Raw genomic sequence first — 54,979 nt, 5'->3', positions numbered from 1 at the left:
TTCGCTTTGTGCAATAATCTCGCGCATTGCCGATTCCGATACCGCACGGATTGTTTGACCCGGGTCGCGCAGGTTGAACAGATATTTGGCCGGATCGTTGATGTTCCAGACAACCTGGTAGTCGATATCGACCACGTTCTCGTCGCCAGTCAGCATCAGACCATCGTCGCTGCTGCGCGCGCCGCCCATATCCTCGGTCCGCTCGCTGGTAACGGCCACGACTTCCGCCGTTACAAACGGCCAAGGTGCAAAATTCAGACCATCTGATCGAACAGCGTAGAATTCTCCAAAGAATAGTTCCACCGACTTTTCAAAGTTCTGAACACGATACGCACTCGCGAAGATCCACAGACCTAGTGCAACCAACAGACCAATCGCAACGGTCCCTTTAGTAAAGATAGGACCACCGCCGCCGCCACCAGAACCATTGGTGCCACGACCGCCGCCGCCGCCCATCAAGACGCGCAGCTGTTCCTGGCCTTTTTTCATCAGCTCGTCGATCTCGGGGATCTGCGGGCCCTCGTTTTCAGGGGGCTTGCGCCCGTCCCCGTTATCACCCCGATTTCCTCCGCCGCCAGAAGAGCCTCCGCCCCCCCAGGGGCCGCCGCTGTTGCCCGCCATTTTTATCTATTCCCTTGTGTTGAACCGTGTGATCACGGGTTCCCTTGTAACTTGTGTGCGCGCGGTTGCAAATCAAGCCGTACGCACAGGATGACGCATTGTTACCAGTTCTTCCGCCATGACCGGATGAACTGCAACGGTGCGGTCGAAATCTTCCTTGGTTGCGCCCATTTTGACGGCAATGCCAGCCAGTTGAATCATCTCTCCGGCGCCCGGTGCCACAATGTGACAGCCCAGTACCTTACGCGTGGCCTGAGAGACGATCAGTTTCATCAAAACCCGCTGCGTGCCACCTGCGAATGCCTTTTGCATCGGCTTGAACGAGGTTGCATAGATCTCGACCGGCTCTTGGGCTGCAGCGTCTTCTTCGCTCAACCCCACCGTGCCGAATTCCGGCTGCGTGAAAATCGCAGTTGGAATCAGGTCGTGATCCACAGGTGTCGGGTTGCCTTTGAATACGGTTTCGACAAAAGCCATCCCCTCGCGGATCGCTACCGGAGTCAGGTTTACCCGATCCGTCACGTCGCCAACCGCATAGATCGAGGGCACGCCGGTCTGGCTGTAATCATCCACGATGATCTCACCCTTGCGGCCGCGTTCAACACCGATCGCCTCAAGCCCCAGATTGTCGGCATTGGGCGCGCGACCAGTGGCATACATGACCACGTCAAACAGCTGTTCCGTGCCATTGGTGGCCTTTACGCGAATCTTGTCACCGTCTTTGGCCATCTCAAGCACATTGGTGCCCAGATGCAGATCAATCCCGTTCTGGCACATCTCTTCGCTGATCAGACCGCGCGCTTCTTCGTCAAAACCCCGAAGGATTTGCGCACCGCGGTAGAACTGGGTGGTTTTCACGCCCATGCCGTTCATGATTCCTGCAAACTCGCTGGCGATATAACCGCCACCAACGATCAGGATGCTTTCGGGCAGTTTTTCCAGATGGAAAATCTCGTTCGAGGTGATCGCCAGGTCCGAACCCGGAAACTCGGGCACAACAGGGCGTCCGCCTGTGGCGACCAGAATATGCTTGGCCGTCATGCGGGTGCCATCGGCCAGCTCGACGGTATGTGCTTCCACCACGTGTGCACGCTGATCAAAGCTTTCGACGCCGTTGTTTTTCAGGATGTTGCGATAGATGCCTTCCAGCCGGTCCAGCTCGGCATGGAGTTTGCCGCGGAAGATATCCCAGTCAAATGCACCGGGTTTGACGTCCCAGCCATAGGCCTGCGCATCTTCGACCATGCCAGAGAATTCGCTGGCAAAAACCATCAGCTTTTTGGGGACACATCCGCGGATCACGCAGGTCCCGCCATAGCGATCCTCTTCCGCCAACGCCACTTTGGCCCCGTTTTCGCCAGCCGCCACACGCGCCGCCCGGACCCCGCCCGAGCCGCCTCCGATGACGAAAAGATCATAGTCAAAGCTCATAGTAGGTCCCGTACCCTCTCTGATTGGGATGAATCTCCGCAACCTTCAAATATGGTTTACGTCAAGAGTTGCAATCTCTTGTTTGCGATCGGCAAGCTTCTCCTGCCATTGGCGGTCAATGTCCGGCCAGAAACGACGTAGCGATTTCACAAACGCCTCGAGATCGGACCGCCTCAAACCAGCAATTGGTAGAATAAAGTTCCGAACCCGACCTTTGTCGTCATTGTAGCTGATGTACAATGCGTCTTTGGGGTTCAACTTTCCATCCGAAGGGAAATCGAAATAGCGGATATCCTTCCACGCAACACCGGCCCATGCAGACTCTTGTTGAAAAATCCCGTGAACGACATATCCCAATCTGAAACCAATCGCTTTGTCGTCGAGCGTGATCAGTTTACGATCTGATCTCAGGACAAGAGATATGCTGATGATCGCGCCTATGGAAAAGATCATATAAGTCATCAGCACATAGTTCGACCGTTCATACCGCAGCACGGTAGGAAGCAATAAGATAAAAACGCCAAAGAAAAACCCGGCGAAAACCACTCTGTAAAACAGCCGCTTCTTCCAAGCTGTGGAACTTTCATAGAATTCTATCGCCGACACGCGCTAATCCGCCAAATCCGTGAACAGGTTGTCTTTGCCGCCATCGAACAACTCGTCCAGTTCCACCGTTCCCTCGTTGATGTCGCGCAGTTCGACCCGGCCATCTCCATAACCGATCACGACCTTGTCGCAAATGTCGATGAACAACCCGTTCTCGACCACGCCGGGTACCTGGTTCAGCACCAGCGCCATCTGCCTTGGGTTTCCGATCCGTTGCAAATGCAGGTCCAGCACGTGATTGCCTTCATCCGTGACAAACGGCGCTTCTCCGTTCATGCGAAGCGCCGAGCGGGTACCGAGAACATCCATGGTATCCAGCACCTCTTCGATCAGGGTGCGTGTGGTCTGCCAGCCAAAGGGGATCACCTCGACCGGCAATGGGAAGGCACCCAGAGTCTCGACCTCTTTGCCGGCATCGGCGATGACCACCATCTGGTCGCTGGCCGTGGCTACGATCTTTTCCTGCAGGTGCGCGCCGCCGCCGCCCTTGATCAGATTAAGCTCTCTGTCGAATTCGTCCGCACCGTCGATAGTGATGTCCAGCCATCCCGCCTGATCCAGGGAAACAACCTCAATGCCCAGTTCACGGGCCAGTTGGGCCGTCCGGGTCGATGTCGGAACACCCTTGATCGCCAGACCTTCTTCTCTGACCCGTTCCCCCAACCGACGCACCATCCATGCAGCGGTCGATCCGGTTCCCAGGCCGACTCGCATCCCATTCTGCACCATGTCAGCCGCACGGCGTGCTGCGACGTATTTTGCAGTGTCGATGGGCGACAGATCACCGGCCATTTCAGCATCCCCCTAATTTGCTGCGGAACTTATACGGAATGCCTACGACAACTGCGAGAGAGAATTGTCCGGATCGGTAGACCAACATGTCGCGAAACTACGCGTTTCCTATGGGAAACGTCGCAATCAGGTCTGTTGAAAACATACGTGAGGTATACATAGTTCGCATGAACACGCCTTACCGCCTGCACTATGCCCCGGACAATGCTTCGCTGGTCATCCGGCTGGCGCTGGAAGAGATGTGCCTGCCCTATGAAACGGTTCTGGTAGACCGCCGCCAAAGCGCACAGGACAGCCCGGAATATCGCGCGCTGAACCCCAATGGGCTGATCCCGGTATTGGAAACACCACAGGGGCCGATCTTCGAAACCGCTGCTATCTTGTTGTGGCTGGCGGATACGCATGGTCGGCTGGCCCCTACTCCCATGGACAGCAACCGCGCAGCGTTTCTGAAGTGGCTGTTCTTTGCCTCCAATACGCTGCACGCTGATCTGCGTATTCTGTTTTATGCCGAAAAATATATAGACGCAGCGCAGGTCAATCCTTTGCGCGCCGGTATCCGCCCTCGTTTGCGCCAGCACTTGCGCCTGCTTGACGAAGTTGCGAAAAGCGCGCCGCCCTGGCTGAGCCCGGACATACCATCGGTCCTGAGCTATTATCTGGCCTGTCAGTTGCGCTGGATGGCGCTCTATCCTGCGAAGGCTGATCGCAGCTGGTTTCAGATCGCTGACACGCCGCATCTGCAGCGAATGCTGATGCAGTTGGAGACGCGCCCCGCCACACGCGCCGCAATCGCGGCCGAGGGTTTAGGGGTTACACCCTTTACCTCACCAACCTATGCTAACCCACCGGAAGGCTTTGCTACCTGATATGTTTCTGTCTGTCTTCGATATGTTCAAAGTGGGCATTGGCCCGTCCTCGTCCCATACGATGGGACCAATGGTTGCTGCCGCGCGGTTTTTGGACATGATGCGCGCCTCTCCGTTCGAATTTTCAGGGCTGCGCGGGTCGTTGCACGGGTCGCTGGCCTTTACCGGTGTCGGCCACGCAACCGATCGCGCCACGATCCTGGGCCTGGCCGGATTTGTGCCCGACACATATGATCACGAACGGGCCGAGGCCGCACTGGCTGGCATAAGTGAGACCCACAGCGTGACCCCCGAAGGATTGCCCACGCTGCAGTTCGATCCCAAGGCCGATCTGGTTTTCGACTATGAAAACAATCTGCCGGGCCATGCTAACGGTATGGTCCTGATGGCCACGGACGCACAGGGCGACGTGATCCTGCGGCAGGTCTATTACTCGATTGGTGGCGGCTTTGTTCTGACCGAGGAAGAACTGGCCCAAGGCAAGGCAACAGATGAAGGCGCACCGGTGCCCTTTCCTTTCAAATCGGCGGTCGAGATGTTGGACATGGCCAAAACCAGCGGCAAAAGCATCGCCGAGATGAAGCGCGCCAACGAGATCGCGCGCGGCTGTGCAGACAGTTTTGCCAAAGGCACTGCGCGCCTCTGGCAGGTCATGAATGACTGTATCGAGCGCGGTCTGACCACTGACGGTATTCTGCCAGGCGGTTTGAACGTGCGCCGTCGCGCCAAAGGCATCCATGACGCGTTGATGGCCGAGCGTGGCATGAACCTGAACGCGCCCCACACGATCAACGACTGGATGAGCGTTTACGCCATGGCCGTAAACGAAGAAAACGCAGCTGGCGGTCAGGTGGTAACCGCCCCCACCAATGGTGCTGCCGGGGTTCTTCCAGCGGTAATGCGCTATTATCTGGACCATGTACCCGGTGCTTCAGAGAACCACATCGAAGATTTCATGCTAACTGCGGCCGCTATTGGCGGGCTGGTCAAATACAACGCCTCGATCTCGGGCGCCGAGGCCGGGTGTCAGGCTGAAGTCGGCAGCGCCGCAGCCATGGCTGCAGCCGGGCTGTGCGCGGTTATGGGCGGTACCCCGGAACAGGTGGAAAATGCCGCCGAGATCGCTCTCGAGCATCATCTGGGCATGACCTGTGATCCTGTCGCCGGGCTGGTTCAAGTACCCTGTATCGAACGCAACGGGCTGGGTGCGATCAAGGCGGTATCAGCGGCCTCCTTGGCCCTGCGCGGAGATGGTCACCATTTCGTACCACTGGACGCCGTCATCGAAACCATGCGTCAGACAGGGCATGACATGCATGAAAAATACAAGGAAACGTCATTGGGCGGTTTGGCGGTGAACGTGCCGAATTGCTGAAACAAAGCGGGGAAGCATGATGGATGGCCATTGTCTTTGCGGTAAAGTTTCATTTCAGGTGGACCCGCCTGTTCTGTCCTGTGTAACCTGCCACTGCCACAGTTGCCGCAGACAATGCGCGGCCCCGATGACGGCCTATTTCGGGATCCGCGATGGACAGTTGAAATGGACGGGCCAGGCACCAAAGACATTCGCATCCTCACCCGGCGTAGAACGCAGCTTTTGTCCTGATTGCGGCTCGCCGATCTCATTCCGGTCTGCGTCCATGTCCGGCATAATGCACCTCTACGTGGCCCTTCTGAAGGACCCCAACCAGTTGCAGCCAACACTGCATGTCGCGCATGAGGAAAAGCTGGACTGGTTGCAAATGGATGACGGGCTACCGATCTGTATCGGCCCGGACTACACCAAGATGCAGCCTTTGCCTGAAACCTAGCTTTCGCTTTCCCCTGTTCAGCCAAAGCGCTAGCGTCGCTGCATGACACAGGATCGTCCCGTTTTTGGCATCGTGCTGATGCTTGGCTTTTGCGCGCTTGCACCCTTGGGGGATGCGGTCGCCAAATTACTGGGTGAAACCGTGCCGCTTGGAATGCTGGTCTTTGTCCGGTTTGCCATTCAAGCCATGTTGTTGGTTCCGCTGGTCGCCTGTACTGGCAGGCCCTGGCGCATGCAGGGGCGTATATTTCGCCTGGCTGTCATAAGAACCCTGCTGCACATCGTCGGCATCGCCGCGATGTTCTCTGCCCTGCAATACCTGCCGCTGGCCGACGCTGTGGCCATCGCCTTTGTTATGCCGTTTATCATGTTGCTTCTTGGCAAACTGGTACTAAAGGAAGAAGTCGGCAAGCGACGCCTGATTGCGTGCCTTGTGGGCTTTGGTGGTACATTGCTTGTCATTCAACCCAGCTTTGCCGAGGTCGGATATGCGGCTTTGCTTCCACTTGTCGTCGCGGTGGTGTTTGCCCTGTTCATGCTCGTGACCCGGCAAATTGCAAAAGCTACAGATCCCATTGCGCTGCAGGCCGTGTCGGGCGTCATAGCCTCTGTCATCCTACTGCCTGCACTGTTGGTGGGAACACCCGCCGGAATCTGGGAGCTGTCCCTGATTGCTCCGAATTTGGGCGATGTCTGGCTTTTGCTTGCAATCGGGCTTCTCGGTACGGTCGCTCATCTGTTCATGACCTGGTCGCTGCGATATGCACCCTCTGCAACATTGGCCCCGATGCAGTATCTCGAAATCCCGGTCGCCACGGTGTTTGGCTGGCTGATCTTTCACGACCTGCCCGACGGTGTCGCCGCTTTGGGCATCTGCATCACCATCGCCGCCGGCCTCTATGTCATTCTGCGTGAGCGGGCCAGCGCCCGGACGGCCCCGACAGAAGCGCCTGCATGACCTGATCCAGCATCGCCCTGGGAAACATTACCAAAAGGCCCGGCCCATCCATACGCAATTCAACCGAGCCCAATGCGCGGTTGGACGTTCCGACAGCGCCGTTCGGCTCCATCACCAAACCGTCGATTGGCCATTCAAGGCCGCGGCTTTGCCCTGATACACGCTGTAATGGAAACAATGAGACGACATCTCGAGGTGCCATAGAAACCGAGATTTGGGGGGGTGCGTGAAAGATAATCTCACTTTCGCCAATCAGAATACAGGGCTGATCTTGCCTGCGAACCAAGACGTTTAGTGCTGCTAACTGGTGATCCAGACGCCCCCCGAGAAAACCGACCCCAATCACCAACGGCGCCTCGACACTGCGCAGGGCTTTGTCGAAATCCGTGCTATTTTGTTCGCTAATTGGAAACAGTCGATCCAGCGGAATCTGATCTTTGTGATCCGAATCAAGCGAATCAAAATCACCGATAACAGCGTCTGGAATGCGCCCAATTTCCAACAAACTTGCCGCCCCACCATCTGCGGCGACGGCCAACTTGGTGCGAATCAACGCCAAATCCAAATCTTCAGGGCCAATTTGACCGCTTCCAACCAGCGTGATTGACTCTTTCGAACGTACAATTCGCGTCTTTTTCATGAGATTGATCATTTTTTCCGGGTTTTGACACATTGAGACCACAAAATGATAGGTTCATGGACAAAGTTCTGAGCCAATAGCTCTGCCCACGACCGGGCTGATGGCTCGTGTAGTTTGTAGAGGACGTACGTCTGATGGTACAGAATAACAAGGTTTTGACAGTTTCCTACGGAACCTTCTCGTGCACTTTGGAAGGATTTGACGATTCTTTTGAAACGATGAAGTCGATTGCCGAATACTTCCGCGACCTTGCAGCGGATGACAGGTATTTTGGGTCCGAACCCCCGCAACCAGACGCCGAAATGCTGACCCGCATCGCTCAGCGAGATGCGACGCGTAAAGTCGAAGCCAGCCAGAGCGAAAACGGATTGCTTCTGCGGGCGCAAGACCGTGCCGCTTCACCGTCCCTTTCTACCGCGCCCATGACCCCGCCCAGTACCCCGAGTGCTCCGGCCTATACCGCTGCCCCCTCACAGTCCGCGCCCATCGCAGAGGCCGAGCCGGTTGAGGGTCGACCCGAACCCGCCGCCGATAGTATCGCCGCAAAGCTGCAACGGATCCGGGCGGTAGTCTCTCATAGCGAAGAAAACTCGGTGATCTACGCCGAGGATGAAGATTCCCCCCTGATGAAATCCGAAACCGGCCCAACTGATGCCGTATCGGCTGCCTTTCAGGCCGGAACTCTGACCCCCACAGATCTGGCCGAATCCCCCGCGGCCGATGCTGAGGTTGAAGCGGCTCAGGAATTTGAGCCCGAACCTCAGATGGACATGCCCTCACCCGTCGCGGAAGAGGCAGAGATCGAAGGCCCGGCCCAAGAGACCCCCGCCGTGCCAGAAATTGATGTCGCACCCATCGCCGACGATGTGACCACTGTCGAGGCAGAAGAGGTTTTGTTTTCGGATCTGAGTGCCGAGACGGACGAAGCCGAGAGCGACGAAATCGACAATATCCTGACAGAAGACATTTCGGCGGACGCAGACGAACCTGAAGAGGTTGCCGGCTATTTGACCGAAGAAGACGAGGAAACTCTGCTTGACGAAATCGCCAGCGTCGAAGCCGTGTTATCCGCCCGTGCGTCCGAGCCTCTGCCTGAGGAACCGAACCTGGACGAGGACGTTTCTCGCCTGATGGAAAAGGCGGTCGAACAGATGGACGATCCCGCGACTGCCACTCAGCGCGAGACATATTCTCGTCTGCGCAATGCAGTGGCCGCAACCAATGCTGATCGCGCAGATGCGCTGAACCGTAATCAGGCTCAGCAGATCAGCCCGCGCCGCCCCGAAAGCAATGTTACAACTGCCCGTCCCAAGGCAGAGCCTGCCGCTCCCCTCAAGCTGGTTGCTGAACAGCGCATCGACAATAAAGACGAGGATGAAATGGGGCCGATTTCTCCGCGCCGTGTAAAATCCAAACCGCTGGGTCTTCCGATCGAGGAAAGCGGCTTTGCGCACTATGCGCAGGAACAGGGCGCACAATCTCTGCCGGACCTGCTGGAAGCTGCGGCATCTTATCTGTCGTTCATCGAAGGCCAGGAACAATTCTCGCGCCCGCAACTGATGAACAAGATCCGTTCTCTCAAGCAGGACGATTTTAATCGCGAGGAAAGCCTGCGCTCATTCGGGCAACTGCTGCGCGATGGGAAGATTGAGAAAGCCGGCGGAGGTCGGTTTGCGGCTTCGGACGAGATCGGGTTCCGCCCTGACGGAGATGAACGCGCCGCAGGCTGAATTCAAACCGAAAATAAAAAAAGGCCGGAGACTAACTCCGGCCCTTTTTCATTGGGCGATCTTTTGTGGGCAGGCGTATGAACCCGCCGCGGGATGAGCCCTGAATAGGCCGCTCAGTCAGAGGATCCGTTTGGATCTTCTTTTCCGACACCTTTGAAGATGAATTTGAAAGGCAGAGCCCACAAAATGCCGAGCGCTACATATACCAGAAGTTCCAACCAAATTGGTGGCCGGCCCAACCAGTTTATAACCGTCACCACTGCAACGATATAAGCCGGTAGGCCAATCAGCAGCAGCACCATCGACCAGCGACGACGCGCTTTATAGCTCAGGCCATTTTTCTGTTCGCCGGCCATCAGTCAGCAAACGGGTCTGTCACCAAAATGGTGTCATCCCGCTCTGGGCTAGTGGACAGCAATGCAACCGGACATTCGATCAACTCTTCGACCCGACGCACATATTTGATGGCATTTGCAGGCAAGTCCGCCCAACTGCGCGCGCCTTCCGTGGATTCGCTCCAACCAGGCACCTCTTCGTAGATCGGAGTACATCGTGCCTGCTGATCGGCTGCAGTGGGAAGATAATCCAGACGCTTACCGTCAAGGTCATAGGCAACACAGATTTTCAGCGTCTCGAATCCGTCCAGCACGTCCAACTTGGTTAGCGAAATACCGTTTACGCCACTAGTGGCACAGGTTTGGCGCACTAGACAGGCATCAAACCAGCCGCAACGCCGCTTGCGCCCAGTGGTCGTACCAAACTCGTGCCCACGCTCACCCAGACGCTGGCCATCCGCATCATCCAATTCGGTCGGAAACGGCCCCTCACCCACACGGGTCGTGTAAGCCTTTACGATGCCAAGGACAAAATCAATCGAGCCGGGCCCGATGCCGACACCGGTCGCCGCCTGACCGGCGATCACGTTGGACGAGGTCACAAACGGATAGGTTCCAAAGTCGATGTCCAGAAGGGCACCCTGCGCGCCTTCAAACAGAATACGCTTACCAGCCTTGCGCTTTTCGTTCAGCACTTTCCAAACGGGTGCGGCGAAAGGCAGAATCTCGGACGCAATTTCCCTCAGCTGAGCAATCAGTGCATCGCGGTCCACGGGTTCGATCCCCAATCCCTTGCGCAGCGGGTCATGGTGCTGCAACGCGCGATCTACGCGGGCCTCAAGGGTCGCCTCGTCAGCCAGGTCAGCGACCCGCACAGAACGCCGCCCAACCTTATCTTCATATGCGGGGCCGATTCCACGACCGGTGGTGCCGATCTTGGTTCCTTTGCTTGCCGCCTCTTCGCGCGCGCGATCCAGTTCACCGTGGATGGGCAGGATCAGCGGGGTGTTCTCTGCGATCATCAGCGTTTCGGGCGATATCTCGACTCCCTGCGCCTGGATCGTTGCGATCTCTTTCAGCAGGTGCCAGGGGTCCAGAACAACGCCATTGCCGATGACACTCAGCTTGCCGCCACGTACCACACCGGATGGCAGAGCGTGCAACTTATAGACGGCACCGTCGATTACCAACGTATGACCGGCATTATGCCCGCCTTGAAAACGCGCGATCACATCGGCCCGTTCACTGAGCCAATCGACGATCTTGCCTTTTCCTTCGTCACCCCACTGGGCGCCGACAACAACCACATTGGCCATATCTGGTCCTTTTGCGCTGAGATATCAAACCCGGCTCGTATAGCGATGTGTCAGCGACAGGGAAACCGATAATTCGCCGCAGATCATAACCACGCTGTGCGTGGTGCCTCCGGCGGAGGTATTTTTGGCCAGATGAAGAGAGGATCCCTTGCTTCATCTGGCTCAAAATACCTCGGGGGAGTCGCGGCTTGCCGCGGCGGGGGCAGCGCCCCTTTTCTAGCCATTCGACAAATGAACGGGTTCACCATGTGGAGTCGTCAAATAGGCTTTCTCCCAATCCAACGAGACTGCAGAGACATCACTTGGGTTCGCGTCACCCATTTCGGCTAAAAAGGCCTCGAGTGTTTCCAGCCAGGCATGGAAATAGTCGTTGCCACCATTCAGCTCTTTGCTCAGACCATTGCGTTTTAGCATCTTCGAAAACCGATTGGCCCATTCCGACCATTCGAATCGTCCCGCTTCGTTCAACGCGACCGTGACCGCAAAAACCTGTGCATGCCAGGGCTCTGCGAATGCCGGCTCGGGTAATGGCTGTGCGTTACACTCACTCATCGGGCACCAGATAGCTTTGCCACAGATCTAATATGACCTCGTCATTTCGGTTCTCGGGATCGGCCCAAAGCTCCGAGGCCGGGAATGCAACCGCATATAATGGTTCAGGTGCCTCTCCCAGACCATGAGCATTGGAATCCGGCAAAACATGCGTCCCATGCAGGCGTAATATCCGACCGCAAGCGCCAGAAGCGTAAGATGGCAATCTGGTATGACCACCGTTTTTCAGGCGGTTGGCAGCCGGTCGTACTGTACGCACCTTTTGGCCGGGATCAAACTGCACCGCGATATTCGAGGGTCGATCAGCCGGACCGCCTTTGGACAGTGCGCCCTCAACCGCCCCGGCTGTCAGCGCGCGGGAAGCCAAAGGATGTGAAGCATCCGTTCCTTGGCCCAGAAGGTCTTCCAAAGTCAGGACCCCCTGCTCTACCAACAGATCTGCAAGTGCTGACACCCATTTTTCGTAGTAAAAGAATCGTGCATAGTCTTTGGGCGACAGTCGTTCGCGTGCATGGCGCGAGATGTCGATATTCCATTGTCCCAGAAACCCGGCAGCCAATGTCAGTGCCAATGCGCGCCCGTGCCATTCTTCTGGGAAAATCACTGCATCTTGGGATTCGGGGATCACCGGACCGTCGCCGAACCGTCCTCCCATATCGTGAACGCGGGTCATGACGGCACCTTTGGCAGGCCGGTTCCGATCATACTGTCACGGGTCACAAGCGCGGTCAGGTCGTCTTCGGTCATCCCATCGGTGCCATCGGGGCGCATGGGTAGAACAAGATAGCGTATCTCGGCCGTTGAATCCCAAACCCGCACGGCTGTTTTATCCGCCAGAGAAACTCCGAACTCTGACAAAATTTTACGCGGCTCACGCACGGCCCGCGCACGATAGGCATCCGATTTATACCACCCCGGTGGAATCCCCAACAAAGGCCATGGGTAGCAACTGCACAGCGTGCAAACGACCATGTTGTGGAGATCAGGGGAATTTTCGACAACAACGATATGTTCACCTTGCCGACCGTAAAAACCAAGCTTTGTCACCTCGGGCGTTGCATCCTTAAGCAGTGCGGCCTTAAAGGCCGGGTCAGTCCAGGCTTTGGCAACAACCCGGGCACCGTTCTGCGGGCCAATCTTGTTTTGGTAAGTGTCGATGATCTCATCCAAAGCCGCCGGGTCGATCAGCCCCTTGCGGGTCAGAATCGTTTCCAGCGCCTTGACGCGAAGTGCGGGTTCAGGCGGCAATAAGGCGTGCGGATGGTCGGGATTGTCATGTGGCATAGGCCGCAGCCTGCTTTACCACCCCCTTGCCTGTCCAGTCTCTTTGCTGTGATCCCGAAGATCACTTGGCGTGATGGCAACTCGTGACTTGCCCCCGGAACCAAACTTGCATAAGTACCTCGCGATACACGCCACGCTGTACAGGACCACCATGGAAAACGTCGTTCTCATTATCCATCTTCTTCTGGCTTTGGGCCTGATCGCCGTCGTCCTGATGCAGCGGTCCGAAGGCGGCGGCCTTGGCATGGGTGGCGGCGGAGGCGGTGCCATGGCTGGCCGGTCGGCTGCAACAGCATTGGGCAAGGTGACCTGGATTTTAGCCGCGTGCTTTATCGTCACTTCGATCACGCTGACCATTCTGGCGGCACAAAAATCCTCGGGCAGCTCTGTGCTCGACCGGATTGGGACACAGGCACCGGCCGCGACCGAAGAAAGCACACCGGCAATTCCGTCGGCGGATGACCTGTTGCCTCCGGCACAGGGTGACAACGCGCCTTTGATCCCGCAGGCCAACTGACACACAAAACCTAGAAACAGAAAAGAGAACTGCAACAGCATCTTGCGGTTCTCTTGCGCTATTGGCGCGAATCCTTTATACGTGAAGTCCCGTGATGCAGCGGTTTTTCTTGAACCGCCGGGCAGCTGATATTGACGTCTCACGGGGAGCAGCCGAAAAACATGGCGCGTTTTATTTTCATCACTGGTGGTGTGGTTTCATCCTTGGGCAAAGGATTGGCTTCGGCGGCTTTGGGCGCGCTGTTGCAAGCCCGAGGGTATTCGGTGCGTCTGCGCAAGCTGGACCCCTATCTGAATGTCGATCCGGGCACGATGTCGCCCTTTGAACATGGCGAAGTCTTCGTCACCGATGACGGGGCCGAAACCGATCTGGACCTTGGCCATTACGAACGTTTTACCGGCGTGGCTGCCCGCAAGACTGACTCGGTCAGCTCGGGCCGGATCTATTCCAACGTGCTGGAAAAAGAACGTCGCGGCGATTATCTGGGCAAAACCATTCAGGTGATCCCGCATGTCACCAATGAGATCAAGGATTTCATCGCCATTGGTGAAGATGAGGTTGATTTCATGCTGTGCGAAATCGGCGGCACCGTGGGCGATATCGAAGGCCTGCCCTTCTTTGAGGCCATCCGCCAATTCAGCCAGGACAAACCACGCGGCCAATGCCTGTTCATGCACTTGACGCTGCTGCCCTACATCAAAGCTTCGGGTGAATTGAAGACCAAACCAACCCAGCACTCGGTGAAAGAGCTGCGTTCGATCGGTCTCGCCCCCGACATTCTGGTCTGCCGGTCCGAAGGCCCGATCCCGACCAAGGAACGTGAAAAGCTGGCTTTGTTCTGTAACGTCCGCCCCGATAGCGTGATTGCTGCGCAGGACCTCAGCACCATCTACGATGCTCCGCTCGCCTATCACCGCGAGGGACTGGATCAGGCGGTTCTGGATGCCTTCCAGATCAGCCCTGCCCCCAAGCCCGATCTGACCAAATGGGAAGACGTCAGTGATCGCATCCACAATGCCGAGGGCGAAGTGAAGGTCGCCATCGTCGGTAAGTACACCCAGTTGGAAGACGCCTATAAGTCGATAGCCGAGGCGCTGACCCATGGCGGGATGGCCAACCGTGTCCGCGTCAAGGTCGAATGGGTCGATGCCGAGGTATTCGATACCGAAGAGGCCGCCCCGCATCTGGAAGGCTTCCACGCGATCCTCGTGCCCGGCGGATTCGGTGAGCGCGGTACCGAAGGCAAAATCAAGGCTGCGCAATACGCCCGCGAACATAAAGTGCCCTACCTGGGCATCTGCCTGGGAATGCAGATGGCCGTAATTGAGGCCGCGCGAAATGCCGCTGGCATCAAAGAGGCCGGGTCCGAGGAATTCGACCATGAATCCGGTAAAAAGCGGTTTGAACCGGTGGTCTATCACCTGAAAGAATGGGTGCAGGGCAATCACAAGGTCGAACGCAAAGTCGGTGATGACAAGGGCGGCACCATGCGCCTGGGCGCCTATGACGCGGTTCTGGCCGAAGGGTCAAAAGTGGCCGAAGTCTATGGCGGTACCGCCATCGAGGAGCGCCACCGCCACCGCTATGAAGTGGACATCAAATACCGCGACAAGCTGGAAAAAGCTGGTCTCAATTTCTCAGGCATGTCCCCCGACGGCCGGTTGCCAGAAATCGTCGAGTGGTCGGATCATCCGTGGTTCATTGGGGTCCAGTACCACCCCGAGCTGAAATCAAAGCCGTTCGACCCGCATCCTTTGTTCCGCGACTTTGTGCGCGCTGCCAAGGACACCTCGCGTCTGGTCTGACACCAGGCACGAAAGCAGATTGTATCGGTCAGCGCGAAAAGACTGTACGCGCTGACCCTTTGCACGGTTAACTGTCCGCAACTCAGAGATAGGAGACCGTCCATGACCGATCAGATCACCAATGCACTGACATTCGCGGCCCTGCACAAAAAGGGCGAACCGGTTATCCTGTACAATATCTGGGATGCTGGCAGTGCCGGTGCCGTGCGCGACGCTGGTGCCCAAGCCATTGCCACTGGAAGCGCTCCTGTTGCGATGGCACAAGGGTTCAGCGACGGCCAAAACATCCCGATGCAGGCCGCGCTGGACAATGCTCGCCGGATTGTCGAATCCGTTGATCTTCCGGTTACTCTGGATTTCGAAGGTGCGTATGCGGCTGATGCTCAGGGTATCTCTGCCAATGTCAGGCTGGCCCTTGAATCCGGCGTTGTCGGCTTCAACTTCGAAGACCAGATCATCGGATCAAATGAGTTGTACGATATTGAAACTCAGGCCGCCCGTGTCAGCGCGATGCGTGAAGGTTGCGATGCGGCGGGCGTTCCTGCGTTTATCAACGCGCGGACCGACATTTTCCTGAAGGCGCAGCCCGAAACCCATGATGATGCGATGCTGGAAGAGGCAATGGTCCGAGCACAAGCCTATTCAGATGCAGGGGCCAGCGGATTCTTCGCCCCCGGCCTACGGGATCAGGCCATGATTGCCCGGTTGGTAGAGTCAATCGACCTGCCGCTAAATATCATAGCATTACCCGGCACACCGGACACCGCCACTTTGGCTGGGCTGGGAGTCGCGCGTATAAGCTATGGCCCTGTACCCTATCGGAAAATGCTGGCCTGGCTGCAAGACGAAGCGCGAAAGGTACTCTGACCCAGCGCGCTATCCGGCTGTAGCAGGCGGTCTTTTGATCATTCTGAGCCTTGCGCGATAGTCCGTGCTTGGCGGGTTATCAAATATGGAATAATCTCTGACCATGTTGAAAAAACTCTTTCAGGCTTTCCGCCCGCCACAACACGACAATCTGCCCGACCCAGACGCTGAACTTGCACTCGGGGCGCTTATGGTGCGCGTTGCACAAGCGGACAGGGATTATAAGCTGGAAGAGATCAGCCTGATCGACCGTATCCTCGCCCGACTTTATCAACATAATGCGATCGAAGCCGCAAAGGTCCGCGCCACGTGCGAGAAACTGCACGCAGCTGCACCGGAAACGGACACGTTCGGTAAGCTGATCCGGGAAACCACGGACCTGCACGAGCGCTTGGCCGCTTTGGATGCCCTCTGGGAGGTGGTTCTGGCCGACGGGAATACAGATGAGGGCGAGATGAAAATCGTCGAAGAAGCCCGCATCGCCATGGGTCTGAGCTTTAACGACAGCAAGACCGCCAGAAAGCGTGTGCAAAGACGCTTGGAAGAGGCGTAAGGCCTCTCTATACCTGTCTCATGTTTAGTGATTTTCTGTCTCGACTGACCCAGCCTCAGCCCGCCCCTTTCACCGATGACGATGCTCGACTGGCCTTGACGGCCCTGCTGGTGCGCGTTGCCCGATCTGACAACGACTATGCCGACAGTGAAATGGCGCGGATCGACCGGATTTCGGTTGAACGCTATGACCTATCCCCATTCGAAGCCGCCGGCCTGCGCGCCCGCGCCGAAGATCTCGAGGCCGAAGCACCGGACACCGTACGGTTCACTCGCGCAATCAAAGAGGCCGTTGCCTATGACGACCGCCTGGCAGTCGTTCAGGCCTTGTGGTCGGTCGCTCTGGCGGATGGGCACCGCACGGGTGAAGAGGATTCCTTACTGCGACTGGTCGTCAGCCTGCTGGGCATCAGTGATGTCGACTCTGCAATGGCCCGTCAAAAGGCTGCCAAATCTTGATAGCCATGCTGGGCATGTACGACATGCCTGCGCTGCGCCCTGCGAATGATCGGTTTTGGGCATCGATTCGGGATTACCTTGGCTATGGCCCCGCAAACCTAAACCGAGACCGGGATGTCTGGGATGTCTGGTTGGACCCGGATCTGGTTTTTGCCCAGACCTGCGGCATGCCCTATCGCACCCGGCTGCATGGCAAGGTGCAGTTGGTTGGAACGCCGGACTACGCGTTGCCTGGCTGCCCACCTGGCCATTACCGGTCGGTTTTTGTAGCCCGCCGCCACGACCCCCGCGACCTTGATGAATTGGCCGATGGTGTTTTTGCCTATAATGAACCGCTGTCGCAATCCGGATGGGCCGCCCCAATGGTTCACCTTGAACGATACCACCGAACACCATCGTCGGTTCTGCAAGCCGGTGGTCATGCGCTGTCTGCTCAAGCCATTTCCGAGGGCCGTGCCGATTATGCCGCGCTGGATGCGCTGACATGGGAGATTCTGAAGGTCCATTCCGACCTTCCAGAAGCTCTGCGTGAGGTCGCCGAAACAACCCCAACCCCCGCGCTACCTTATATCACAGCGAAAGATCAGGATGCCGCTCAGATCGCACGCGCTGTTCGCAACGCGATTCAAACCATATCACCGCAAGATCGGAACCTTCTGCACCTGCATGACCTGATCTCTATTCCTGCCAAAGATTATCTGCGCGTCCCAAATCCGTCGAAATTGTAAACTGCGATGGATAATTCATGATCAAATTGACCAGAACGCTTCGTCAAATTGACGGAATCACCCGCTTACTCTGTCATTTGCGCATTGCATTGATCTGATTTTTAAGCCCTAGTACCGCACCAACACCAATAACACCTGGACCAACCGTGACAGATTCAACTCCCGTCATTGAGATCAAGAACCTACACAAGAGTTTCGGCAATCTGGAAGTGCTGAAGGGTGTGGATATCACTGCCAGACGGGGCGATGTCGTATCTTTGATTGGGTCCTCGGGGTCTGGGAAATCCACTTTATTGCGGTGCTGCAACCTGTTGGAAGACAGCCAACAGGGCGAAATCCTTTTCAAGGGTGAACCTGTTCGTTGGTCCGGTAACAGCCACACGCGCCGGCCTGCTGATGCGAAACAGGTTCTGCGCATTCGCACAAACCTGTCGATGGTTTTCCAACAGTTCAACCTGTGGGCTCATTTGACCATCCTGCAGAACGTGATGGAAGCACCTGTAACGGTATTGGGCCGTGACAAAAAAGAAGTTGAAGACAGCGCACGCAGATACCTTGAAAAAGTTGGTATTGGCGACAAGTGCGACGCCTACCCCGCACAGTTGTCTGGTGGCCAGCAACAGCGTGCCGCGATCGCGCGGGGGCTGTGCATGGAGCCCGAGGCGCTTTTGTTTGACGAGCCCACGTCGGCGCTGGACCCCGAATTGGAACAAGAAGTGATCAAGGTGATCAAAGACCTGGCTGCAGAAGGCCGCACCATGATCATTGTGACCCACGACATGAAAATGGCCGCTGATATCTCTAGCCATGTCGTTTTCCTTCACCAGGGCCTCATCGAAGAAGAAGGCCTGCCTGAAGATCTCTTTACTACCCCTGAATCTCCACGGCTTCAGGGCTTTCTTTCCGCCACTCAGGCGGCATAACTTCAGATCAGAACCAAAACTGGGGAGTATCCAATGAAAAAACTGATCCTGACCACTGCGGCCCTTGCGCTGAGCGCAGGCATGGCTATGGCAGACACCATCCGGATGGGGACCGAGGGCGCCTATGCACCTTGGAACTTCGTCAATGACGCAGGTGAGATCGACGGCTTTGAGCGCGAGCTGGGCGACGAGCTGTGCAAACGCGCAGACCTGACCTGCGAGTGGGTCAAGAACGACTGGGATTCGATCATTCCGAACCTGGTCTCGGGCAACTACGATGTGATCATCGCTGGTATGTCGATCACCGACGAGCGTGACGAGGTCATCGACTTTACCCAGAACTACACACCGCCGGATCCCTCCGCCTATGTAGCAATGTCGGATGACGCCGATGTTGCAGGTGGTGTGGTCGCCGCACAAACTGGCACCATTCAGGCTGGCTATATCGCCGAATCCGGCGCGACCCTGGTCGAGTTCGCCAGCCCCGAGGAAACCATCGCTGCCGTACGCAACGGTGAGGCCGATGCGGTTCTGGCCGACAAATCCTTCCTTGCCCCGATCGTCGACGAAGACGCAGATCTGCGCTTTGTGGCCGATGAGGTTCCGCTGGGTGGTGGCGTCGGCATTGGCGTCCGTGAATCCGACGGTGAGCTGAAAGAAAAGCTCAACGCAGCCATCCAATCCATGAAGGATGACGGCAGCCTGAACGAGCTGATCACCAAATGGGAAGTGTCTTCGACCTTCTAATTCTGATCCGGCGGCGTGCCCCAGTCTACGGGCGCGCCGCCCCAGCGCCTTTACCACCTGAAGAGGCCCGCCATTTTTTCGTTCTGCACTGATCCCGACACGCTGGGAACCTTCCGTTGGTTCTCGTGCTATCTGACCAATGGTGTGCATTGGTCCTTTTACCTGTCCTTCCTCAAGGTACTGGCTCTGCTTGCCGTGACGGCGCCCGTAGCGCTGGGTTTCGGGTTCGTCGGGGCCATGGCTGCCCGTTCGCACGTTCTGCCGGTCAGTTGGCTGGGTAAGGGTTATATCGCCATCGTGCGCGGCGTGCCGGATATCGCCTTTTTCATGTTCTTCGTGATTGCTTTGGATCAGGCATTCGAATGGACGCGGCATCAAATTCTCTGCCCGGACTGGACGGATTCGATCCGACAGGGCAACGACTTTATCGTCTGCCAATCTGCCAAACTGCCACTGGGCACCTCGCCGGAATGGGTGCACGAAACCTATGGGTTCTTTCTGGCTGTCATCACTTTCTCTATTGTTTTCGGTGCTTTCGCCGCCAATGTTCTGTTCGGCGGCATGCGGGCCGTACCCTATACACAGCTGGAAACCGCCGAAGCCTATGGGATGTCCCGTCGCCAGACATTCTGGAAAATCCTTGTGCCTCAGATGTGGGTTTATGCCCTGCCCGGTCTCAGCAATCTCTGGATGGTTCTGATCAAGGCCACGCCGTTGCTGTTCCTTCTGGGCATCGAAGATATCGTGTACTGGGCCCGCGAACTGGGCAGCACCAAGACTCCGAAGTTTACGCAATACCCACACGGTGACTGGCGCATGTGGTATTTCCTGTTCCTGCTGGTTTTCTACCTTGGCTTCACCCGTATGTCCGAGATCGGGCTTGAACGCCTGATGCGCCGGCTCTCGCACGGACAGGCCACCGCCGCCGGAGAATTGCTGCGCAAGGAGACCACCGCATGAGCTGCTTGCAGACCATTCAGGACTACGGCCTGCGATCTCTTGGATATGGCGAGCGCCTGCTGCCAAAATCCGACTTTACCTTATGTGAGCACTTTACCCTGATCGGGTCTGGTATGATCTGGAATATCTATTTCGGAGTCATGGCGCTTGCGACCGGATTTTTCCTGGCCACAGCACTGGCGCTTGGCAAAGCATCACCCAGTTTGTGGCTGCGCAAACCTTCGGAATGGTTCATTTTCATCTTTCGTGGTTCGCCGCTGTTCATTCAGTTTTTCTTTGCCTATTTCTTCTTCCTGTCGCTGAAGAAATCCTATCCGATGTTCGATTCTCTGACGTCGGCCTGGATTGGGGCGCTGATCGTTCTGTTTCTGAACACAGCCGCCTATTCAGCCGAAATTTTCTTTGGCGCGCTCCGATCCATTCCCAAAGGCGATACCGAGGCTGCAGATGCTTATGGCATGTCCGGCTGGTCTCGCTTCCGGCGGATCGTCTGGCCCACCATGCTGCGGCTTGCCTGGCCCGCCTACACGAATGAGGCGATCTTTCTGTTCCATGCCACCACGCTGGTGTTCTTCTCGGCCTTCCCCGCCTGGCAGCAACGAGGCGATGCGCTGTATTACGCAAGCTATTTCGCGGACAAGACGTTCAACCCCTTTGTCGCCTATCCAATCCTTGCCTTCTATTTCATCTTACTGACGCTTGTGATCGTTGGAGGGTTCGGCCTGGTGAACAAGCATCTGAACCGTCATTTACCTGCGGAACGGAAAACGAAAATGCGCTTTCGCCTGAATCTGGCACGCTAAGAACCTACCGGGGATGCAGCCGCTGCAATCCCCGGAAAAGACAATTTCTCAAATAATAATCGGTACCGTTTTGAGTGAAGGCAGCCCTTCGATTTGCGCGGCGGCTTAGGGGCCGAACTAGCTTGGGAATTTTCTGGCAATCGGTGAGATGGTACCGCCTCCCTGGCTTGAACAGGGGACCTCTGGATCCACAATCCAGCGCTCTAACCAACTGAGCTAAGGCGGCACTTGTGAAGGGCGATGTACCGAACGCGTTCACGGAATGCAAGAGGATTAAAGCTGAATTTTCCAGCTTTGTTCGACCAGATCAACCCCGAAGGAATGGACCGGTTTGCTATCCATCAACTGCCACCCAGTGGACCCATAAAGCGCACAGGCAGCCTTGTGGCTTTCATGCGTCCACAGCCTCATTTCAGTGTAACCGGCGCCGCGAGCAAAGCCCATGCAGCTCTCCAGCATCCGCTTTCCCAGGCCCATCCCACGCGCTTCGGGCAACAGCAAGAACAAGCGCAGTTTTGCGGTCGTTTCACTCAGGGCAACGCAGAAAATACTGCCCAAAGGTTTACCGTCACATTCGGCTATCCAGCCACGCTCGCGCTTGGCATCATGGTCCGAGATGAAATCGTCGAGGATTTCTTTCACCAACACGGCAAAAGAGTCGTCGAAACCCTCGTCTCGTGAATACAAAAGATCATGCACAGCCACCAACCACGGCGCATCCAAAGCGTCAAAGGGTCTGATCTGAATAGAGTGCATCCCCTATTTGAACGCAAAGGTAACTTGATTCTCAAGCCTTTGCGCGCTAGCACGAACTCTCATCCCCGGAGGCACACATGAGCATCAATACCGAAAGTGACATTCAGGCGAATTTGCAGATCGGACCAACAGATCAGGGGATGGTGCGCCTGTTCATCGAAGCGGAAAACCTTGAAATTCCAATGGATTTCGATCCGGAAGAAGCCGAAGAGATTGCCGATGAACTCCGTGCTGCTGCGCATGCCGCACGGGCGGTAAAAAGCTAACCTATCAGATTCTGGGATCTCTCAGGGACTGCAAGCGCCGGGCTGCATCTGTGGCAAATTTCTGGATCATCTTCTTCCGCCGGGCCGGAGCTATCTTGTCCTCTGGTGCCATACGCACGATCTCGGCGTCATAAGCATCGGCAATGATCAACCCGGTCTCGGCAGGCAACAGCTCGGTCGGAAACTCCGTATCCACTGCCCAGAAGAATCGATCACACCACTCCAAATAGCCCTGCCATTTGGAATCCGACTGGAAATCAGCGCGGCTTGATTTACATTCGATCACCCAAAGCTCACCCTTAGGACCCAGCCCAATCACATCAACCCGCAGTCCGCGTATAGGCACGAATTCCTCAACGGATACAAAGCCATGCGCCGTCAGGTGACGGGCGACGCCACGTGCAAGTCTTTGTCCGGGTTGCAGGTCCAATGTCATATCCCAAATGTGAACAATTAGTGAACAAATGTAAAGTGAGCCCATACGACTTGACATAGTACCATTTGGTATCGCATTAATGTGAAACCAAATGGTATCTCTTTAGGTTGCATATGGAAAATCAAACTCAAAACGCGTTCCGCGCTCTGGCTGACCCTACCCGCAGGGACATTGTGCAGATGCTGGCACTGCAGGACATGACGATTGCACAGTTGACTGATCGCTTCGACATGACCCGCGCGGCAGTCAAGAAACACCTGACCGTGCTCTCGGATGGCGGCCTGATTGCCGTCGAAGCCCGTGGCCGGGAACGCATAAACCGACTCGAACCAAAAGGTATGGCCCCTGTTCTGGATTGGCTCAGCTACTTTGATCAATTTTGGGATGAACACCTTAACTCTCTTAAAGAAGCTGTTGAAAGGAAATCATAATGACTGATGCCGTTCTAAGGAAATCCATCTTCCTGAGGGCCGAGCCCGAGACCGTCTGGGCCTATCTGACCGAACCCGACCGGTTGGCGGAATGGTTTCACAAACCCGAACGCCCCCTGGCGCAGGGCCAAAAACTGGAGATGTTCGGAACGACCAGTGGCGACCTTCTGATCTGGGGAGAAGTCCGCGAAGCGCGCCCGCCGTCATATCTGGAGTATTCGTTTACGGTTAAGCCAATGGGCGACGCAGTCAGCATCGTGAAATGGACGCTGGAACCGGTTGCGGGCGGTACACGCCTTGATCTGTTGCACGAAGGTCTGCCGCAAGGTGCCGATGCCTTTGGCCTGATCCTGGCGCTGGACAATGGCTGGGACGAGCATTTCGGCAAGATGCGCGTGGCCTTACACGAAACTGTTGACGCCTGACCCCTTGTGCGAACCCGCCGGACGCCCTACTTAGGCCCGTGGCGGGTTCTGCCCTTCTTGTGACTGGTAGCATTCTGGTGGCCTTAAGCAATTCCGAGGGGGCTGGCTCTGTTCAGGTCCTGGCCTGATTACCTGGCGCCCACCTGTACATACAGGTCCTCGGGAATCAAACCGCACGGTTGACTGGTGGTCCCGCTACACTCGATCCAAACTCCGGCAGGAAATAGCCGGATTTACGAGCTCTGAGTTCTGACCTGCGGGCCAGATCGCGCTAATCAAACCTGGATCAGACAGGCATCAAGAAATGCTTTTACGGGTTCGGGTTGCCGAATGGCACGGGGCTGCACAATCACAACATTAAAATACCCGATATCCTGTGCCAGCGGACGCGCGACGACCGCATCGCCTTCTATCGTGCGGCTCGCCTCTGGCGGAAAACCAACCAGCGTGAACCCAAGCCCTTTGCCAACATAGGCATGCACCAACTCTCGTGATTGCGAGGTCAGCGGCACTTCTGGATCAAGCCCGGCAGCCTGCAACAGGTCAAGATAGCTTGGACCCGGACCGGAACGCGACACTGCAATGTAGGGCATGCCTGTCAGCTGCTCAAGCTGTACGCTGTCGGCATGCGCCAATGGGTGCGAGGCCGGAAGTAAAACCAGAGGCGCCAGTTCTTTAAGTACTTCAACGTGATGACGTCGGGGTTCAAACCCTTGATCAAACACCACAAGCGCGTCCAACTCGCCGGCATCCAGCGCAGCAACGAGGTTCGGGAAATCATCCTCAACAACCTCGATGCGGATACCGGGATGGCTTTGGCGAAAAGCCAGAACAGCTGGTAGAATGATCTTCTGCGCAATCGCATAATGCGTCCCGATCACAATAGACCCTGTTTTACCCTCAGCCATCACAGCGGCCCGATTGCCGAGCGCGCCTGCTTGCATCAGCAACGCGTCGGAATCCGTCAAAAAGGCTGCGCCAACGCGGGTCAACCTCATCCCGCGTGCAGGAAAGCGATCAAACAACGTCAAACCAGTGACATCTTCGAGTTTGTCGATTGCCGATGAAATAGCGGCGGCCGAAACATTCAGGTTCCTGGCTGCCTGCGCGATACCGCCACATCGCGCCGTCTCGGCGAAGAACGACAACTGGCGCAAAGTGAAACGTATCATCAATAAAATCTTCTTTTTACTAATTTTAAATCAGTTTTTTCGACCTTTAGCAATGCGCTACCCTGCGTTTGAAACTCAGGGAGAAAGCAGATGGACATCAGACCACTTACCGGCGGTGTGGGCGCAGAGATCATCGGCGCCGATATCCGAGACGGCAGCCAGTTCGACGCCATTCATACGGCCTTTGCTCAGCACTCTGTCATCGTACTCAGAGCGCAGGATGTCGGCCCGGATGAGCATCTGGCGTTTGCCCAACGCTTTGGCGCGATCAACATCAACCGCTTCTTCAGGCCGGTCGATGGGCATCCAGAAATCGCTATGGTGCTGAAGGAAAAGGATCAGAAAGAGGCCATCGGAGAGGGCTGGCATACCGATCATTCCTACGACCAAATCCCGGCGATGGGGTCTATCCTGCATGCTTTGGAAACCCCGCCCTTTGGAGGCGACACACTGTTCGTCTCGATGGGTGCAGCTTATGAGGCGCTGTCACCTACCATGCGGAGCTTTCTGGATGGGCTCTGGGCGGTTCATTCGTCTCGGCACGTTTTTGGAACAAGCTCACAGGACAGTGAAGCGGCGCAAAGTGGTCGGCTAAGCAATGCACAGGCAGCCACCCAAGACGCGCGACATCCTGTGATCATAAAACACCCCCTCAGCGGGCGGCGCGGTATTTATGTGAATCCAGTGTTCACAACCCAAATCGAAGGCCTGAGCGCCGATGAATCAGCAGCCATCCTTGCAATGCTATATGACCATTGCCAGCAACCCGAGTTCCAATGCCGCATTCGTTGGCAAACAGGCGACATGACCATCTGGGACAATCGGGCCACATGGCACAAAGCGGTCAATGACTATCATGGATTTCGACGATTGATGCACAGGGTTACCGTGGAGGGTGTCGCCTTGTCTGCCGAATGACCCGAACCCTGTCAGAGAAAAGACACAACGCAGTCAGACTAAAACTGACGCCCTGACCTACCAATTACGGCGGGCAAGCTCTGCGTCCACCTCAACCGGCGTGTCACGTGTCTTAACGCCCTGTACGTGCCTCTTGTTTGATCAGGGCAGGCTTTAGCCTGACAGAAACCGGCGTTCCACCTCGCGGACCGCCCGGTTTTTCGGCCATGCTCATAATCGCATAGGCAAACTGTACACCGGCAAAGACGATCCCGTTCATGAACCAGATCATCGCCAGAGCAACCAGACCGATATCAGAACCAGTAATCAGATGACGCAGGTTGGCGACGTTCAGGGCCAGAAGCACCCCGACAAAAATTGCCGAGATGGCAAAGCCCCAGGCCACTTGTGTGATATACAAACGGATCAGTTTGGGCATGGCGGACCTCATTGCGCTATAATATTCAGTTTAACGCATATTTGATCCGTGTAAACGCGTCAGAACGCCTCGGGCTTGGCCTCGTGCGCCATGTGATCCAGCACTGCGTTGACAAATTTGGTCTCTTTACCTTCGGGGAAGAAGGCCCGCGCCACATCGACGAATTCAGTGATGACCACCTTGGGCGGTGTGCCGTTCTGTGTCAGCTCTGCTCCGGCGGCCCGGAAGGCCGCGCGCAGGGTCGGGTCGATCCGGGCAATCGGCCATTTGGCAACCAAAGCGCGATCGGTCATCTGATCGATCGGCGCCTGATAATTGACCGCATCTTCAACCAGCTTGCGGAACAGGCGAATATCGCCGTCCAGCATTTCCTCGCCCTCATAGACGGCGCCAAAGCGGTGATCCAGAAACTCGGTCACAACCTGATCGGTTGTCTGACCCGATTGCTCCATCTGGAACAGCGCCTGCACGGCATAGAGCCGAGCGGCGGATTTCATCAGGCGTTTCTGGTTGGCCGGTTTTGGCGCGTCTGTCTTGGTCATGCTGTTGTGGGTCCGTTGCTGTCGCCCGCCACAAGGATGGACTCGGACGGCGGCTTGAACCCGACGCCCTTTTTGGAAGAGCCCCACTTACGGCTGAGCGCGATCAGATGCAAGGCCGCAGCGGCAGCTCCGCCCCCTTTATTCATTTTTTCCGGATTGGCGCGCACTTCGGCCTGATCGTCATTCTCGACTGTCAGGATACCGTTGCCGATGCACAGACCCTGCAGACCCATCAGTTGGATGGCACGGCTGGAGTCGTTGCAGACGGTTTCGTAATGCGTGGTCTCTCCGCGAATGACACAGCCCAGCGCGACATAGCCGTCAAAATTGCACTGACGGTCTGCCATGCCGATTGCCGTCGGGATTTCCAACGCGCCGGGCACTTCGACCACATCACAGGTGCCGCCTGCCCCTTCGATCTCGGCCTTTGCGCCAGCCACCAGATTGTCAGCGATGGCGCGATAGAACGGGGCCACAACGATCAACAGCTTGACGGGTTTGTCGAATGTCGGCGTTGGCAGCACGCCGTGTTTGTCTTGTTCAGCCACAATCAGTCCTCCCTGAGGATTGAACGGGTCCCGACAATGGACAGGCCAAAAGCGTCGAGCCCGAGATAAACGGTTTCCGGCGAGTCGGTCAGTAGCACAAGTTCCTGGATCCCCATCTTGGACAGTATCTGCGCCCCCAGACCGGTTTGTTTGATGGTGCGTGGGCCCTCATCTTCAGCCGCATAGAGCGAGTTGCGCGGTTGGCGGAACAGACAGACCACACCGCGCCCTTCATCAGCAATCTTTTCCATCGCGCGCGGCAGCTCACGTGAGGATTTCGGGCCAAGACCCAGAATGTCGGGCGCCTCGTGCAGCGCATGGGTCCGGGTCAAAACCGGCTCAGGCGTGGTGATGTCACCCTTGACCATCACGACATGTTCGATGCCATGGGTCTGATCGGTGAAAATCCGCATTTCCCAGTCGCCGCCATATTCGGATTTGACGGTTTCCCGAGATGTCTCAACCACGAGATTGTCATTGCGCGACCGGTAGGCGATCAAGTCGCTGATCGTGCCGATCTTCAACCCGTGTTCCTTGGCGAATTCGACCAGGTCAGGCAGCCGCGCCATGGTTCCGTCAGGGTTCATGATCTCGCAGATCACGCCCGAAGGGTTCAACCCGGCCAGGCGTGAGATATCAACGGCGGCCTCGGTATGGCCCGCGCGCACCAGCACCCCGCCCCGCTTGGCCCGCAAGGGGAAGACGTGACCCGGCGTGGCGATATGGACCATCGTGTTTTGCTCGTTGATCGCAGTCGCCACGGTCAGCGCCCGGTCACCAGCGGAAATGCCAGTCGACACTCCCTCGCGCGCTTCAATCGACACGGTGAACGCGGTCTCATGACGTGACGAGTTGTTCACCGCCATCATCGGCAGACCCAACGTGTCAATCCGTTCCGCCGTCATCGGCAGGCAGATCAGGCCACGACCATGGGTGGCCATGAAATTAATTGCCTCAGCATCAGCGAACTCGGCGGCAATCACCAGATCGCCCTCATTCTCGCGATCTTCGTGATCAACCAGGATATACATCCGGCCTCTGCGCGCCTCGTCGATGATCTCTTTGATCGGGCTGATTGCCGCGCGCAGCTGGGCCTCGACCGGTCCGGGAGTTTCAAAGCTCATGGGGCAGCCTTTCACATGCCAAGTTTGACCGGGTGGATAGACCACCGCGCGGTCAAAGACCAGACCGCATGCGGCACCGTTCCGGTCAGACGCGACGTTGAATTGTGGACTAGGACATTTCAGCGAGGCGCGCGACATAGCGAGCCAGCGTGTCGATCTCAAGATTGACCCGGTCGCCGATGCCGACATCCCCCCAGGTCGTCACCTCTTTGGTGTGCGGAATGAAGTTGATACCAAAATCGCACCCGTCCACATCGTTTACGGTCAAAGAAGTACCGTTCAGCGCAACTGATCCCTTGGGCGCAATGAAGCGAGCCAGATCTTTGGGTACGCGCAAGGTTACCCGCGTGCTGTCGCCCTCGTCCAGAACGGCGACCACTTCTGCGACGCCATCAACATGACCAGACACGATATGACCGCCCAACTCATCTCCGACCTTCAGCGCGCGTTCCAGATTGACGCGTTTGCCGACGGTCCAGCGATCCAGGTTTGTTTTCGAAACGGTTTCCGCGCTGATTTGCACATCATACCAGTCTTCGCCCAGTGCGATGACTGTCAGGCAAACGCCGTCGCTGGCAATGGATGCACCAATATCAATCCCCGGGGTATTGTAGGCGGTTTTGATCCGCGCCCGCAGATCGCCTTGCTGCTCCAGTTCGGTGATGGTGCCGATATCTGTGACGATCCCCGTAAACATTGCGTTAACCCTCTGTTTCTAACCTGATGCCAGCGCTCACCGTCGAGGTAAGCGTAAGCGCGCCTACGGGCAAGCCCCAGGTTGCCGCAAATACGACAAACAGGCATAATTCCTCATCTAACGACAAGAGCAGCAGAAATGTTACCACTCAACGGCGCTGCGCAAAAACGCGTATTTCTTTTCCTGCAAGGACCGCACGGGCCGTTTTTTGGCGCGCTTGGTAAGATCCTGCGCGCAGCGGGTTCCGAGGTGTGGCGCGTGGGTTTCAACGCCGGGGATCAGGCTTTCTGGTCTGATAAGGCCAGCTTTATTCCCTATGCTGGCAAACCCGAGAACTGGCCGGCAAAATTTGTTGACCTGGTTGTCGGCCGCGAGGTGACAGACATTGTCCTGTATGGCGATACGCGTCCAATCCACGCCCAAGCCATCCGCATCGCCCGCGCCCACGGGATCACTGTTCATGTTTTCGAAGAAGGGTATCTGAGGCCCTGGTGGGTCACCTACGAACGCACAGGTACGAATGGCAATTCGCATCTGATGAATCTGGAAGTTACCCAGATGCAGCGAGCGCTGGAGCGTACTGATGCGCCGATGCCGCCCCCTCCGACGCATTGGGGTGATATGCGACAGCATATTTTCTATGGCGCGCTGTATCATTGGTTTGTTCTGTTCCTGAACGCCAAGTATCGCAATTTTCGAACCCACCGTGACCTACCGGTTTCGAAAGAGTTCAGGCTTTATTTCAAACGGCTGGCAATGATGCCGTTCCACAGAATCCGGCGGCGTATGGCGACGGAGCGAGTCCGGCGGGGCGGGTTTCCCTATCACTTGGCATTGCTGCAACTGGGACATGACAGTTCGGTTCAGTCACACTCGGACTTTGACTGCATGTCCGAATTTCTTGAGCAGGTACTGCACGGTTTTGCAAATGGCGCACCAACGCACCATCATCTGGTCATCAAAGAACACCCGCTGGAAAACCATCGGGAACCATTGCGCCAGGTGGCACGCAAGCTGGCCAAAACACTGGGTATCGCTGATAGGGTCCATTATGTACCCGGGGGCAAACTGGCCACATTGCTCAACGAAGCGAGCTCGGCCGTGACGATCAATTCAACTGCGGGTCAGCAGGTATTGTGGCGCGGCATTCCTCTGCGCGCCTTTGGCAAATCGGTCTATGACAAGCCCGAATTTGTTTCCAGCCAACCGATCACTGATTTCTTTTCCAATCCAGATATCCCCGATACCGAAGCCTATCAAAGCTATAGGCGTTTTCTGCTTGAAACCAGTCAGGTCCCCGGCGGGTTTTATTCACGCCGTGGGCGGCGACAGTTGCTTAGGCGCGCCGTGGATATGATGCTAAGGGCGAAAGATCCCTACCAATCCGTGCTGACCGACAAAGAGGCGCGGACGCCACAGTTGAGGATCGTTGAGTAAATCACCCCTCTTGATGCTGGCGATTGCAGTGGGAAACAAGTACGCTGCTGGAAACAAAAGACCAAAACCAAGACGTTCGAGGATATTCGGCAGTGCAGCGCTTTCCAATCCGATGGGGACGGGGTGTAACCCTTGTGGCCGCTCTTGGCCTGCTGGCCGCGTGCCAACTACCTAAAACCGGCCCAAACAAATCCGAAATCCTTGCCGGTTCGACCACAAAAGGTGGAAACGCCTATGTTGTTGAGGTCGACGACCGGGTGGCGCAGGTCACGTCGGCAGTGCCTCAATACGGGTTCTCGCAAACCTTCCGTAGCGCTCAGAACCTGACCGCCGACACGGTTCGTCCGGGTGATGTACTGGGCCTGACAATCTGGGAAAACGTAGATGACGGGCTGTTATCCGGAGAGACCGGCGCCTCAACATCCCTGGAAGAGGTACAGGTCGACAGCGAGGGCTTCATCTTTGTTCCCTATGCCGGGCGCCTGCGCGCAGCCGGAAACACGCCGGAACAGCTTCGCATGTTGATCACGGAAAAGCTCCAGGATCAGACCCCTGATCCTCAGGTCGAAGTGCGCCGTATCGCCGGGGACGGATCAACCGTTTCGCTGTCGGGCACCCTGTCCGCACCCGGGATCTATCCGATCGAACGACCAACCCGCACACTGGCCGGAATGCTGACACGGGCTGGCGGCGTGATCGAAGGGTCCGATATCGCCCTGGTGACACTGATCCGAGGCAATCAAAAAGGGACGGTCTGGTACAATGACTTGTTCCGCAACCCGGAATTTGACGTTGCCCTGCGGGGTGGCGACCGCATTCTAGTCGAAGCCGACAACCGGTCCTATGTCGCCTTGGGGGCGACGGGCGGTCAGTCGCGCGTGGCATTCGACAGTCAGGATCTGTCCGCGCTGGAAGCGCTGGCACAGGTTGGTGGCTTACAGCCCCTGTCTTCGGACCCGACCGGCATTTTCGTTCTACGAAAGGAACGACAGGACATTGTCCGGTCAGTCATGGGAAAACCGGACCTGCAGGGAGAGCAGCGCATGATCTACGTGCTGAACCTGACAGCACCCAATGGCCTTTTCATCGCCCGTGACTTTGTCATCCGCGATGATGACACAATTTACGTCACCGAAGCACCTTACGCGCAATGGAGCAAATCCATCTCGTTGATCGCCGGTGGCCTGACCCCGCTTGCCAATGTCACGACACTGACAGGCGGATGATGCCCTCCGTTCCTCAAGGAACGCATGCCAAGGCCGAACGCAGTCGTCTTTTGGTCTATAATGGCGGATTTCTGACAGCCGCGCGCGTGCGGAGAATTCTGTCACTGGCCGGATATGATATCGGCATCGGCACGCCCAAGGGGTCGGATCTGGTGGGTATCTGGGGCAATAGCCCGACGGCACATCGTGGACTGCGTATAGCGACCAAATACAATACTCCGATCTTGCGCGTAGAGGATGCATTCCTGCGATCTCTGCACTCAGGACGCAATGGCGATGCTCCGCTGGGACTGCTGCTTGATCGCAGCGGTGTGCATTTTGATCCAACACAGCCTTCGGATCTGGAAACACTTCTTGCGACCGACCCGTTGGATAATACGGCCCTGCTGAACCGGGCACGTGGCGGGATGGCGCGGCTGCGCGAACTGCATCTGAGTAAGTATTCCGCCTATGATCCCGCGACCCCTGCGCCGGACCCAGGGTATGTCCTGGTTGTCGATCAAGCACGCGACGATGCTTCTGTAAGGGCAAGCGGCGGCGATGAGGCCCGGTTCCGCGAGATGCTGGTTATGGCGCAAGAGGAGAACCCCGGCGCGACCGTTCTGATCAAAACCCACCCCGACACGATCGCAGGGCACCGGCCCGGATATTACTCTGCCGATGATCTGACCGACCGCGTATCCTTTCAGCACAGCGCCATCAGCCCCTGGACCTTGTTAGAGGGTGCTGTGGGCGTCTACACCCTGTCCTCGCAACTTGGGTTCGAGGCCATATTGGCCGGTCACAAACCCCGCGTCTTCGGCCAACCGTTTTACGCCGGATGGGGTCTTACCCAAGACGAAGCCCATTTCCCAAGACGCCAACGAAACCTGACGCGCGCGCAACTCTTCGCCGCCACCATGGTTCTTTATCCCAAGTGGTACGATCCCTATCGGGATCAGCTGTGCGAATTCGAATCCGTGCTGGACACGCTTGAAGGTCTGACCCGCGCCTGGCGACAAGATCACAAGGGCTGGACGGCATCCGGGATGCGGCTTTGGAAACGCAGGCACCTGCAGCACATGTTTGGGCGCGAGAAAAAGGTAAAATTCACGCCTGACGTTTCCGAAAACCCAGATCGTCCCCACATGGTTTGGGCGCGGCACGGCCGTGATATGGAAAACGTCACACGGGTCGAGGATGGCTTCGTTCGGTCCCGTGGGTTGGGGGCCAGCCTTGTGCCGCCTCTGTCGCTGTCGCTAGATGACCTTGGGATCTATTACGACCCGACCAAACCCAGCAGGTTGGAAGAGATGATCGCCAAGCGGGAGACCCTGCGGCCGGATCAGGAATTGCGGGCCGAGCGGTTGGTGACACAGATTATCGCCGGAGCGGTCAGCAAATATAACACCGGCGGCCCGGTTCCGGACTTGCCAAAAGGTCACCGCATTCTGGTGCCCGGACAGGTCGAGGACGATGCCTCGATCCTGTTTGGAACCAGCACCGTTCGCACCAATACCGAACTTCTACGCACCGCCCGCGAGATGAACCCGACCGCCGTTCTGATCTATAAACCGCATCCCGATGTCGAAGCTGGCCTGCGTGAAGGTGAGGCCGAAGCTGAGGGGCTAGCAGACCTGATCGTCAAGAACACCGATCCCGCCGCATTGTTGGGTGAGGTTCAGGAGGTCTGGACCATGACCTCTCTGCTAGGGTTCGAGGCGCTGATGCGCGGATTGCCGGTCACAACGCTCGGCGCACCCTTTTATGCTGGTTGGGGTTTGACGCAGGATTTGGGATCCGTCCCCGCCCGTCGTGGTGCACGGCCCTCCCTGCTGGGATTGATTCATGCCGCACTGATCGATTACCCGAGGTATCTGGACCCTGTCACCGGCATGCCCTGCCCTCCGGAAGTGGTATTGGAAAGGCTGACAGACGGCTACCAGAGCCGATCGGGTCATGGCCTTAGACTGCTCTCGAAACTACAGGGCGTTTTCGCAACACAGGCGCATCTCTGGCGCCGTTAGCGCAATGCCCGCGCCCAGCGATGCATCACGTCCTGACCGATGATGCGGGTCTCCAGCAGTTCAAACCGTGGGGCCTCATCCAGACGATCCATACCAAGCGCCCCGATGGCAGGCAATCCTTCGGCACCAATCGCAAGCCCGGCACTGAAGCCGATCAACTCATCAACCAGTTCATCCACCAAAAGCGACGCAGCAAGGGACGATCCGCCCTCGCAAAAGACGCGGGTCAAACCCTCCTGCCCCAACTGCAGCAACAGGTCAGCGGCATCAATGTGATGATCGCGTAACGCGCAGGGGATAAGCCTTGCGCCCAGTCCTTCCCACGCTTTTGCACGTTCGGCATCCGGTGACGGACCATGGCACAACCACACCGGAATTTTCGAGGCGGTGCGTGCCAGTTGACCCATCAACGGGATATCCAGATGGCGCGAAACGACAACGCGCACAGGCTGACGTTCAATCCCAAGATCCCGAACTGTCAGAGAGGGGTCGTCTACACGCGCCGTACCCGCCCCAACCATAACGGCATCATGCGTTGCCCGCATGGCATGAACAGCCCGCCGCGAGGTCTGACCCGTAATCCACTGACTATGGCCGCTTTCGGTCGCAATGCGCCCGTCAAAACTGCTGGCCAGTTTAAGCGTGACAAATGGCCGGCCCTGTTCGGTCTTTAGAAAGAAACCGGCGTGGTCGCGGGCCGCCTGATCCGCAAGAACACCGGTTGTCACGTCAATCCCAGCCTCGTGCAGCATGGCAAAGCCCTGCCCAGCCACACGCGGATCACTGTCTTCGATGGCTGAAACAACACGCGTCACACCGGCCTCAATCAAGGCCTGAGCGCAAGGCGGGGTCTGTCCGTGATGGGCGCAGGGTTCAAGCGAGACATAAGCAGTCGCGCCACGCGCCTGCGATCCCGCCTGTCTTAACGCTTCGGTTTCTGCATGTGGCCGACCGCCAGGTTGCGTCCAACCACGCCCAACAATCCGCCCGTCCTGTACGAGTACGCAGCCAACGGATGGGTTGGGCCAGCATGTCCCCTGTCCGCGCCGCCCCAAGTCAAGGGCCAGCGCCATATATCGCTTATCTGTTTCGCTCACTCGTCCGTCGAAGGCTGCGGCGGGCGCAGTTCGTGGACAAACTCCTCGAAATCATCGGCCGCCTGGAAATTCTTATACACGCTTGCAAACCGAACATAGGCAACGGTGTCGATCCGCGCCAGAGCTTCCATAACAATTTCACCGATCTTGCTGGACGGAATGTCGGTATCGCCCATGCTTTCCAGCCGTCGCACAATACCCGAGATCATCTGATCAATGCGTTCCGGATCAATCGGGCGTTTCTGCATCGAGATACGGATCGAGCGTTCCAGCTTGTCGCGATCGAAATCCTCGCGTTTTCCATTGGTTTTGATCACAACCAGATCGCGTAACTGAACGCGTTCATAGGTGGTGAACCGTCCGCCGCAAGCCGGGCAGAAACGGCGCCTGCGGATCGCGACATGATCCTCTGCCGGGCGTGAATCTTTGACCTGAGTGTCGATATTTCCGCAAAACGGGCAGCGCATCCGCCGTCTCCTCGTCTCTTGTTCCGCCTCTTTTAGTAAGCGCTGTGGCCCACTTATCCACAACTATAGGGCAGCCTCTAGGATTTGGGTAGTCGGAAATTTTCACCGCTAAATAAAGGGGTCACGCGAAATGCGCAGCGACGCGTCGGTTGTGTGATTGGGTCCGGTGTTCAAACAGATAAACACCCTGCCATGTCCCCAGCATGGGCACCCCTGCGGCGACAGGAATGCCCAAGGACACAGGCAGCAACGCAGCTTTGATATGTGCTGGCATATCGTCTGGCCCCTCATAGGTGTGCCTTAAATACGCCATCGACGGATCATCCGCCGGTGGCACTAGACGTTCGAAAAAGGCCTGCAAATCTGTCCGCACCTCGGGGTCCGCATTTTCCTGAATGGCCAGAGAACACGAGGTATGGCGCACAAACAGGGTCAACAATCCGTCGCGACCGCTTGGGGCAAGCCAGTCTCGTATACCCGAGGTGAACTCATACAGCCCCGACCCCTGCGTTGAAATGATAAACTCGGTCTGCAAAACGCGGGTCTTACCTTCTTCAGTCAAAAATTGGCTGCCGGAAACACAGGCCATTCGCGTTCTGGACGGACCTGCTCTGCCCCGGCTGGAAACCAATGGAAACAAAGCTTGTGCTCTGCTCGACATTTGCCGGAGGGGTCAACGAAAATTGGACCGCCGTGCGGCGACCGGTAGCTTCGCTTGGGCCATATCCACGCACAACATAGATATTCTGCTGCCACCCTGCCCCCAAGCTGCGACGAGCAAAATCTGCAGCAGCGCACCAATAGCCATCCACATCCCTGCGCGCGCGCGGGATCACCTCAAACACTTTGTCGTTTACTGCAACAGTCTGAAAACCGTTTGGTGCTGCTGTCACCGCCCCCGGTTCAAACAACGTGGCGGCGGCCAGAACCGCAGATGTGATCACTTTTTTCATAATGCTACTCTCTCATGTTTCTTGATAAATATTAAAGTAGATTGCAGGAGGCCATGGCAAAGCCACCTCACGTTCAATTCAGGCATTGTTCCTATTTACGTGAACCGGCATCAGCCAGCCCCGATATCGGATCAGTTGACCCAACATCGGCATTTCTGCCGAAACATCGAACCGAAACCGGCCTTGATCATCCTCCCATTCCACCGTCGCCGAACGCGGTAAAAGAAAGTTTGGGCATGGCACCCCCAATAGAGTGAGGCGCAGGATGTTCAAATGCAGCTTTTGACCTCGAACCTGTGGGCGCATCCAGATGGTCAGCCCTCCGATCCTCTCTTTCACGCACCGCCTGTCTGCGTCGTAGACCAGATGAGACAGCGTCTCATGCCCGCCAAAATCCCTGAACCACTCCCATTCCTGGCCAGTGAGTTTGGTTCGAATGCGGACCGTCTGAGTATCTGCAGCGGGGGGAAACCCACCCAACCACAATGACAAAGAGGTCAACCACCCGGTTCCTCTTTGGATGCTGCATAGTCCTGTAAACTCTGCCGTTTCACTGTGGAATTTTCGGACCGCATCCGGCACCTCAGAATTGGCTGGAAGGGCCTGCAGAAATGGGTCCGGCCTCACGCATACCCTCCGGGGAAGAACTGCGCTTTCATGGATGAATCCGGAACCAGGCACGTTTCGAACCGTCCAAAGAATGCAAATCGGTGGCGCGCGATGAAATGATAAAGCGGATCCTTCAAAAACCGCGGAAGAAATCGACAGGCCGACAGAACAGGCCACAAAGCGGGTAAGCTGCGCATTGCAGCAGCAAAAGCATCCAAGCGCTGATGCACAACACCGTCAACGATCACAAGATTGGTTTCAAACTCGTCGGTGGGCAGGCCGAGTTGCCGGTAAAGGCTTTGTCCTATTGGGGACTGGGCAATTACAAACTTGAACCGCTTCTTTGTGTCGGCCCACAGCATGAACCTGAAAAATCGAGAACACAGCACGCATTCTCCATCAAAAACGATGAGGTTCTGCTCGGTTCTCACATCTGAGATCGCCCGGTCTTGCATTGGATACCAGATCAATTTCGCCACAACCGGACCGTGCCATTGAAGGGTAAAATCCGCAATGCGACACGTAGGTTTTCAGATGAAACGTGCCGGGGAGCTACCGATCGCTAGTCTGAGACGACCGGAGCTCTACCCTCATCCCAATAAGGTGCTGACCCGACAACACGAGGTAACTATGCCTTTGCGTTGCTATATCCTTGCTGAAAAGTGCCAGAAACTTGTGAAAACCTGCCAGATGGGTTTGCCTGCACTCGTGCAAACTGGGTTCAAATTTTTCGGGAAAGCATTAAGAATTGGATATGGAGCTTGATATTGCCAGAATTCAACACTTGACCCGAACGGCAGATGAGCGTTCGGGCGACCCAGAGTTAGCAGACCAGCTTTTGGAACGCAGCGGTCTAAGCCGAGTGGCAATCGCTCCCCCCACTACAGTCTACAGTGCGCAAACTGAGGCGATGTTCATCAGATATGCCTGCGACGCTATGCGCGACATAACTTTTGCCGCCTATGCGGGTTCAAAAGTCAGTTCGGCCTCTAGCATTACGGCCTATATCAGCAAGTACTCTCGTGACCTCCGACAGGTGTTTGAAAACACAACCCGCTTCTCTCGCATCATAGATCCCACAATCACCTTCAGTCTGCGCCATGCCGGGAATTTTGTGTCCTTCGAGGCGGACTGGGAAGACGCAAGTTTTGCCCGGTATCACAGACGCACAGAGTTTTTGATGTTTGGGACACTGGCGCGAATGCGGAACCTGACGCAGTCAGACTTCCACCCCATAGCAATTCGCTTTCAACACGAGGTTGGAGAGAAAAGAAATCTATTTCAAAAGCTTGCAGGATTTTCGGTAGAGTTTGGAGCAGAAAACCTAGAGATTGTTCTGTCGCCTTCATCTCTGGATCTTCCCGTGCCCACATATGACCCGATGCTTCGAGAGCATCTGATTGAGTACGGGGAACGCGTTCTGGCAGAACGGGCCTCGCCTAAGCAAAAATTGCGGGCGCAGGTCGAGGGTCTGATTACACGTTCGATGCCGGGAAATTTTCCGCAAGCCGATGACATAGCCGCCAATCTCGGCATGAGCCCGCGAACATTTGCGCGTCGGCTAAAGGATGAAGGGTCAAGCTATCGAGAGATCGCAGACGATCTGCGCTGTGATCTGGCCCAAACTTTCATCACCAACGGTATGCAGCTATCTGAAATTGCATTCTCACTTGGCTACGCAGACCAACCCGCCTTTTCCACCGCTTTCAAACGGTGGACGGGTCGCGCGCCCAGCGCTTTCCGCAGCCGCCTGGACCCGTGATCGTAACCTTGAGGTAGCCGGGGGTCGTCAGCCTTGCAGCCTCGCCCCGGCCCGTCCCATGAGTGGACATTGCGGATATAGGAAGACGCGCAGCGGGCTTCTTGTGAGTTCTCGCCAAATTGATGTTTCTACAAGCCACCGTGAACAGTGGTTTCAAACGAAAAAGGCGCCTCGGTCGAGGCGCCTTTCTGGGTTACTGATCCAGGAACGACCGCAACTTTCGCGACCTGCTGGGGTGTTTCAGTTTTCGCAGCGCCTTCGCCTCGATCTGACGGATACGTTCGCGCGTCACGCTGAACTGTTGGCCGACCTCTTCCAGAGTGTGGTCGGTGTTCATACCGATGCCAAACCGCATCCGCAGAACCCGTTCTTCCCGCGGGGTAAGTGAGGCCAGAACACGCGTGGTCGTTTCCTTGAGGTTTTCCTGAATAGCACTGTCCAGCGGCAGCACAGCATTCTTGTCCTCAATGAAATCGCCAAGCTGGCTGTCTTCTTCGTCGCCAATCGGCGTTTCCAGGCTGATCGGTTCCTTGGCGATCTTCATCACCTTGCGGACCTTCTCCAGCGGCATCTGCAGCTTTTCGGCCAGTTCTTCCGGCGTCGGCTCGCGGCCGATTTCATGCAGCATCTGACGACCGGTCCGAACCAACTTGTTGATCGTCTCGATCATATGGACCGGGATACGGATCGTGCGTGCCTGATCCGCGATGGACCGGGTGATTGCCTGACGGATCCACCAGGTGGCGTAGGTCGAGAACTTATACCCGCGGCGGTATTCGAACTTGTCTACGGCCTTCATCAGGCCAATGTTACCTTCCTGAATAAGATCAAGGAATTGCAGACCACGGTTCGTGTATTTTTTGGCGATCGAGATCACCAGACGCAGGTTGGCTTCGACCATTTCTTTCTTGGCCTGGCGCGCCTCTTTCTCGCCTTTCTGGACCTGCTGTACGATGCGGCGGAATTCGCTGATGTCCAGGCCAACATATTGCCCGACCTGAGCCATATCGTTGCGCAGTTCCTCGACCTTGGAGGTCGAGCGTTCGATGAACATCTGCCAGCCCCGGCCCGGCTTTTCAGCCATCTCAGCCAGCCAGTTCGGGTCCAGTTCACGCCCACGATAGGCGTCAACAAATTCGCGACGGTTGATGCGGGCCTGATCCGCCAGCTTCACCATCGAGCTGTCCAGCGACATGATCCGACGATTGATGCCATAGAGCTGGTCAATCAAAGCATCGATCCGGTTGTTGTGCAGATGTAGGCCGTTCACCAGTTCGACAATCTCGGCGCGCAGCTTCTGATAGGTCGCTTCGTCCGTGTCGCTGAATGTGCCGTCTTCGTTCAGGGTTGCCGAAATCCGGCTGTCCTGCATTTCGCTCAGCATCGCAAAATCAGTCGAAATACGCTCGAGCGTCGTCAGAACCTGATCTTTCAGAGCAGCTTCCATAGCAGCGAGCGACATGTTCGCCTGCTCGTCTTCGTCATCGTCATCATCGGTCGCAATCGGGTTGCCATCGGCATCCAGCTCGGGGCCTTCTTCCTTGGCGGGCTTTGCGGCCTGCACGGTCGAAGTGTCGACGACCGGCTCTTCAACATCGCCGTCTTCGTCCATCTGATTGCCGAAAGTGGCCTCCAGATCAATGACGTCGCGCAGCAGAATGTCTTCGGACAGCAATTCATCATGCCAGATCGTAATCGCCTGGAAGGTCAGCGGGCTTTCACAAAGCCCCAGGATCATCGTATTGCGACCAGCCTCGATCCGCTTGGCGATAGCAATCTCGCCCTCACGGCTGAGCAGTTCGACCGAACCCATTTCGCGCAGATACATGCGCACCGGGTCATCGGTACGATCAAGCTTTTCGGTGGCGGCACCGGCCAGCGTGACCTCACGGTTGCTTTCCGTTGTGATCAGGTCGGTCGAGCCTTTATTCTCTTCCTCTTCCGCCTCTTCATCTTCGATGATGTTGATCCCCATCTCGGACAGCATCGACATAACGTCTTCGATCTGTTCCGAGCTGACCTGATCAGGCGGCAGGACCTGATTGAGCTGGTCGTAGGTGATGTAACCTTTCTCGCGGGCCTCGGCGATCATCTTCTTGACCTGAGTCTGGCTCATGTCCAGCGAGATTTCCTGTTCCTGCTCGTCGGATTTGCTGTCTTCGTTTGTATCCTTGGCGGCCATTCAATGCTCCTGCAGGGATGGGTGATTCGATTGAACCGAATCATTAGCGCGTTGAAGTGATTCGGCCACCCGTTTACCTGTTTTTCTTTTCCAGTGCCTTACGAAAACACCACATTACCGGCGTTTTCGCTCGAAATTGATACCTGACATGATTGCCTTAAACGCATCCTTCTCGTCGCGGTTGATTCGCGCACCATTGTCAGCGATGTCGAAAACGGCCCTGTCTTCATTCTGGCTTCGGCTTGTTCTGTTGCGCTCTTCGGCGGCTTGCGCCAAGCGATAGGTCAACGCTTCATCGTCCAGATCAGACAGCTCCTCTGCGGCTTCGGCAATCTCTGCGTCCAGACCCCTGAGAGCTTTGATTTTGGCGAGTTCCTCAGCCAATGTCATTTCGGCCTTTTCAACGTCGCCCGGTTTATTCACGCAGGGGATCACTGCGACATGGCGAAGGGCCAGCAGGTTTTCAAGGGCGTGATGTCCCAAAGTTTCCGCAATATGTTGTTTGAGGTTCTCAGGATCATCTATCGCGTGCCGCAGAATGGCATCGCGCAGGCCAGCGTGATCTTGGTCACGGCACTCCATTTCTTCCAGTTGGTGTTCAAACTGCACCACGACTTGGGGGTTCAATGCGGCGATGGCCAGAATGGCGGCTTCGCGCATCTGGATATCGGCATTGTCGGATGATACCAGGAATGACGCCCGCGCGCCCGGTGTGGCCGGTTGCGGCTGGGGCTTCCATTTCCCGCGTGTTTGCCAGGTGCGGTTTTGTGGCTGCTTTTGAGGGCGAAACAGCTGCCAGCGCAGGTCTTTGATCTCTTGCCCGTAATGCGACCGGATCGACGCGTCACGGATCAGCTTGATCTTGTCGCGCAAGACCTTGTCCAAAGCTGCTTTGCGTTCGGGGCTGTCGAACACCTTGCCTTCGGTTTCGCGCTGCCAGAGCAGCCTGACCATCGGCATTGCCCCTTCCAACACCGCCTGCACGGCTGCCGGTCCTTCCGCCCGCAATAGGTCGTCAGGGTCTTTGCCCTCGGGCATCAGCGCAAAGCGCAAGGACTTTCCTGCCTCAAGCAGCGGCAGGGCCAGATCGACCGCCCGCATCGCAGCACGCAAACCCGCCGTGTCGCCATCCAGCGCAATGATCGGCTCGTCCGAGATACGCCACAGCAGTTGCAACTGATGCTCGGTGATTGCGGTGCCCAATGGGGCCACCGATGCGCCAAAACCGGCCTCGGCAAGCGCGATCACATCCATATATCCTTCGGCCACGATCAATGGCTGCCCTTTGCCGGCAGCCTGCCGCGCGGGGCCTTGGTTATAGAGGCTGCGCCCCTTGTCGAACAGTTCAGTTTCGGGCGAGTTCAGATATTTCGCATTGTCATTGGGGTCCATCGCCCGGCCACCGAACGCAATGCAACGCCCGCGCGGATCCCGGATCGGATACATGATCCGGTTCCGAAACGTGTCATAGGGCTTTTTACCTTTGTTCGAGGGTTTCGCCAGACCCGCACCAAGGATCAGATCTTCGGCCACGTTCTTGCCGCGTAGGTGATCCCAAAGCGCCTGCCAACCGTCGGGAGCAAAGCCGATTTCCCACCGATCCAGCGCCTGCACTTTCAAGCCGCGCCGCGCCAGATAATCGCGCGCCTCCCCACCTGCCCCTGTTTTCAGTTGCAACCGAAAGAACTGCACCGCCTGTTCCATCACCTCGGCCAGTTGCGTGCGACGATCCTGTTTCTCTTGCGCCTTGGGGTCACGTTCTGGCATCGGCATTCCGGCTTCACGCGCGAGAATTTCGACCGCTTCGATGAACGAGACATTCTCGGTCTCTTTCACGAAGCTGATCGCATCCCCTTTGGCATGGCAGCCAAAGCAGTAATAGAAACCCTTTTGGTCATCGACGTGGAACGATGCTGTCTTCTCGTGATGGAACGGGCACGGAGCCCACATGTCGCCCTTGCCCTGATTGGACTTGCGCTCGTCCCACATGACTTTGCGCCCGACGACCTGAGACAAGCTCAGCCGGGTGCGCAACTCATCCAGAAAACCGGGTGGTAATGACATGGGTTAAACCTGACAGAAACGGCAACGCGCGCCAAGGGGAAGGCGCGCGTTTGTCCGCAAAGAAATCGCAAGGTTTTGGATTACTGCTGCAGGCACAGCTCCATCCACGTGGCGCCGAGATCCTTTTTGCGCACATCGCGCATCTTCTGCTCATAGACCCAAGGGGTGATCAGCGGGATCGCGGCATTATAGTTCGCGGGCCAGGTCGGACCTGTATCGGCCACGGCTTGCGGCACGTCGCGCTCTTTCACGCGGTCAAGTCGCGCCTGCTGGATCGCCGCCACGACATCCGCCTGATGCTGACAGCTTTGTTCTTTTGTTTCCTGAGCAGCCAGAGGTGTGGCCAGTAAAATAGCCGCGACGGCAATACGCAACATGGTGGTCTCCGGGATTCGTTCTCGTCGCTGAAGTCTACTGCCGGGCGCGGATGCGCGCCATCGTCGAATTGCATCTTGCGCAGCCCTGTTGCGCCTTGGTCCTGCGGGCGAGGGATCAGATGCCAACCGCCCGCAGAGAGTATTGTCAAAGCCCCTTAGCGCGGTAGCTTTTCGAGACACGGTCAATGGCTACGATGTAGGCCGCGGTCCTCAGATCCTCGACATCGTCGCGACTGTGCCAGACTTCACGCATCGACTGGTAAGCAATCCGCATGGTGTCATCGAGCCCCGAACGAACCAGCTCAAGCTCATCCGCACCTTTCAGGTATTTCGCCTTGAAGTTCGGAGACATGGACCAGGCATCGCCCAGATAGCGGTCCAGCCGTTCCAGCTCACTGACGATCAGCTCGTGCCGCGACTCTTCCTGGCGACGCTGCATGCGGCCAAACCGGATATGGCTTAGGTTCTTAACCCATTCGAAATACGAAACGGTCACACCGCCAGCATTTGCGTACATATCAGGAATGATCACGACGCCCCTATCTCGCAGAACTTCGTCTGCACCAGCTGTCACTGGGCCGTTTGCAGCTTCGATGATCAACGGGGCCTTGATGCGATCGGCATTATCAAGGTTGATCACACCTTCCAGCGCCGCCGGGATCAGGATGTCGCACTCTTCTTCTAGCACGGCCCCTCCCTCGGCGGAATGGGTGGCGTCGGGATAATCGCTGACGCCGCCATGCTTGACAATCCATTGGCGAACCGACTCGACGTCAATCCCGTCCGGATTATACAGCGCTCCGTCCCATTCAATGATGCCCACGATACGAGAGCCGTCTTCCTCGCTCAGGAACTTGGCAGCGTGGTAGCCCACATTTCCCAGACCCTGAACAATAATGCGCTTGCCGTCCAACTTGCCCGACAGCCCTGCCTTTTGAATGTCCTCAGGATGGCGGAAAAACTCGCGCAGCGCATATTGAATGCCGCGGCCCGTGGCCTCGACCCGTCCGGCAATACCGCCAGCATTCAGCGGCTTGCCTGTCACGCAGGCGCGCGCGTTGATATCAGTTGTATTCATCCGGGCGTATTGGTCCGCCATCCACGCCATTTCACGCTCACCCGTCCCCATATCCGGGGCTGGCACGTTCTGTGACGGATTGATCAGGTCGCGCTTGGCCAACTCATAGGCGAACCGGCGGGTGATCTGTTCAAGCTCATGCTCTTCGTATTGGCGTGGGTCGATACACAACCCACCCTTTGATCCGCCAAACGGCGTTTCGACCAGAGCACATTTATAGGTCATCAGCGCCGCAAGCGCTTCGACTTCGTCCTGGTTGACCGCCAAGGCAAAGCGGATACCGCCTTTCACCGGCTCCATATGCTCGGAATGCACCGATCGATATCCGGTGAATGTGTGTATGTCACCGCGCAGCCGGACGCCGAAGCGTACAGTGTAGGTGGCGTTGCAGACCCTTATCTTTTCTTCAAGGCCCGGAGGCAGATCCATCAGGGACGCTGCCCTGTTAAACATTAGATCTACACTCTCTCGAAAGCTGGGTTCTTTTGTGGCCGTCATTTAAACCTCCGTGCCGGCGAACGACTTGCGTTCTGACGTTTTGTCGCACCCCTTTGCTAAACGATCAATGTTTAAGCAGAAATAAAATCTCAAGTTACGGGGAAATATTCGAACTCTGGCTGAGTCGCCAAACCCAGACATTATCCGCCGAATTGTTCACGCATCGAATACAGCCCCGCGCAACGGTCCGGAATTATCCCTCAATTTCCCTCAAACCAGCCAAAACTGGGCCCTTTTCGCCCAATTCCCGCCACGTTTCGCAGTTAATTTCCATACGTTAACTTTTCCTTAGCAGCTTTGGATGTCTGCTCAGCGAGGTCTGCAAGATGAAAATGCCCAAGTTTCTACGCGAAAGCAAAAGCGGCGCTAAATCCGCGCTAAGCGCGCGCCGGTTCGCAAAAAGCGAAGACGGTACATTCACAATCTTTGTATTGTTGGGTTTCCTGGTGATCTTCGCTTCGACCGGAGCTGGCGTTGACCTAATGAATTTTGAGCGCGACCGCGCCAATCTGCAATCAACATTGGACCGCGCCGTTCTTGCGGCCGCTGACCTTGATCAGAAAAAGCCCGCACGCGAAATTGTCGATGCCTATTTCGAGAAGGCCGGGCTGGGCGGCAAAATCACTTCTGTCGTGGTGGAAGAAGGCTTTGGATCACGTAAAGTATCAGCCACCGCCGAGGCGACCATCAAAACCCACTTTATGCATTTCTCTGGCGTCAACAGCTTGACCGCTAACGCGGCCAGCACGGCCGTCGAAAGCATTGGAGCTGTTGAAATTTCGCTGGTTCTCGACATCTCAGGCTCAATGAACAACTATTCGAGTTCTGGCGGGAAGAGCAAAATTGCGCTTCTGCAGGATGCGGCCACAGAATTTGTCACGCTGATGCTGGATTCAGATGATCCTAACCGCACGGGCATTTCGATCTCGATCGTGCCTTACGCAACTCAGGTCAACGCGGGTGAACCCATCCTGAGCAAATTCACCAACGTTACAGCAGAGCACAACTACTCCCATTGTGTGAACTTTATCCCTGAACAGTATAGCGACGCGGACCTAGAGCGTGATGACAGGCTGGAACGCACCGCGCATTTTGACCCCTTCACCTATTCCGAAGGCTCGATCAGAACACCGGTTTGCCCGGTCCGCGATGGCAGTGCGATTACGCCTGTTACCGATAATCTGGAGGCATTGACCAAACAGATCAAGGCGTTGACTGCAACCGGGAACACCTCGATAGATGTCGGCATGAAATGGGGCGTGGCCTTCCTGGACCCAAGCGTTCGTGGCATTGTGAGCGACCTGGCTGACGACAACATCGTTCCAAATCACTTCCGGACCCGCCCGTCAGACTATAACTCGGACATCTTGAAAATTGTAATCGTAATGACCGACGGTCAGAACACGGACCAGTATATGCTGAACCCGTCCCTTCGGGAGGGCTTGTCGGATGTCTGGTACAATGCTGAGGCCTCCGAATACACAGTCTACCATTCGCAGGGTCGGCCTAACTTTTTCTGGCCACAGCAGAACACATGGGCGGACCATCCGTTCGGCAATCCTGATCCAGAGACACCAGCCAACGAAGAATTGGGTACGGCTGTTCGCCTGACCTATCCAGAACTCTTCAACCGTGTGTCTTTGGCCTGGAATGCAAGATATAACTATTACTGGCAGTCAAGTGCATGGGCCGAGTGGTACTCGAAAGCGTATGCCAAAGTTGAAACTTCGGCCAAGAACCAGCGCACCAAGCATATCTGTGACGCAGCCAAAGATGAGGGCGTCATTGTCTATGGCATCGCCTTCGAAGCACCCAGAGCCGGGTACAAAACCATCAAGGACTGTGCCAGCTCGGACAGCCATGTATACAATGTGAACGGTCTGGACCTGGAAGACGCATTTGCTTCTATCGCGTCGTCGATCAGAAAACTGCGGTTGACCCAATGATCGGAGCCCTTGTTTCAAAGCTGCGAAGCCTGAGACGCAGGGAAGATGGGGCGGTCACCGTCGAGTTTGTGATCATCTTCCCGGCATTCATGTTCTTCATCCTGAGTGCGATGGAATATTCGGTGGTCACCTTGCAGCAGGCGATGTTAGAGCGGGCTGTGGACCAGACAGTTCGCGACATTCGCCTCGGCACGGGCACCAACCCAACGCATGATCAGATAAAAAGTACGATCTGTGATCGCGTCGTAGTGATCAAACGCTGTACCACCAACTTGCAGCTGGAGATGCTGCAACAAAGCGCGTTTGTCGGGTTGAACCTTCCGCCTGTCCCGGATTGCACTGACAATTCTGAAGAAGTGAACCCAGTTCGCGCTTTCGAAAATGGCCTTTCGAACGAGTTGATGATCCTTCGGGCCTGCGCAAAGGTCGATCCGATTTTCCCTACATCGGCGATGGGGCGTATTTTGTCGGATGAATCAGGCCAGATCGAACTTACCGCGACGACTGCCTTCGTACAGGAGCCTCTGTAAGCCTATGTTTTTCATTTCAAAGCTCCGGAATCTTCTGAAATCCAAGACGAAAGACGAGAGTGGGGTACTCACGGTTGAGGCTTTGCTTGTCTTTCCGATGCTGGTGTGGACGATCACAGGCGCCTTCACGTATTTCGACGGCTTCCGCCAAAGCGCATCTAACCTTAAAGCGGCATATACGGTTGGCGATTTGATCTCTCGCGAGACCGGCACGATCACGGACACATATATCACCTCATTGCATTCGCTGCTGGTGGCGATGGTCAACAACCGATCACAGATGAATCTGCGCGTGTCGCTGGTTGTGTTCGACGAAGAAGATGATCGTCATTACGTCAGATGGTCAACCGCGCGCGGGTACGACAGCATCTGGACCGACGACAATATTGACCGCATGCGTGATAACCTGCCGCCTATGCCCAACCAGGACACACTGATCATTGTTGAAACGGCGAATGCTTACATTCCGGTCTTTGACTCGATTTATGGGGTGGATTTCCTCAAAGGCGACCACGTCTTTGAAAATTTCGTCTTTACACGCCCACGCTTTACCAATGAGGTTGCGGCAAATGTGTCGGGCGTTGTTGAAATTGAGGAAAATCCCGACGGGTCTGGCGAGATCGGTGAAATCGAGGACCCAGGCACAGGGGATTCCGGTGCGAGTGCGGAAAGCGCAACGAATTAGGACAAGGTTGGCCTCTTAGTGCCTTCCACCCCACCTTCGAATAACGAGGTGGCGCCGAAGGTCTGACCTAGCCGCGCTCCGCCACCATCACAGACAATATTTCTGACATGAATTTGGTTTCGGCGGCGGACGTCATGCCGCCGATGCCAACGCGGCGTCCCAGGCGCCACCACAGCCCCGGCGCCCATCTATTTGCACCTGATTGCCGGGTTGTTACCAGAAAGCCATTCGACGGCTTGAAGGCAAACGCGCCTCTTTCGACGGTTTCAATGTCTTCTATTGCGGCGATCGGCTGCCCTGCCCCGGTTCTCAGCTCGGTCTCAGTCAGCTCGATCCAATCCGAGGTTGCCTGCCACATGCGATAGGCCAGCCAGAAGGACGCCGCGCCTACCACAAACAGGAATACCTGCCAGGATGGCTCCGGCGGCGCGGCAAGCGCGACGAAAACAACCAGAAAGCCCACGGTCGACAACATTCCAACACCCATCCACCGCCTGGGTGATGAGGCTTTGACCACGGCCAGAACTTCTTGTTGCATTTGCTGCTCTCCCACTTTGCAGTTGGGTTTAGCCACTTTCCCAGCCAAACAACAGAGGCGAACGCACCTGCTGAATTTCGCACAGGTTGCGTGTTTCAGCGCAAATTGACCCGCCATGGCAGTGCGGTACATCTTCCCCATAGCAACAGGAGCGCAGCAATGTCCCTCAGACCGACTTTGGAAACCCGAAAGGCTATACCGACGATGGAGGGGGCAGGCGTTAAACTGCACCGCGCTTTCGGCTTTCAGGATCCGTCGGACCTGGATCCTTTTCTGCTGTTAGACGACTTTCGCAATGAACGCCCGCAGGACTATCAGGCTGGATTTCCATGGCATCCGCATCGCGGGATCGAGACAATCACCTATGTCCTGTCCGGCTCGGTTGAGCATTCGGATTCACTTGGCAATAACGGAACACTTGGCGCGGGTGATGTGCAGTGGATGACGGCAGGGTCCGGAATCCTGCATCAGGAAATGCCCAAGGGAAGCCAAACCGGGCAAATGCACGGGTTTCAGCTGTGGGGCAATCTACCCGCGGCCCAAAAGATGACAACACCGCGATATCAGGACGTGCCGCGCAAAGAGATCCCTGAAATCACGGACGATGACGGAACCGTTGTCCGTGTGATCGTGGGGACGTTTTGGGGCAAGACAGGCCCAGTCGACGGCATCGCCGCCGACCCTCAGTATCTGGACATCCAAATTCCGGCAGGTGTGAAGAAGACCTTCCCCATAGACACCTACCGTCGCGCATTTGCATATGTATTCGAAGGCGCGGGCGCCTTTGCTGATGCCTCGCGGCCTGCGGGGGTCCTTTTGGAAAAAGAAGTTGGCGGCCAAGAGGTGAACATTCGTGACATGTCGGGAGACCGAACACTGGTTCGGTTTGGGAGTGGTGACGAAGTGACCGTTCAGGCAGGTCCGGAGGGTGTCCGGTTCCTGCTGATTTCCGGCGCACCGATCAATGAGCCGGTCGCGTGGCACGGCCCCATCGTCATGAACACCCGGACCGAGCTGGAACAGGCTTTTCGCGAATTGCGCAACGGGACGTTTATTCGGCCGGCACATTGACTGCCCCTTAAGCAGTCATCGCCTTTCGGACCATGTCCCAATAGACGGCTTCAACCTCGTCCAGCGAAAGCCGCCCACCGGCGCGATACCACGTCATGACGCCGTTCAGCATGGCGATGACCGCCAATGTCGCAATCTTCGTATCCGCGACCGCAAAGATACCCGCCCGCTGACCTTCGCGCAAAATGGCCTCAAGCCCGTCTTCATACTTGCGGCGCAGATCCTCTATTTCGGCGAAGTTTTCGGGTGTGAGGTTCCGAAGTTCCATATAGGCGATGAATACCTCGTCAGGGCGCTGCAGGTGGAACCGGATGTGAAATCCGACAAACCGACGCAAAGCATCCTGCGGATCGCCAGTTTGCTTTTGTTCGCCATAGGCGGACAACAAATCCTGCATATGGTCGCGCATCAAACGGAACAGAAGGCTCTGCTTATCCGGGGTGTAATTGTACAATGCCCCGGCCTGCACCCCAACCTCGGCCGCAATTTTCCGCATGGAAACAGCAGCATACCCATGGCGCGCGAAAAGCCCAAGCGCCGCCTGCCGGATACGCGGGCCGGTAATGTCCGAATGTGAGCCTTGTGTACGTGCCATGTATCCACCATATCTGAACAGATGTTCAGATAGAAGCCCGCTTGAAACGACCGGACAAAAAGTGCATCACCGATGCCAGTTGCCACAATAAGGTTTCATCATGAAGCCCCTTCTTCTTCTGCCCCTAGTTTTGCTCTGCCTGGGATGCACCAATTTTCCCGAGCTGAAAGACCGCGAAGGGCCTAATGTGCAATCGGCCCCCTACCCCAAATTAACCCCACTGGCAGATGTTTTCGCTGTGCCTGTTGACCCGCTGTACGAAGCGGCAGAGGTCGAAAGTGAACTGACCGACCGCAGCAAGGCGTTGAAGAAAAAGGCAACGGCATTGCAAAACGCTCAGACCAATTAATCCTCAGGTTTTCTGTCGCCCGGCATGGGTGTCGCGGATTGCGCCTCGGCGCCGAACCCGCTAAGGCAGCGGGAACGGGGAAACACCCCAGATTAGGATTATCGAGCGGAAAGGAACCCACAGGATGACACAGGCGCTGCGGCTTGGAATTGCGGGCTTGGGAACTGTTGGTGTGGGTGTCGTCAGGATCGTGCGCCGCCATGCCGACCTGCTGCAGGCACGAACGGGTCGTCCCATCCAGATCACAGCGGTTTCCGCGCGTGATGCTGGCAAGGATCGCGGTGTGAACCTGTCGGATTATGTCTGGGAAACTGACCCTGTCGCATTGGCACAGCGCGACGATATTGATGTTTTTGTTGAACTGATGGGCGGGGAAAACGGGCCTGCCAAAGCCTCGGTCGAAGCGGCGCTAGCCAGTGGTAAGGATGTCGTCACCGCCAACAAGGCCCTGTTGGCCATTCACGGTCAGGAACTGGCCGAAATGGCCGAAGCCGCGGGCCGTGTGATCCGCTTCGAAGCGGCCGTGGCTGGCGGCATTCCAGTGATCAAATCCCTGACCGAAGGACTTGCGGGCAACGAAATCACCCGCGTCATGGGGGTGATGAATGGCACATGCAACTATATCCTGACCCGGATGCAATCGCAGCGGCAGGGATATAACGCCCTGTTCGACGAATGCGCACAGCTGGGTTACCTTGAAGCCGATCCAAATCTGGATGTGGGCGGGATAGACGCCGCGCATAAACTGGCGCTGCTCGCCTCGATCGCATTCGGCACCAAACCGAATTTCGACGGGATCGAGATCGAAGGCATTCAGCAGATCAGTCTGGATGACATCGACCAGGCCCATGACATGGGATACCGGATCAAACTGTTGGGCGTGGCTCAGCGCACGGCACGGGGGCTTGAACAGCGGATGCAGCCGTGTTTGGTGCCCAGTGACTCGCCCCTGGGCCAGCTTGAAGGCGGCACCAATATGGTGGTGATCGAAGGCGACGCGGTCGAGCAGGTTGTTCTGCGTGGCCCCGGAGCTGGCGAGGGTCCAACGGCCAGCGCGGTGATGGGCGATGTCTGCGATCTGGCACGTGGGCTTCAGATTCCGACCTTCGGCCGCCCTGCCAGTTCTTTGCAGGACGCAGTGCCAGCGCTGACTGGTCGCCCTGCCCCCTATTATCTTCGTCTGGGTCTGCTGGACAAACCCGGCGCCTTGGCCAAAGTTGCGGCCATCCTGGGCGATGCCGGGGTCTCGATTGATCGCATGCGCCAATACGCCCATGCGGAAAGCACCGCGCCGGTTCTGATAGTTACCCACAAAACCACCCGTGCCACGCTGGATGTCGCCTTGCTGGGCCTGCACGAGACCGATGTTGTTTCGGGCACACCGGTTGCTTTGCGGATTGAAGAGGTTTGACCCTTGCGGCCTGCACGATACGCAGGCTATGCCGGACAAGACGCCGATACTGACCTGAGGATAGTGAAAATGAGTGCTGCCAAGATTGATTTCAATGACCGCCTGTTGTCTCTGGGCCTGGCGCGGGTTGCGGAACAGGCTGCGCTTGCTTCGGCTTCGCTGGTTGGACGGGGTGATGAAAAGGCCGCTGACCAGGCCGCTGTGAATGCCATGCGCGAACAGCTGAACCTTCTGGATATCGCCGGTGTCGTTGTCATCGGTGAAGGCGAGCGCGACGAGGCACCGATGCTGTATATTGGTGAGGAGGTCGGGTCCGGCAATGGTCCCGGCGTCGACATCGCGTTGGACCCTCTGGAAGGCACCACGCTGACCGCCAAGGACATGCCCAACGCGTTAACTGTGATAGCAATGGGCCCGCGCGGATCAATGCTGCATGCACCGGACGTTTATATGGACAAACTGGCCGTTGGCCCGGGTTTCCCTGAAGGCGTTGTCAGCCTGGACATGAGCCCGCGCGAACGTGTGGAAGCGCTGGCCAAGGCCAAGGATTGCGAGCCTGCCGACATTACCGTCTGCATCCTGGAACGCCCTCGGCATGAGGCAATGATTGCCGAAGTTCGCGAAACCGGTGCATCTATCCGCCTGATCACCGATGGTGATGTTGCTGGCGTCATGCACTGCGCCGAAAGCGAAGTCACCGGGATCGACATGTATATGGGCCAAGGCGGCGCCCCCGAAGGTGTTCTGGCCGCTGCAGCGCTGAAATGCATGGGCGGGCAGATCTTTGGCCGCCTGCTGTTCCGCAATGATGACGAACGCGGCCGCGCCGCCAAAGCGGGCATCACCGATCTGGACCGCATCTATTCGCGCGATGAGATGGTAACCGCCGATGTGATCTTTGCCGCAACCGGCGTCACCGGCGGCTCTTTGCTGCCGCGCATCAAGCGCGAGCCGGGTTGGGTTGAAACCACCACCCTGTTGATGCGGTCGAAAACCGGGTCGGTTCGACGCATGTCCTACCGCACGCCGACGTGGTCGCATAGCGACGGCTAAGTTCTTGCGCCTGACCATCGTGCAGGGCTATCCATAGAAATGATAAGGCCGGGTCCGCGAGGGTCCGGCCTTGGCACATCAGGGGCAGGACATGAGCTTTCTTGGGGTTGAACATTCACTGTCAGCACGTCGCTGGGTCGGCCCCTCGGCGGATGTAGAGCGCGCGACCGAGGTGCTGGTACAACAAGCCGGATTGCCCCGGGCCGTCTGTCAGGTTCTGGCCCGGCGCGGTGTTCCGGCAATGGAAGCTCCGGGATTTCTAGAACCCAAACTGAAAGAGCTGTTGCCCGATCCGCGCGCGATGAAAGACATGGAAACCGCTGCAACCCGTTTTCTGACTGCGGTCCGTCTAAAGCAGCGCATTGCGATCTTTGCCGATTATGACGTCGACGGAGGCAGTTCGGCTGCTCTGCTACTCACGTGGTTGCGTCAGATGGGCCTGCAGGCGACGCTCTATGTGCCTGACCGGATTGATGAGGGCTATGGCCCCAACGTCCCGGCGATGCAGGAACTGGCCGCCGCGCATGATCTGATTATCTGCGTCGATTGCGGAACCCTCAGCCATGAACCCATCGCCGCCGCAAAGGGGGCCGATGTCATCGTCCTGGACCACCACCTTGGTGGCGAAACTTTGCCCGATTGCGTGGCCGTGGTGAACCCGAACAGACAGGACGAAAGCGGCGATCTTGGCTATTTTTGTGCCGCCGCCGTCGTGTTCCTGATGCTGGTCGAGGCCGGACGGCAACTGCGCGAAGCGGGTGCAAAAGGGCCTGACCTGATTGCAATGCTAGACCTTGTGGCGCTGGCCACGGTGGCGGATGTGGCTCCTTTGATCGGTGCAAACCGCGCGCTTGTGCGTCAGGGGCTGAAGGTCATGGCGCAACGACAAAGACCGGGGTTGGTGGCGCTGTCGGATGTGGCGCGGATGGATTCCGCGCCCAACAGCTATCATCTGGGGTTCATGCTGGGCCCGCGCGTCAACGCAGGGGGCCGGATCGGCCAGGCCGATCTGGGTGCCCGGCTGCTCAGCACCGATTCAACCCATGAAGCAGAGGCTCTGTCGCAGCGGCTGGACGAGTTGAACACCGAGCGGCGCGATATTGAAAATGCGGTTCGGGCAGCCGCCATGGAACAGGCCGAAGAACGGGGCCTTGATGCGCCCTTGGTCTGGGCGGCCGGGGAAGGCTGGCATCCGGGCGTTGTCGGCATCGTCGCGTCGCGCCTCAAAGAAACCGCCAACCGCCCGGCCATCGTCATCGGTCTGGACGGGGATGAGGGCAAAGGATCGGGCCGATCAGTGACCGGTGTCGATCTGGGTGCCTCGATTCAGCGGCTGGCGGCGGAAGGTCTGCTGGTCAAGGGCGGCGGCCACAAGATGGCGGCTGGCCTGACGGTCATGCGTGATCAGCTGGAACCGGCGATGGAACGGCTCAGCGAATTGCTGGCAAAACAAGGGGCAGGTCAAACCGGCCCTGCTGACCTGAAACTGGAAGGCACACTTATGCCCGGCGCGGCCACTGTCGATCTGATTGAACAGATTGAAAAAGCAGGGCCTTTCGGCGCCAGTGCTCCGGCTCCGCGGTATGCCTTTCCGGACTTACAAGTGCGCTTTGCCAAGCGGGTCGGCGACTCCCATCTGAAGCTGTCGCTGTCGGATGGGGTGGGTGCCGGGTTGGATGCCATTGCGTTTGGCGCCTTTGACGGACCAATGGGGGAACGGCTGACCAATCACGGCGGCGCACGCTTTCATTTCGCCGGACGACTTGAGGTGAACACATGGGGTGGACGGCAAACTGTACAACTCAGATTGGAAGATGCCGCCGAGGCGATCTAAGGCCGCATTCGCCACCGCCAAAAAACTTTCACAACCCTGCGTTTTTCGGCTTGCGGGGGTCAGAGTGAAACCGTAAAAGGCCCCCCACAAGCTAGCGTGGCCCGTTCGTCTATCGGTTAGGACGCCAGGTTTTCAACCTGGAAAGAGGGGTTCGATTCCCCTACGGGCTACCA

The 54,979-nt window shown here is 56.8% G+C and carries 61 protein-coding genes and 2 tRNA genes (1 of these 63 cut by a window edge); 32 read left to right on the top strand and 31 right to left on the bottom strand.

What is annotated here, in order from left to right:
* The 4 genes from hflK to rpiA form a co-directional block, all read right to left on the bottom strand.
* Positions 1-621: the 5' portion of an FtsH protease activity modulator HflK gene (gene hflK, locus AC2FIM_RS00315; protein ID WP_496678186.1), read on the bottom strand. Its footprint begins 519 nt before the window's first position; the window shows 621 of its 1,140 coding nt (coding positions 1-621); it begins with the start codon at positions 619-621; its stop codon lies off the left edge, out of view.
* Between the two features lie 72 nt (positions 622-693).
* Entirely contained in the window at positions 694-2,052 is a 1,359-nt protein-coding gene (gene gor, locus AC2FIM_RS00310) for a glutathione-disulfide reductase (RefSeq protein ID WP_496678188.1), read from the bottom strand.
* Positions 2,053-2,097: 45 nt separating this feature from the next.
* A complete protein-coding gene (locus AC2FIM_RS00305) occupies positions 2,098-2,658 on the bottom strand; it encodes a hypothetical protein (RefSeq protein ID WP_496731679.1) in 561 nt (186 codons plus the stop codon).
* Between the two features lie 3 nt (positions 2,659-2,661).
* Positions 2,662-3,450: a ribose-5-phosphate isomerase RpiA gene (rpiA, locus tag AC2FIM_RS00300; RefSeq protein WP_271946345.1), complete on the bottom strand. Its 789-nt coding sequence runs from the start codon at positions 3,448-3,450 to the stop codon at positions 2,662-2,664.
* Between the two features lie 167 nt (positions 3,451-3,617).
* On the opposite strand from rpiA, the gene AC2FIM_RS00295 reads away from it, so the two are divergent.
* The 4 genes from AC2FIM_RS00295 to AC2FIM_RS00280 are packed head-to-tail and all read left to right on the top strand — an operon-like array spanning position 3,618 to position 7,087.
* Positions 3,618-4,319, top strand: a complete 702-nt coding sequence (locus AC2FIM_RS00295; protein WP_496678192.1) for a glutathione S-transferase family protein — start codon at positions 3,618-3,620, stop codon at positions 4,317-4,319.
* 1 nt (position 4,320) lies between these two features.
* Positions 4,321-5,694: an L-serine ammonia-lyase gene (locus tag AC2FIM_RS00290; protein ID WP_496678195.1), complete on the top strand. Its 1,374-nt coding sequence runs from the start codon at positions 4,321-4,323 to the stop codon at positions 5,692-5,694.
* A 16-nt stretch (positions 5,695-5,710) separates the two neighbouring features.
* On the top strand, positions 5,711-6,130 hold the full coding sequence (locus AC2FIM_RS00285; RefSeq protein ID WP_334223297.1) for a GFA family protein: 420 nt from the start codon (positions 5,711-5,713) through the stop codon (positions 6,128-6,130).
* A 42-nt stretch (positions 6,131-6,172) separates the two neighbouring features.
* Positions 6,173-7,087, top strand: coding sequence for a DMT family transporter (locus AC2FIM_RS00280; RefSeq protein ID WP_271946334.1), 915 nt, complete (start codon positions 6,173-6,175; stop codon positions 7,085-7,087).
* Here AC2FIM_RS00280 and AC2FIM_RS00275 read toward each other — a convergent pair.
* Positions 7,032-7,727 carry a thiamine diphosphokinase gene (locus tag AC2FIM_RS00275; RefSeq protein ID WP_281972311.1) on the bottom strand — a complete coding sequence of 232 codons (696 nt, stop codon included), beginning with the start codon at positions 7,725-7,727 and terminating at the stop codon, positions 7,032-7,034. The two genes, AC2FIM_RS00280 and AC2FIM_RS00275, sit on opposite strands and share 56 nt — an antisense overlap.
* Positions 7,728-7,861: 134 nt before the next feature.
* Here AC2FIM_RS00275 and AC2FIM_RS00270 point away from each other — a divergent pair, with 134 nt between their 5' ends.
* On the top strand, positions 7,862-9,457 hold the full coding sequence (locus AC2FIM_RS00270; protein WP_271946328.1) for a hypothetical protein: 1,596 nt from the start codon (positions 7,862-7,864) through the stop codon (positions 9,455-9,457).
* A gap of 113 nt (positions 9,458-9,570) precedes the next feature.
* On the opposite strand, the gene AC2FIM_RS00265 is transcribed toward AC2FIM_RS00270, so the two are convergent.
* The 5 genes from AC2FIM_RS00265 to nthA all read right to left on the bottom strand — a co-directional run bounded on the left by AC2FIM_RS00265 (position 9,571) and on the right by nthA (position 12,944).
* Positions 9,571-9,813 (bottom strand): DUF2842 domain-containing protein, encoded by a 243-nt coding sequence (locus AC2FIM_RS00265; protein WP_271946325.1) that lies wholly within the window; start codon positions 9,811-9,813, stop codon positions 9,571-9,573.
* Positions 9,813-11,108 (bottom strand): adenylosuccinate synthase, encoded by a 1,296-nt coding sequence (locus tag AC2FIM_RS00260; protein ID WP_142634592.1) that lies wholly within the window; start codon positions 11,106-11,108, stop codon positions 9,813-9,815. The genes AC2FIM_RS00265 and AC2FIM_RS00260 overlap by 1 nt, the downstream gene beginning before the upstream one ends.
* Positions 11,109-11,324: 216 nt before the next feature.
* Positions 11,325-11,660, bottom strand: coding sequence for a nitrile hydratase accessory protein (locus tag AC2FIM_RS00255; protein ID WP_142634594.1), 336 nt, complete (start codon positions 11,658-11,660; stop codon positions 11,325-11,327).
* Positions 11,653-12,333, bottom strand: coding sequence for a nitrile hydratase subunit beta (gene nthB / locus AC2FIM_RS00250; RefSeq protein WP_496707872.1), 681 nt, complete (start codon positions 12,331-12,333; stop codon positions 11,653-11,655). The genes AC2FIM_RS00255 and nthB overlap by 8 nt, the downstream gene beginning before the upstream one ends.
* Complete coding sequence (gene nthA / locus AC2FIM_RS00245; protein ID WP_271946316.1) at positions 12,330-12,944, bottom strand: nitrile hydratase subunit alpha; 615 nt, start codon at positions 12,942-12,944, stop codon at positions 12,330-12,332. The genes nthB and nthA overlap by 4 nt, the downstream gene beginning before the upstream one ends.
* Before the next feature lie 151 nt (positions 12,945-13,095).
* On the opposite strand from nthA, the gene secG reads away from it, so the two are divergent.
* From secG to AC2FIM_RS00195, 10 genes are all read left to right on the top strand, one after another.
* Positions 13,096-13,461 carry a preprotein translocase subunit SecG gene (gene secG / locus AC2FIM_RS00240; RefSeq protein ID WP_142634600.1) on the top strand — a complete coding sequence of 122 codons (366 nt, stop codon included), beginning with the start codon at positions 13,096-13,098 and terminating at the stop codon, positions 13,459-13,461.
* A gap of 161 nt (positions 13,462-13,622) precedes the next feature.
* Positions 13,623-15,266, top strand: coding sequence for a CTP synthase (gene pyrG, locus AC2FIM_RS00235; RefSeq protein WP_142634602.1), 1,644 nt, complete (start codon positions 13,623-13,625; stop codon positions 15,264-15,266).
* Positions 15,267-15,368: 102 nt separating this feature from the next.
* Positions 15,369-16,133, top strand: a complete 765-nt coding sequence (locus tag AC2FIM_RS00230; protein WP_142634604.1) for an isocitrate lyase/PEP mutase family protein — start codon at positions 15,369-15,371, stop codon at positions 16,131-16,133.
* A 103-nt stretch (positions 16,134-16,236) separates the two neighbouring features.
* Positions 16,237-16,686 carry a tellurite resistance TerB family protein gene (locus tag AC2FIM_RS00225; protein ID WP_142634606.1) on the top strand — a complete coding sequence of 150 codons (450 nt, stop codon included), beginning with the start codon at positions 16,237-16,239 and terminating at the stop codon, positions 16,684-16,686.
* 20 nt (positions 16,687-16,706) lie between these two features.
* Positions 16,707-17,144 carry a tellurite resistance TerB family protein gene (locus AC2FIM_RS00220; protein ID WP_142634608.1) on the top strand — a complete coding sequence of 146 codons (438 nt, stop codon included), beginning with the start codon at positions 16,707-16,709 and terminating at the stop codon, positions 17,142-17,144.
* 5 nt (positions 17,145-17,149) lie between these two features.
* The gene (locus AC2FIM_RS00215; RefSeq protein WP_496678203.1) at positions 17,150-17,872 is read left to right on the top strand and encodes a phosphate/phosphite/phosphonate ABC transporter substrate-binding protein; all 723 of its coding nucleotides are present in this window, start codon (positions 17,150-17,152) and stop codon (positions 17,870-17,872) included.
* Between the two features lie 146 nt (positions 17,873-18,018).
* The gene (locus AC2FIM_RS00210) at positions 18,019-18,795 is read left to right on the top strand and encodes an ABC transporter ATP-binding protein (RefSeq protein WP_271946306.1); all 777 of its coding nucleotides are present in this window, start codon (positions 18,019-18,021) and stop codon (positions 18,793-18,795) included.
* A gap of 33 nt (positions 18,796-18,828) precedes the next feature.
* Positions 18,829-19,542 (top strand): transporter substrate-binding domain-containing protein, encoded by a 714-nt coding sequence (locus AC2FIM_RS00205; RefSeq protein ID WP_271946303.1) that lies wholly within the window; start codon positions 18,829-18,831, stop codon positions 19,540-19,542.
* Between the two features lie 72 nt (positions 19,543-19,614).
* On the top strand, positions 19,615-20,502 hold the full coding sequence (locus tag AC2FIM_RS00200) for an ABC transporter permease (RefSeq protein WP_142635158.1): 888 nt from the start codon (positions 19,615-19,617) through the stop codon (positions 20,500-20,502).
* Positions 20,499-21,305, top strand: a complete 807-nt coding sequence (locus AC2FIM_RS00195; protein ID WP_271946300.1) for an ABC transporter permease — start codon at positions 20,499-20,501, stop codon at positions 21,303-21,305. Before AC2FIM_RS00200 ends, AC2FIM_RS00195 begins: the two co-directional genes overlap by 4 nt.
* Before the next feature lie 149 nt (positions 21,306-21,454).
* Here AC2FIM_RS00195 and AC2FIM_RS00190 read toward each other — a convergent pair.
* Positions 21,455-21,531, bottom strand: a tRNA-His gene (locus AC2FIM_RS00190).
* Positions 21,532-21,578: 47 nt separating this feature from the next.
* Complete coding sequence (locus AC2FIM_RS00185; protein ID WP_496678215.1) at positions 21,579-22,061, bottom strand: GNAT family N-acetyltransferase; 483 nt, start codon at positions 22,059-22,061, stop codon at positions 21,579-21,581.
* A gap of 77 nt (positions 22,062-22,138) precedes the next feature.
* Between AC2FIM_RS00185 and AC2FIM_RS00180 the strand changes: the two genes are divergently transcribed.
* A complete protein-coding gene (locus tag AC2FIM_RS00180; protein ID WP_142634620.1) occupies positions 22,139-22,327 on the top strand; it encodes a DUF6324 family protein in 189 nt (62 codons plus the stop codon).
* A 4-nt stretch (positions 22,328-22,331) separates the two neighbouring features.
* On the opposite strand, the gene AC2FIM_RS00175 is transcribed toward AC2FIM_RS00180, so the two are convergent.
* The gene (locus AC2FIM_RS00175) at positions 22,332-22,763 is read right to left on the bottom strand and encodes an MmcB family DNA repair protein (protein ID WP_496678217.1); all 432 of its coding nucleotides are present in this window, start codon (positions 22,761-22,763) and stop codon (positions 22,332-22,334) included.
* A 113-nt stretch (positions 22,764-22,876) separates the two neighbouring features.
* Between AC2FIM_RS00175 and AC2FIM_RS00170 the strand changes: the two genes are divergently transcribed.
* Together AC2FIM_RS00170 and AC2FIM_RS00165 are read left to right on the top strand one after the other, a co-directional pair.
* Complete coding sequence (locus AC2FIM_RS00170; RefSeq protein WP_496678219.1) at positions 22,877-23,194, top strand: ArsR/SmtB family transcription factor; 318 nt, start codon at positions 22,877-22,879, stop codon at positions 23,192-23,194.
* Complete coding sequence (locus AC2FIM_RS00165) at positions 23,194-23,619, top strand: SRPBCC family protein (RefSeq protein ID WP_496678221.1); 426 nt, start codon at positions 23,194-23,196, stop codon at positions 23,617-23,619. Before AC2FIM_RS00170 ends, AC2FIM_RS00165 begins: the two co-directional genes overlap by 1 nt.
* A 275-nt stretch (positions 23,620-23,894) precedes the next feature.
* Here AC2FIM_RS00165 and AC2FIM_RS00160 read toward each other — a convergent pair whose 3' ends face one another.
* Positions 23,895-24,791, bottom strand: a complete 897-nt coding sequence (locus AC2FIM_RS00160) for a LysR family transcriptional regulator (protein ID WP_496678223.1) — start codon at positions 24,789-24,791, stop codon at positions 23,895-23,897.
* A 90-nt stretch (positions 24,792-24,881) separates the two neighbouring features.
* Between AC2FIM_RS00160 and AC2FIM_RS00155 the strand changes: the two genes are divergently transcribed.
* Entirely contained in the window at positions 24,882-25,709 is an 828-nt protein-coding gene (locus AC2FIM_RS00155; RefSeq protein ID WP_496678226.1) for a TauD/TfdA dioxygenase family protein, read from the top strand.
* 112 nt (positions 25,710-25,821) lie between these two features.
* Here the strand turns inward: AC2FIM_RS00155 and AC2FIM_RS00150 are convergent, their stop codons facing one another.
* From AC2FIM_RS00150 to AC2FIM_RS00130, 5 genes are all read right to left on the bottom strand, one after another.
* Positions 25,822-26,127: a hypothetical protein gene (locus AC2FIM_RS00150; RefSeq protein ID WP_142634632.1), complete on the bottom strand. Its 306-nt coding sequence runs from the start codon at positions 26,125-26,127 to the stop codon at positions 25,822-25,824.
* Between the two features lie 59 nt (positions 26,128-26,186).
* The gene (nusB, locus tag AC2FIM_RS00145) at positions 26,187-26,669 is read right to left on the bottom strand and encodes a transcription antitermination factor NusB (RefSeq protein WP_271946288.1); all 483 of its coding nucleotides are present in this window, start codon (positions 26,667-26,669) and stop codon (positions 26,187-26,189) included.
* Positions 26,666-27,217, bottom strand: coding sequence for a 6,7-dimethyl-8-ribityllumazine synthase (locus AC2FIM_RS00140; RefSeq protein ID WP_271946285.1), 552 nt, complete (start codon positions 27,215-27,217; stop codon positions 26,666-26,668). Before AC2FIM_RS00140 ends, nusB begins: the two co-directional genes overlap by 4 nt.
* Positions 27,218-27,219: 2 nt before the next feature.
* Positions 27,220-28,341 carry a 3,4-dihydroxy-2-butanone-4-phosphate synthase gene (gene ribB, locus AC2FIM_RS00135; RefSeq protein WP_142634638.1) on the bottom strand — a complete coding sequence of 374 codons (1,122 nt, stop codon included), beginning with the start codon at positions 28,339-28,341 and terminating at the stop codon, positions 27,220-27,222.
* A 109-nt stretch (positions 28,342-28,450) separates the two neighbouring features.
* Positions 28,451-29,038, bottom strand: a complete 588-nt coding sequence (locus AC2FIM_RS00130) for a riboflavin synthase (RefSeq protein WP_496707875.1) — start codon at positions 29,036-29,038, stop codon at positions 28,451-28,453.
* Between the two features lie 138 nt (positions 29,039-29,176).
* Here AC2FIM_RS00130 and AC2FIM_RS00125 point away from each other — a divergent pair, with 138 nt between their 5' ends.
* The 3 genes from AC2FIM_RS00125 (at position 29,177) to AC2FIM_RS00115 (ending at position 33,707) form a co-directional block, all read left to right on the top strand.
* On the top strand, positions 29,177-30,475 hold the full coding sequence (locus AC2FIM_RS00125) for a capsule polysaccharide biogenesis protein (RefSeq protein WP_496731676.1): 1,299 nt from the start codon (positions 29,177-29,179) through the stop codon (positions 30,473-30,475).
* Between the two features lie 92 nt (positions 30,476-30,567).
* A complete protein-coding gene (locus AC2FIM_RS00120) occupies positions 30,568-31,701 on the top strand; it encodes a polysaccharide biosynthesis/export family protein (protein WP_142634645.1) in 1,134 nt (377 codons plus the stop codon).
* Complete coding sequence (locus tag AC2FIM_RS00115) at positions 31,701-33,707, top strand: capsule polysaccharide biogenesis protein (protein ID WP_496707876.1); 2,007 nt, start codon at positions 31,701-31,703, stop codon at positions 33,705-33,707. Before AC2FIM_RS00120 ends, AC2FIM_RS00115 begins: the two co-directional genes overlap by 1 nt.
* On the opposite strand, the gene ribD is transcribed toward AC2FIM_RS00115, so the two are convergent.
* The 6 genes from ribD to AC2FIM_RS00085 all read right to left on the bottom strand — a co-directional run bounded on the left by ribD (position 33,704) and on the right by AC2FIM_RS00085 (position 37,195).
* Complete coding sequence (gene ribD, locus AC2FIM_RS00110) at positions 33,704-34,804, bottom strand: bifunctional diaminohydroxyphosphoribosylaminopyrimidine deaminase/5-amino-6-(5-phosphoribosylamino)uracil reductase RibD (RefSeq protein ID WP_496707877.1); 1,101 nt, start codon at positions 34,802-34,804, stop codon at positions 33,704-33,706. The genes AC2FIM_RS00115 and ribD overlap by 4 nt on opposite strands.
* On the bottom strand, positions 34,801-35,271 hold the full coding sequence (gene nrdR, locus AC2FIM_RS00105; protein WP_142634651.1) for a transcriptional regulator NrdR: 471 nt from the start codon (positions 35,269-35,271) through the stop codon (positions 34,801-34,803). The genes ribD and nrdR overlap by 4 nt, the downstream gene beginning before the upstream one ends.
* Before the next feature lie 121 nt (positions 35,272-35,392).
* A complete protein-coding gene (locus AC2FIM_RS00100) occupies positions 35,393-35,806 on the bottom strand; it encodes a secondary thiamine-phosphate synthase enzyme YjbQ (protein WP_496707881.1) in 414 nt (137 codons plus the stop codon).
* A 19-nt stretch (positions 35,807-35,825) separates the two neighbouring features.
* A complete protein-coding gene (locus tag AC2FIM_RS00095; protein ID WP_142634653.1) occupies positions 35,826-36,224 on the bottom strand; it encodes a hypothetical protein in 399 nt (132 codons plus the stop codon).
* Between the two features lie 78 nt (positions 36,225-36,302).
* Complete coding sequence (locus tag AC2FIM_RS00090) at positions 36,303-36,806, bottom strand: DUF4166 domain-containing protein (RefSeq protein WP_496731804.1); 504 nt, start codon at positions 36,804-36,806, stop codon at positions 36,303-36,305.
* Positions 36,807-36,847: 41 nt separating this feature from the next.
* On the bottom strand, positions 36,848-37,195 hold the full coding sequence (locus tag AC2FIM_RS00085) for a thiol-disulfide oxidoreductase DCC family protein (RefSeq protein WP_496731802.1): 348 nt from the start codon (positions 37,193-37,195) through the stop codon (positions 36,848-36,850).
* A gap of 422 nt (positions 37,196-37,617) precedes the next feature.
* On the opposite strand from AC2FIM_RS00085, the gene AC2FIM_RS00080 reads away from it, so the two are divergent.
* Positions 37,618-38,595 (top strand): helix-turn-helix domain-containing protein, encoded by a 978-nt coding sequence (locus tag AC2FIM_RS00080; protein ID WP_496731674.1) that lies wholly within the window; start codon positions 37,618-37,620, stop codon positions 38,593-38,595.
* A gap of 193 nt (positions 38,596-38,788) precedes the next feature.
* On the opposite strand, the gene rpoD is transcribed toward AC2FIM_RS00080, so the two are convergent.
* The 4 genes from rpoD to AC2FIM_RS00060 form a co-directional block, all read right to left on the bottom strand.
* On the bottom strand, positions 38,789-40,777 hold the full coding sequence (rpoD, locus tag AC2FIM_RS00075) for an RNA polymerase sigma factor RpoD (protein ID WP_271946269.1): 1,989 nt from the start codon (positions 40,775-40,777) through the stop codon (positions 38,789-38,791).
* 114 nt (positions 40,778-40,891) lie between these two features.
* Positions 40,892-42,841 carry a DNA primase gene (gene dnaG / locus AC2FIM_RS00070; RefSeq protein ID WP_496678247.1) on the bottom strand — a complete coding sequence of 650 codons (1,950 nt, stop codon included), beginning with the start codon at positions 42,839-42,841 and terminating at the stop codon, positions 40,892-40,894.
* An 80-nt stretch (positions 42,842-42,921) separates the two neighbouring features.
* Positions 42,922-43,218: a hypothetical protein gene (locus AC2FIM_RS00065; protein WP_142634663.1), complete on the bottom strand. Its 297-nt coding sequence runs from the start codon at positions 43,216-43,218 to the stop codon at positions 42,922-42,924.
* Positions 43,219-43,363: 145 nt separating this feature from the next.
* Positions 43,364-44,794 carry a Glu/Leu/Phe/Val family dehydrogenase gene (locus AC2FIM_RS00060; protein WP_142634665.1) on the bottom strand — a complete coding sequence of 477 codons (1,431 nt, stop codon included), beginning with the start codon at positions 44,792-44,794 and terminating at the stop codon, positions 43,364-43,366.
* Positions 44,795-45,126: 332 nt separating this feature from the next.
* Here AC2FIM_RS00060 and AC2FIM_RS00055 point away from each other — a divergent pair, with 332 nt between their 5' ends.
* The 3 genes from AC2FIM_RS00055 to AC2FIM_RS00045 are packed head-to-tail and all read left to right on the top strand — an operon-like array spanning position 45,127 to position 47,955.
* Entirely contained in the window at positions 45,127-46,740 is a 1,614-nt protein-coding gene (locus AC2FIM_RS00055; protein ID WP_496678251.1) for a TadE/TadG family type IV pilus assembly protein, read from the top strand.
* Positions 46,737-47,270: a TadE/TadG family type IV pilus assembly protein gene (locus AC2FIM_RS00050; protein WP_142634669.1), complete on the top strand. Its 534-nt coding sequence runs from the start codon at positions 46,737-46,739 to the stop codon at positions 47,268-47,270. The genes AC2FIM_RS00055 and AC2FIM_RS00050 overlap by 4 nt, the downstream gene beginning before the upstream one ends.
* Before the next feature lie 4 nt (positions 47,271-47,274).
* A complete protein-coding gene (locus AC2FIM_RS00045; protein WP_142634671.1) occupies positions 47,275-47,955 on the top strand; it encodes a hypothetical protein in 681 nt (226 codons plus the stop codon).
* A gap of 67 nt (positions 47,956-48,022) precedes the next feature.
* Here the strand turns inward: AC2FIM_RS00045 and AC2FIM_RS00040 are convergent, their stop codons facing one another.
* Positions 48,023-48,493 carry a hypothetical protein gene (locus AC2FIM_RS00040; protein WP_142634674.1) on the bottom strand — a complete coding sequence of 157 codons (471 nt, stop codon included), beginning with the start codon at positions 48,491-48,493 and terminating at the stop codon, positions 48,023-48,025.
* A 159-nt stretch (positions 48,494-48,652) separates the two neighbouring features.
* Between AC2FIM_RS00040 and AC2FIM_RS00035 the strand changes: the two genes are divergently transcribed.
* Positions 48,653-49,564: a pirin family protein gene (locus AC2FIM_RS00035; RefSeq protein ID WP_496678254.1), complete on the top strand. Its 912-nt coding sequence runs from the start codon at positions 48,653-48,655 to the stop codon at positions 49,562-49,564.
* A 7-nt stretch (positions 49,565-49,571) separates the two neighbouring features.
* Here AC2FIM_RS00035 and AC2FIM_RS00030 read toward each other — a convergent pair whose 3' ends face one another.
* Positions 49,572-50,159 (bottom strand): TetR/AcrR family transcriptional regulator, encoded by a 588-nt coding sequence (locus AC2FIM_RS00030; protein WP_271946250.1) that lies wholly within the window; start codon positions 50,157-50,159, stop codon positions 49,572-49,574.
* 100 nt (positions 50,160-50,259) lie between these two features.
* Between AC2FIM_RS00030 and AC2FIM_RS00025 the strand changes: the two genes are divergently transcribed.
* The 5 genes from AC2FIM_RS00025 (at position 50,260) to AC2FIM_RS00005 (ending at position 54,979) form a co-directional block, all read left to right on the top strand.
* Positions 50,260-50,508 (top strand): hypothetical protein, encoded by a 249-nt coding sequence (locus AC2FIM_RS00025; protein WP_142634680.1) that lies wholly within the window; start codon positions 50,260-50,262, stop codon positions 50,506-50,508.
* 124 nt (positions 50,509-50,632) lie between these two features.
* On the top strand, positions 50,633-51,919 hold the full coding sequence (locus tag AC2FIM_RS00020; RefSeq protein WP_271946246.1) for a homoserine dehydrogenase: 1,287 nt from the start codon (positions 50,633-50,635) through the stop codon (positions 51,917-51,919).
* 69 nt (positions 51,920-51,988) lie between these two features.
* Positions 51,989-52,972, top strand: a complete 984-nt coding sequence (glpX, locus tag AC2FIM_RS00015) for a class II fructose-bisphosphatase (RefSeq protein WP_271946243.1) — start codon at positions 51,989-51,991, stop codon at positions 52,970-52,972.
* Between the two features lie 91 nt (positions 52,973-53,063).
* Positions 53,064-54,806 (top strand): single-stranded-DNA-specific exonuclease RecJ, encoded by a 1,743-nt coding sequence (recJ, locus tag AC2FIM_RS00010; RefSeq protein WP_142634686.1) that lies wholly within the window; start codon positions 53,064-53,066, stop codon positions 54,804-54,806.
* A gap of 98 nt (positions 54,807-54,904) precedes the next feature.
* Positions 54,905-54,979, top strand: a tRNA-Glu gene (locus AC2FIM_RS00005).

The organism is Ruegeria sp. CDSC052 (assembly GCF_059610685.1).
Note: the sequence above shows the minus strand (reverse complement) of the source record. Positions and strands in the feature narration are given on the sequence as shown.

Bases quoted from the DNA above. Each gene is read 5' to 3' on its own strand.
- AC2FIM_RS00255 (WP_142634594.1), bottom strand. From the start codon at position 11,660: ATGAGTGAGTGTAACGCACAGCCATTACCCGAGCCGGCATTCGCAGAG.
- AC2FIM_RS00115 (WP_496707876.1), top strand. From the start codon at position 31,701: ATGCCCTCCGTTCCTCAAGGAACGCATGCCAAGGCCGAACGCAGTCGT.
- AC2FIM_RS00085 (WP_496731802.1), bottom strand. From the start codon at position 37,195: ATGCTGTGGGCCGACACAAAGAAGCGGTTCAAGTTTGTAATTGCCCAG.
- AC2FIM_RS00230 (WP_142634604.1), top strand. From the start codon at position 15,369: ATGACCGATCAGATCACCAATGCACTGACATTCGCGGCCCTGCACAAA.
- AC2FIM_RS00060 (WP_142634665.1), bottom strand. From the start codon at position 44,794: ATGACGGCCACAAAAGAACCCAGCTTTCGAGAGAGTGTAGATCTAATG.
- AC2FIM_RS00030 (WP_271946250.1), bottom strand. From the start codon at position 50,159: ATGGCACGTACACAAGGCTCACATTCGGACATTACCGGCCCGCGTATC.
- dnaG (WP_496678247.1), bottom strand. From the start codon at position 42,841: ATGTCATTACCACCCGGTTTTCTGGATGAGTTGCGCACCCGGCTGAGC.
- nrdR (WP_142634651.1), bottom strand. From the start codon at position 35,271: ATGCGCTGCCCGTTTTGCGGAAATATCGACACTCAGGTCAAAGATTCA.
- AC2FIM_RS00130 (WP_496707875.1), bottom strand. From the start codon at position 29,038: ATGTTTACGGGGATCGTCACAGATATCGGCACCATCACCGAACTGGAG.
- AC2FIM_RS00295 (WP_496678192.1), top strand. From the start codon at position 3,618: ATGAACACGCCTTACCGCCTGCACTATGCCCCGGACAATGCTTCGCTG.
- AC2FIM_RS00180 (WP_142634620.1), top strand. From the start codon at position 22,139: ATGAGCATCAATACCGAAAGTGACATTCAGGCGAATTTGCAGATCGGA.
- AC2FIM_RS00025 (WP_142634680.1), top strand. From the start codon at position 50,260: ATGAAGCCCCTTCTTCTTCTGCCCCTAGTTTTGCTCTGCCTGGGATGC.
- AC2FIM_RS00275 (WP_281972311.1), bottom strand. From the start codon at position 7,727: ATGAAAAAGACGCGAATTGTACGTTCGAAAGAGTCAATCACGCTGGTT.
- AC2FIM_RS00020 (WP_271946246.1), top strand. From the start codon at position 50,633: ATGACACAGGCGCTGCGGCTTGGAATTGCGGGCTTGGGAACTGTTGGT.
- AC2FIM_RS00040 (WP_142634674.1), bottom strand. From the start codon at position 48,493: ATGCAACAAGAAGTTCTGGCCGTGGTCAAAGCCTCATCACCCAGGCGG.
- AC2FIM_RS00205 (WP_271946303.1), top strand. From the start codon at position 18,829: ATGAAAAAACTGATCCTGACCACTGCGGCCCTTGCGCTGAGCGCAGGC.
- recJ (WP_142634686.1), top strand. From the start codon at position 53,064: ATGAGCTTTCTTGGGGTTGAACATTCACTGTCAGCACGTCGCTGGGTC.
- AC2FIM_RS00215 (WP_496678203.1), top strand. From the start codon at position 17,150: ATGCTGGGCATGTACGACATGCCTGCGCTGCGCCCTGCGAATGATCGG.
- AC2FIM_RS00165 (WP_496678221.1), top strand. From the start codon at position 23,194: ATGACTGATGCCGTTCTAAGGAAATCCATCTTCCTGAGGGCCGAGCCC.
- AC2FIM_RS00055 (WP_496678251.1), top strand. From the start codon at position 45,127: ATGCCCAAGTTTCTACGCGAAAGCAAAAGCGGCGCTAAATCCGCGCTA.
- nthA (WP_271946316.1), bottom strand. From the start codon at position 12,944: ATGCCACATGACAATCCCGACCATCCGCACGCCTTATTGCCGCCTGAA.
- AC2FIM_RS00270 (WP_271946328.1), top strand. From the start codon at position 7,862: ATGGTACAGAATAACAAGGTTTTGACAGTTTCCTACGGAACCTTCTCG.
- AC2FIM_RS00185 (WP_496678215.1), bottom strand. From the start codon at position 22,061: ATGCACTCTATTCAGATCAGACCCTTTGACGCTTTGGATGCGCCGTGG.
- rpiA (WP_271946345.1), bottom strand. From the start codon at position 3,450: ATGGCCGGTGATCTGTCGCCCATCGACACTGCAAAATACGTCGCAGCA.
- AC2FIM_RS00150 (WP_142634632.1), bottom strand. From the start codon at position 26,127: ATGCCCAAACTGATCCGTTTGTATATCACACAAGTGGCCTGGGGCTTT.
- nthB (WP_496707872.1), bottom strand. From the start codon at position 12,333: ATGACCCGCGTTCACGATATGGGAGGACGGTTCGGCGACGGTCCGGTG.
- glpX (WP_271946243.1), top strand. From the start codon at position 51,989: ATGAGTGCTGCCAAGATTGATTTCAATGACCGCCTGTTGTCTCTGGGC.
- AC2FIM_RS00170 (WP_496678219.1), top strand. From the start codon at position 22,877: ATGGAAAATCAAACTCAAAACGCGTTCCGCGCTCTGGCTGACCCTACC.
- AC2FIM_RS00045 (WP_142634671.1), top strand. From the start codon at position 47,275: ATGTTTTTCATTTCAAAGCTCCGGAATCTTCTGAAATCCAAGACGAAA.
- AC2FIM_RS00290 (WP_496678195.1), top strand. From the start codon at position 4,321: ATGTTTCTGTCTGTCTTCGATATGTTCAAAGTGGGCATTGGCCCGTCC.
- AC2FIM_RS00175 (WP_496678217.1), bottom strand. From the start codon at position 22,763: ATGACATTGGACCTGCAACCCGGACAAAGACTTGCACGTGGCGTCGCC.
- AC2FIM_RS00260 (WP_142634592.1), bottom strand. From the start codon at position 11,108: ATGGCCAATGTGGTTGTTGTCGGCGCCCAGTGGGGTGACGAAGGAAAA.
- AC2FIM_RS00285 (WP_334223297.1), top strand. From the start codon at position 5,711: ATGATGGATGGCCATTGTCTTTGCGGTAAAGTTTCATTTCAGGTGGAC.
- secG (WP_142634600.1), top strand. From the start codon at position 13,096: ATGGAAAACGTCGTTCTCATTATCCATCTTCTTCTGGCTTTGGGCCTG.
- AC2FIM_RS00220 (WP_142634608.1), top strand. From the start codon at position 16,707: ATGTTTAGTGATTTTCTGTCTCGACTGACCCAGCCTCAGCCCGCCCCT.
- pyrG (WP_142634602.1), top strand. From the start codon at position 13,623: ATGGCGCGTTTTATTTTCATCACTGGTGGTGTGGTTTCATCCTTGGGC.
- gor (WP_496678188.1), bottom strand. From the start codon at position 2,052: ATGAGCTTTGACTATGATCTTTTCGTCATCGGAGGCGGCTCGGGCGGG.
- AC2FIM_RS00125 (WP_496731676.1), top strand. From the start codon at position 29,177: ATGTTACCACTCAACGGCGCTGCGCAAAAACGCGTATTTCTTTTCCTG.
- AC2FIM_RS00160 (WP_496678223.1), bottom strand. From the start codon at position 24,791: ATGATACGTTTCACTTTGCGCCAGTTGTCGTTCTTCGCCGAGACGGCG.
- rpoD (WP_271946269.1), bottom strand. From the start codon at position 40,777: ATGGCCGCCAAGGATACAAACGAAGACAGCAAATCCGACGAGCAGGAA.
- AC2FIM_RS00065 (WP_142634663.1), bottom strand. From the start codon at position 43,218: ATGTTGCGTATTGCCGTCGCGGCTATTTTACTGGCCACACCTCTGGCT.
- AC2FIM_RS00280 (WP_271946334.1), top strand. From the start codon at position 6,173: ATGACACAGGATCGTCCCGTTTTTGGCATCGTGCTGATGCTTGGCTTT.
- ribB (WP_142634638.1), bottom strand. From the start codon at position 28,341: ATGAGCTTTGAAACTCCCGGACCGGTCGAGGCCCAGCTGCGCGCGGCA.
- AC2FIM_RS00155 (WP_496678226.1), top strand. From the start codon at position 24,882: ATGGACATCAGACCACTTACCGGCGGTGTGGGCGCAGAGATCATCGGC.
- AC2FIM_RS00195 (WP_271946300.1), top strand. From the start codon at position 20,499: ATGAGCTGCTTGCAGACCATTCAGGACTACGGCCTGCGATCTCTTGGA.
- AC2FIM_RS00035 (WP_496678254.1), top strand. From the start codon at position 48,653: ATGTCCCTCAGACCGACTTTGGAAACCCGAAAGGCTATACCGACGATG.
- AC2FIM_RS00050 (WP_142634669.1), top strand. From the start codon at position 46,737: ATGATCGGAGCCCTTGTTTCAAAGCTGCGAAGCCTGAGACGCAGGGAA.
- AC2FIM_RS00225 (WP_142634606.1), top strand. From the start codon at position 16,237: ATGTTGAAAAAACTCTTTCAGGCTTTCCGCCCGCCACAACACGACAAT.
- nusB (WP_271946288.1), bottom strand. From the start codon at position 26,669: ATGACCAAGACAGACGCGCCAAAACCGGCCAACCAGAAACGCCTGATG.
- AC2FIM_RS00095 (WP_142634653.1), bottom strand. From the start codon at position 36,224: ATGAAAAAAGTGATCACATCTGCGGTTCTGGCCGCCGCCACGTTGTTT.
- AC2FIM_RS00265 (WP_271946325.1), bottom strand. From the start codon at position 9,813: ATGGCCGGCGAACAGAAAAATGGCCTGAGCTATAAAGCGCGTCGTCGC.